This window comes from Sediminibacillus dalangtanensis, from assembly GCF_017792025.1.
In the GTDB taxonomy this organism is placed as follows: Bacteria; Bacillota; Bacilli; order Bacillales; family Amphibacillaceae; genus Sediminibacillus; species Sediminibacillus dalangtanensis.
Map to the genome: position 1 here is coordinate 57,280 of NZ_CP046956.1, position 57,671 is coordinate 114,950.

General features: G+C 44.3%; 43 protein-coding genes, 13 tRNA genes and 3 rRNA genes (2 of these 59 only partly in view). 48 read left to right on the plus strand and 11 right to left on the minus strand.

Features of this window, described 5'->3' with window-relative positions:
• On the plus strand, positions 1 to 652 hold the 3' portion of the coding sequence (locus ERJ70_RS00350; RefSeq protein ID WP_209366449.1) for a KinB-signaling pathway activation protein. The gene continues 23 nt to the left of window position 1, outside the view; the window shows 652 of its 675 coding nt (coding positions 24–675); the start codon falls outside the window, past its left edge; it ends in the stop codon at positions 650 to 652.
• Between the two features lie 19 nt (positions 653 to 671).
• Here ERJ70_RS00350 and pdaB read toward each other — a convergent pair whose 3' ends face one another.
• Positions 672 to 1,430 carry a polysaccharide deacetylase family sporulation protein PdaB gene (gene pdaB, locus ERJ70_RS00355; protein ID WP_209366450.1) on the minus strand — a complete coding sequence of 253 codons (759 nt, stop codon included), beginning with the start codon at positions 1,428 to 1,430 and terminating at the stop codon, positions 672 to 674.
• 180 nt (positions 1,431 to 1,610) lie between these two features.
• On the opposite strand from pdaB, the gene ERJ70_RS00360 reads away from it, so the two are divergent.
• The 20 genes from ERJ70_RS00360 (at position 1,611) to rocF (ending at position 15,741) form a co-directional block, all read left to right on the plus strand.
• The gene (locus ERJ70_RS00360) at positions 1,611 to 1,820 is read left to right on the plus strand and encodes a hypothetical protein (RefSeq protein ID WP_209366451.1); all 210 of its coding nucleotides are present in this window, start codon (positions 1,611 to 1,613) and stop codon (positions 1,818 to 1,820) included.
• A 63-nt stretch (positions 1,821 to 1,883) separates the two neighbouring features.
• Positions 1,884 to 2,561, plus strand: a complete 678-nt coding sequence (gene pgmB, locus ERJ70_RS00365) for a beta-phosphoglucomutase (protein ID WP_209366452.1) — start codon at positions 1,884 to 1,886, stop codon at positions 2,559 to 2,561.
• Positions 2,562 to 2,868: 307 nt separating this feature from the next.
• Positions 2,869 to 4,434 (plus strand): 16S ribosomal RNA (locus ERJ70_RS00370).
• A 107-nt stretch (positions 4,435 to 4,541) separates the two neighbouring features.
• Positions 4,542 to 4,618 (plus strand) — tRNA-Ile (locus tag ERJ70_RS00375).
• 7 nt (positions 4,619 to 4,625) lie between these two features.
• Positions 4,626 to 4,701 (plus strand) — tRNA-Ala (locus tag ERJ70_RS00380).
• Positions 4,702 to 4,830: 129 nt separating this feature from the next.
• Positions 4,831 to 7,748: ribosomal RNA gene (locus tag ERJ70_RS00385) — 23S ribosomal RNA — on the plus strand.
• A 243-nt stretch (positions 7,749 to 7,991) separates the two neighbouring features.
• Positions 7,992 to 8,107 (plus strand): 5S ribosomal RNA (gene rrf, locus ERJ70_RS00390).
• Together the 16S, 23S and 5S rRNA genes with 4 tRNA genes alongside form the textbook arrangement of a ribosomal RNA operon.
• A 7-nt stretch (positions 8,108 to 8,114) precedes the next feature.
• Positions 8,115 to 8,189 (plus strand) — tRNA-Asn (locus tag ERJ70_RS00395).
• Between the two features lie 3 nt (positions 8,190 to 8,192).
• A tRNA-Thr gene (locus tag ERJ70_RS00400) sits at positions 8,193 to 8,265 on the plus strand.
• Positions 8,266 to 8,751: 486 nt separating this feature from the next.
• Complete coding sequence (locus ERJ70_RS00405) at positions 8,752 to 13,071, plus strand: S8 family peptidase (RefSeq protein ID WP_209366453.1); 4,320 nt, start codon at positions 8,752 to 8,754, stop codon at positions 13,069 to 13,071.
• A 261-nt stretch (positions 13,072 to 13,332) separates the two neighbouring features.
• Positions 13,333 to 13,407, plus strand: a tRNA-Glu gene (locus tag ERJ70_RS00410).
• A gap of 17 nt (positions 13,408 to 13,424) precedes the next feature.
• Positions 13,425 to 13,500 (plus strand) — tRNA-Val (locus tag ERJ70_RS00415).
• 3 nt (positions 13,501 to 13,503) lie between these two features.
• A tRNA-Thr gene (locus tag ERJ70_RS00420) sits at positions 13,504 to 13,579 on the plus strand.
• 64 nt (positions 13,580 to 13,643) lie between these two features.
• Positions 13,644 to 13,729 (plus strand) — tRNA-Tyr (locus ERJ70_RS00425).
• 58 nt (positions 13,730 to 13,787) lie between these two features.
• Positions 13,788 to 13,862 (plus strand) — tRNA-Gln (locus ERJ70_RS00430).
• Positions 13,863 to 13,897: 35 nt separating this feature from the next.
• Positions 13,898 to 13,970 (plus strand) — tRNA-Lys (locus tag ERJ70_RS00435).
• Positions 13,971 to 14,250: 280 nt separating this feature from the next.
• Positions 14,251 to 14,335 (plus strand) — tRNA-Leu (locus ERJ70_RS00440).
• Positions 14,336 to 14,338: 3 nt separating this feature from the next.
• Positions 14,339 to 14,413: transfer RNA gene (locus ERJ70_RS00445), tRNA-Gly, on the plus strand.
• 4 nt (positions 14,414 to 14,417) lie between these two features.
• Positions 14,418 to 14,490, plus strand: a tRNA-Ala gene (locus ERJ70_RS00450).
• 345 nt (positions 14,491 to 14,835) lie between these two features.
• Positions 14,836 to 15,741, plus strand: coding sequence for an arginase (gene rocF, locus ERJ70_RS00455; RefSeq protein WP_374099743.1), 906 nt, complete (start codon positions 14,836 to 14,838; stop codon positions 15,739 to 15,741).
• A 52-nt stretch (positions 15,742 to 15,793) separates the two neighbouring features.
• Here rocF and ERJ70_RS00460 read toward each other — a convergent pair whose 3' ends face one another.
• Positions 15,794 to 15,943: an aspartyl-phosphate phosphatase Spo0E family protein gene (locus ERJ70_RS00460; protein ID WP_209366455.1), complete on the minus strand. Its 150-nt coding sequence runs from the start codon at positions 15,941 to 15,943 to the stop codon at positions 15,794 to 15,796.
• Positions 15,944 to 16,151: 208 nt separating this feature from the next.
• Here ERJ70_RS00460 and sigW point away from each other — a divergent pair, with 208 nt between their 5' ends.
• The 14 genes from sigW to ERJ70_RS00530 all read left to right on the plus strand — a co-directional run bounded on the left by sigW (position 16,152) and on the right by ERJ70_RS00530 (position 32,861).
• Positions 16,152 to 16,715 carry an RNA polymerase sigma factor SigW gene (sigW, locus tag ERJ70_RS00465; protein ID WP_074600797.1) on the plus strand — a complete coding sequence of 188 codons (564 nt, stop codon included), beginning with the start codon at positions 16,152 to 16,154 and terminating at the stop codon, positions 16,713 to 16,715.
• A 16-nt stretch (positions 16,716 to 16,731) separates the two neighbouring features.
• Positions 16,732 to 17,343 (plus strand): anti-sigma factor family protein, encoded by a 612-nt coding sequence (locus ERJ70_RS00470; protein ID WP_209366456.1) that lies wholly within the window; start codon positions 16,732 to 16,734, stop codon positions 17,341 to 17,343.
• 239 nt (positions 17,344 to 17,582) lie between these two features.
• The gene (gene cdaA, locus ERJ70_RS00475; protein WP_209366457.1) at positions 17,583 to 18,410 is read left to right on the plus strand and encodes a diadenylate cyclase CdaA; all 828 of its coding nucleotides are present in this window, start codon (positions 17,583 to 17,585) and stop codon (positions 18,408 to 18,410) included.
• Positions 18,403 to 19,641 (plus strand): CdaR family protein, encoded by a 1,239-nt coding sequence (locus ERJ70_RS00480; protein WP_209366458.1) that lies wholly within the window; start codon positions 18,403 to 18,405, stop codon positions 19,639 to 19,641. The genes cdaA and ERJ70_RS00480 overlap by 8 nt, the downstream gene beginning before the upstream one ends.
• A gap of 34 nt (positions 19,642 to 19,675) precedes the next feature.
• Positions 19,676 to 21,025, plus strand: a complete 1,350-nt coding sequence (glmM, locus tag ERJ70_RS00485; protein WP_209366459.1) for a phosphoglucosamine mutase — start codon at positions 19,676 to 19,678, stop codon at positions 21,023 to 21,025.
• 562 nt (positions 21,026 to 21,587) lie between these two features.
• Positions 21,588 to 23,393 (plus strand): glutamine--fructose-6-phosphate transaminase (isomerizing), encoded by a 1,806-nt coding sequence (glmS, locus tag ERJ70_RS00490; RefSeq protein WP_209366460.1) that lies wholly within the window; start codon positions 21,588 to 21,590, stop codon positions 23,391 to 23,393.
• Positions 23,394 to 23,775: 382 nt separating this feature from the next.
• The gene (locus ERJ70_RS00495; RefSeq protein WP_245208075.1) at positions 23,776 to 24,378 is read left to right on the plus strand and encodes a nucleotidyltransferase domain-containing protein; all 603 of its coding nucleotides are present in this window, start codon (positions 23,776 to 23,778) and stop codon (positions 24,376 to 24,378) included.
• Between the two features lie 336 nt (positions 24,379 to 24,714).
• Positions 24,715 to 25,728 (plus strand): S66 family peptidase, encoded by a 1,014-nt coding sequence (locus ERJ70_RS00500; protein WP_209366461.1) that lies wholly within the window; start codon positions 24,715 to 24,717, stop codon positions 25,726 to 25,728.
• 419 nt (positions 25,729 to 26,147) lie between these two features.
• Positions 26,148 to 26,381: a VOC family protein gene (locus tag ERJ70_RS00505; RefSeq protein ID WP_374099744.1), complete on the plus strand. Its 234-nt coding sequence runs from the start codon at positions 26,148 to 26,150 to the stop codon at positions 26,379 to 26,381.
• 379 nt (positions 26,382 to 26,760) lie between these two features.
• Positions 26,761 to 27,417 (plus strand): TetR/AcrR family transcriptional regulator, encoded by a 657-nt coding sequence (locus tag ERJ70_RS00510; RefSeq protein WP_245208076.1) that lies wholly within the window; start codon positions 26,761 to 26,763, stop codon positions 27,415 to 27,417.
• A gap of 28 nt (positions 27,418 to 27,445) precedes the next feature.
• Positions 27,446 to 28,327 (plus strand): ABC transporter ATP-binding protein, encoded by an 882-nt coding sequence (locus ERJ70_RS00515; RefSeq protein ID WP_209366463.1) that lies wholly within the window; start codon positions 27,446 to 27,448, stop codon positions 28,325 to 28,327.
• A 25-nt stretch (positions 28,328 to 28,352) separates the two neighbouring features.
• A complete protein-coding gene (locus ERJ70_RS00520; RefSeq protein WP_209366464.1) occupies positions 28,353 to 29,966 on the plus strand; it encodes an ABC transporter permease in 1,614 nt (537 codons plus the stop codon).
• Positions 29,967 to 30,207: 241 nt separating this feature from the next.
• Positions 30,208 to 31,686: a Na+/H+ antiporter NhaC family protein gene (locus ERJ70_RS00525; protein ID WP_209366465.1), complete on the plus strand. Its 1,479-nt coding sequence runs from the start codon at positions 30,208 to 30,210 to the stop codon at positions 31,684 to 31,686.
• A 188-nt stretch (positions 31,687 to 31,874) separates the two neighbouring features.
• Complete coding sequence (locus ERJ70_RS00530) at positions 31,875 to 32,861, plus strand: glycosyltransferase family protein (protein WP_209366466.1); 987 nt, start codon at positions 31,875 to 31,877, stop codon at positions 32,859 to 32,861.
• A gap of 26 nt (positions 32,862 to 32,887) precedes the next feature.
• Here the strand turns inward: ERJ70_RS00530 and ERJ70_RS00535 are convergent, their stop codons facing one another.
• Positions 32,888 to 33,286: a DUF5391 family protein gene (locus tag ERJ70_RS00535; RefSeq protein WP_209366467.1), complete on the minus strand. Its 399-nt coding sequence runs from the start codon at positions 33,284 to 33,286 to the stop codon at positions 32,888 to 32,890.
• 206 nt (positions 33,287 to 33,492) lie between these two features.
• Between ERJ70_RS00535 and ERJ70_RS00540 the strand changes: the two genes are divergently transcribed.
• Both ERJ70_RS00540 and ERJ70_RS00545 read left to right on the plus strand, forming a co-directional pair.
• Positions 33,493 to 34,350: an AraC family transcriptional regulator gene (locus ERJ70_RS00540; RefSeq protein ID WP_209366468.1), complete on the plus strand. Its 858-nt coding sequence runs from the start codon at positions 33,493 to 33,495 to the stop codon at positions 34,348 to 34,350.
• A gap of 33 nt (positions 34,351 to 34,383) precedes the next feature.
• Positions 34,384 to 35,427, plus strand: coding sequence for a DmpA family aminopeptidase (locus tag ERJ70_RS00545; RefSeq protein WP_209366469.1), 1,044 nt, complete (start codon positions 34,384 to 34,386; stop codon positions 35,425 to 35,427).
• Positions 35,428 to 35,460: 33 nt separating this feature from the next.
• Here ERJ70_RS00545 and ERJ70_RS00550 read toward each other — a convergent pair whose 3' ends face one another.
• Complete coding sequence (locus ERJ70_RS00550) at positions 35,461 to 36,225, minus strand: SDR family oxidoreductase (RefSeq protein ID WP_209366470.1); 765 nt, start codon at positions 36,223 to 36,225, stop codon at positions 35,461 to 35,463.
• Positions 36,226 to 36,384: 159 nt separating this feature from the next.
• Positions 36,385 to 36,585, minus strand: coding sequence for a cold-shock protein (locus ERJ70_RS00555; RefSeq protein ID WP_074600775.1), 201 nt, complete (start codon positions 36,583 to 36,585; stop codon positions 36,385 to 36,387).
• Between the two features lie 314 nt (positions 36,586 to 36,899).
• On the opposite strand from ERJ70_RS00555, the gene ERJ70_RS00560 reads away from it, so the two are divergent.
• The 3 genes from ERJ70_RS00560 (at position 36,900) to ERJ70_RS00570 (ending at position 39,482) form a co-directional block, all read left to right on the plus strand.
• On the plus strand, positions 36,900 to 37,700 hold the full coding sequence (locus ERJ70_RS00560; protein ID WP_245208077.1) for an ABC transporter ATP-binding protein: 801 nt from the start codon (positions 36,900 to 36,902) through the stop codon (positions 37,698 to 37,700).
• Positions 37,701 to 37,980: 280 nt separating this feature from the next.
• Positions 37,981 to 38,373 (plus strand): GntR family transcriptional regulator, encoded by a 393-nt coding sequence (locus ERJ70_RS00565; protein WP_209366471.1) that lies wholly within the window; start codon positions 37,981 to 37,983, stop codon positions 38,371 to 38,373.
• A complete protein-coding gene (locus ERJ70_RS00570) occupies positions 38,373 to 39,482 on the plus strand; it encodes a DUF1648 domain-containing protein (protein WP_209366472.1) in 1,110 nt (369 codons plus the stop codon). The genes ERJ70_RS00565 and ERJ70_RS00570 overlap by 1 nt, the downstream gene beginning before the upstream one ends.
• Before the next feature lie 55 nt (positions 39,483 to 39,537).
• On the opposite strand, the gene ERJ70_RS00575 is transcribed toward ERJ70_RS00570, so the two are convergent.
• Complete coding sequence (locus ERJ70_RS00575; RefSeq protein WP_209366473.1) at positions 39,538 to 39,810, minus strand: hypothetical protein; 273 nt, start codon at positions 39,808 to 39,810, stop codon at positions 39,538 to 39,540.
• Between the two features lie 178 nt (positions 39,811 to 39,988).
• Here ERJ70_RS00575 and ERJ70_RS00580 point away from each other — a divergent pair, with 178 nt between their 5' ends.
• The 3 genes from ERJ70_RS00580 to ERJ70_RS00590 all read left to right on the plus strand — a co-directional run bounded on the left by ERJ70_RS00580 (position 39,989) and on the right by ERJ70_RS00590 (position 46,093).
• Entirely contained in the window at positions 39,989 to 42,169 is a 2,181-nt protein-coding gene (locus ERJ70_RS00580; RefSeq protein WP_209366474.1) for an FUSC family protein, read from the plus strand.
• Between the two features lie 478 nt (positions 42,170 to 42,647).
• Positions 42,648 to 43,166 (plus strand): RrF2 family transcriptional regulator, encoded by a 519-nt coding sequence (locus ERJ70_RS00585; RefSeq protein WP_209366475.1) that lies wholly within the window; start codon positions 42,648 to 42,650, stop codon positions 43,164 to 43,166.
• 2 nt (positions 43,167 to 43,168) lie between these two features.
• Complete coding sequence (locus ERJ70_RS00590) at positions 43,169 to 46,093, plus strand: YhgE/Pip domain-containing protein (protein ID WP_245208170.1); 2,925 nt, start codon at positions 43,169 to 43,171, stop codon at positions 46,091 to 46,093.
• Between the two features lie 91 nt (positions 46,094 to 46,184).
• Here the strand turns inward: ERJ70_RS00590 and ERJ70_RS00595 are convergent, their stop codons facing one another.
• The 3 genes from ERJ70_RS00595 to ERJ70_RS00605 form a co-directional block, all read right to left on the minus strand.
• Complete coding sequence (locus ERJ70_RS00595; RefSeq protein ID WP_209366477.1) at positions 46,185 to 47,138, minus strand: cation diffusion facilitator family transporter; 954 nt, start codon at positions 47,136 to 47,138, stop codon at positions 46,185 to 46,187.
• Between the two features lie 15 nt (positions 47,139 to 47,153).
• Entirely contained in the window at positions 47,154 to 47,477 is a 324-nt protein-coding gene (locus ERJ70_RS00600) for an ArsR/SmtB family transcription factor (RefSeq protein ID WP_209366478.1), read from the minus strand.
• Positions 47,478 to 47,806: 329 nt separating this feature from the next.
• On the minus strand, positions 47,807 to 48,652 hold the full coding sequence (locus tag ERJ70_RS00605; RefSeq protein WP_209366479.1) for an alpha/beta fold hydrolase: 846 nt from the start codon (positions 48,650 to 48,652) through the stop codon (positions 47,807 to 47,809).
• Positions 48,653 to 48,909: 257 nt separating this feature from the next.
• On the opposite strand from ERJ70_RS00605, the gene ERJ70_RS00610 reads away from it, so the two are divergent.
• The 5 genes from ERJ70_RS00610 (at position 48,910) to ERJ70_RS00630 (ending at position 55,497) form a co-directional block, all read left to right on the plus strand.
• The gene (locus tag ERJ70_RS00610) at positions 48,910 to 49,821 is read left to right on the plus strand and encodes an AEC family transporter (protein WP_209366480.1); all 912 of its coding nucleotides are present in this window, start codon (positions 48,910 to 48,912) and stop codon (positions 49,819 to 49,821) included.
• 161 nt (positions 49,822 to 49,982) lie between these two features.
• On the plus strand, positions 49,983 to 52,364 hold the full coding sequence (locus ERJ70_RS00615; protein ID WP_209366481.1) for a DUF5689 domain-containing protein: 2,382 nt from the start codon (positions 49,983 to 49,985) through the stop codon (positions 52,362 to 52,364).
• Positions 52,365 to 52,891: 527 nt separating this feature from the next.
• Positions 52,892 to 54,124, plus strand: coding sequence for a peptidase T (gene pepT, locus ERJ70_RS00620; protein ID WP_209366482.1), 1,233 nt, complete (start codon positions 52,892 to 52,894; stop codon positions 54,122 to 54,124).
• Positions 54,125 to 54,142: 18 nt separating this feature from the next.
• Positions 54,143 to 54,991, plus strand: coding sequence for a sulfurtransferase (locus tag ERJ70_RS00625; RefSeq protein WP_209366483.1), 849 nt, complete (start codon positions 54,143 to 54,145; stop codon positions 54,989 to 54,991).
• A gap of 38 nt (positions 54,992 to 55,029) precedes the next feature.
• Positions 55,030 to 55,497 carry a metal-dependent hydrolase gene (locus ERJ70_RS00630; RefSeq protein WP_209366484.1) on the plus strand — a complete coding sequence of 156 codons (468 nt, stop codon included), beginning with the start codon at positions 55,030 to 55,032 and terminating at the stop codon, positions 55,495 to 55,497.
• A gap of 114 nt (positions 55,498 to 55,611) precedes the next feature.
• On the opposite strand, the gene ERJ70_RS00635 is transcribed toward ERJ70_RS00630, so the two are convergent.
• Positions 55,612 to 56,871 carry an MFS transporter gene (locus tag ERJ70_RS00635; RefSeq protein WP_209366485.1) on the minus strand — a complete coding sequence of 420 codons (1,260 nt, stop codon included), beginning with the start codon at positions 56,869 to 56,871 and terminating at the stop codon, positions 55,612 to 55,614.
• Positions 56,872 to 56,884: 13 nt separating this feature from the next.
• Positions 56,885 to 57,671, minus strand: partial view of an ArsR/SmtB family transcription factor gene (locus ERJ70_RS00640; protein ID WP_209366486.1) — the 3' portion only. Its footprint extends 263 nt past the window's final position; the window shows 787 of its 1,050 coding nt (coding positions 264–1,050); its start codon lies off the right edge, out of view; it ends in the stop codon at positions 56,885 to 56,887.

Genomic DNA, 57,671 nt, shown 5'->3' on the forward strand with positions numbered 1-57,671 from the left:
CATGTTTTTAACCACCCTTCTGGTTGGAGCGGCTTCTACCCTTATTACCAGCTTTTTCGTAAAAGCCGGATCTTATGGGGAATATCTTCAGCCGGTTGATCTTTTTGAAATATTGGGCTTAGTAATATTTTTCACCGCCCTTGGACTGGTATTCAGCTTAATCAGTCAAATGGGATTCTTTGCTTATTTGACCATCAATCAATTTGGACTGGGAATGTTCAGGGGATTTTGGGTGCCGATTCAGGTAGTGCTGATTCTTTTCACTTTATTTGATTTGATTTACTTCCGTTATAAGTCTGCTGATGGGGAAACCCCCATATTTATCTATTTGCTGGTAGCTGCTGCATTGTTCGGATACAGCTTGGTAATTGCAAAAATCAAAGCAAATGAAACCAATACTAAAGCGTTTATCCCAGCCTTGTTTTTTATGTTTGTTGTCACCTCCATTGAATGGGTACCAGGTCTGCGGTCGACTGGGAGCGATTATGAATGGCTGATGATTATTCCGTTATTATTATGTAACACCTATCAATTATTATTGCTCCATCGTATCACCAACCAAAAAGCGGCAGCGGAAGGAAAGGAATTAACTTCTTCAGCGAAGTCTGCGACGAAACAGAATAAAAAACAAAGAAGCAAGCGTAAAAAATAAACGCTTGCTTTTTCATAAATTAGTCAATTGTTTTTGACTTTGCTTCTATCCGGGAAATTAGTTCTGAAATGGTGACGTATTGGAACCCTTTGTTTCTTAATCCGGGGAGCAGTGTTTTCAATGCTCCAGGAGTCTGTTTCACAGAATCGGATGCATGGAGAAGGATAATGTCACCATTGGTTGTTTTTTTCATCACCTCGTCAATGATTGCTTGTTGCCCGGGATTTTCCCAATCATGCGGATTTACGTTCCATTGAATGACATCAAATCCCAATTCCTCGGTCATTTTCAATATTTCCTTGTCAAAATGACCGCTTGGTGTACGTAGCAGCTTGGTATCCGGATAGCCAAGCTTGCGGAACACTTCCTTGGCATACATCAAGTCTTTCCTCACTTGTTCCTTCTCCTGCTTCAGGTAGCTTTTGTAACGATATCCCAGCATCCCGATTTCATGTTTTTCTGCAATTTTATCTACGATTTCCGGATGCCGTTCGGCCCATTCGCCACTCAAGAAAAAGGTGGCTTTCACCTCATGCTTGTTTAACTGTTCCAAGATTGGCTCCACTTTCTCATTTCCCCAGCTAATATTGAAGGTCAGGGCGATGTTCGGATCCTGTTCGCTCCCTTTACTTAACGCGGCTGGACTTTCCTTTGTAGAAAAAACAGACAAACTGCTTTCGTTGTCCACCCATATAATAAATGCAGAAAAAAGTGCTGCTACTACGATGAAGGCCCAGCGCTTCCATCGATTCACTTTCATGACATAAAAATGTTCCATTGCTCCCCTCCTTTTGGACTTGCTTTATTTTATGATGGGGAATGGACATTCATGAACCAAAGCAAAGAAGATTCTCCGTCCGAAAAGTTTCTGAATTTTCCGTTTGCATACGGCCGATTATAAAAAAATGAAAGGCGGGTATCATAGTAGAACATTTATACAATTATTGGGGGCGATTGGATGATTGGGCTGTTGGTCGACGAAAGAGAACGGAAGGAAATGGAGTATCTCATAAAACGGGAGCTGGAGGAACTTTTGCTGGATATGGAGGATAATCGAATTGATCATTTAGTGAGGCGGGCAATGAAGGAACGTTACCGTATTCTGTTTCAGCTGTTTCGCAAGGTAGCTGAGGATAAGGAGTGCAGAAAGTACATATTGAATGGATAAGGCCGATTAACACCCGTTCTCTTTGTGGTATAGTCATGGTAATGGATATTATCGTGATGGAGGATGGTTATAATGGAGATAGAAGCAATTATCTATGATTTAGACGGAGTAATAACGGATACAGCGGAATATCATTTTTTGGCGTGGAAAGCTCTGGCGGACGAACTGAATATCCCTTTTGATCGTTCTTTTAATGAACAGTTAAAGGGCCTGAGCCGAATCGACTCGTTGGAGATAATTCTGCAGCAAAGCAATCAAACTTACTCAGAAGAAGAGAAACAACGATTAGCAGCAAAGAAGAATGAACATTATCAGAAACTGATCCAAAAGATCAGTCCAGAAGATTTATTGCCTGGCGTAGAATCCTTTATGAAAGAAGTAAAACAAGCAGGCATAAAAACGGGTCTCGCTTCTGCAAGTAAGAATGCACAGACGGTTATTGAACGATTACAGGTGACAGATTTACTTGATACATTGGTTGATGCGGCCAAAGTGGAACGGGGAAAACCGGATCCAGAGGTATTTTTAACGGCAGCGAAACAACTTGGGGTTCCTGCAGCGTGTTGTGTCGGAATTGAAGATGCCAGTTCCGGAGTAAAGGCAATCAAAGCAGCGGGGATGTATGCTGTCGGTGTAGGGGAAAGGGAATATCTAGGTCAAGCGGATTGGGTCATATCGGATACTAGCCACTTGGCTTTGGATAGTCTGGCGAAGAAAATCAACGAGCATAAAAAAGCATAATCAAGCGTGACGTGTCATAGCTAAGTTTTCCATAAGGAATAGGATGGAAAGCTTTTAAATTTACTATTGATAAACAAACAGTGGTGTGGTATATTATTTTTTGTTGCAAGTCAGCGCTAAATGTCTGTGTTCAACAATAAAAATATTTTGTTCCAAAAAACATTGACACTTACTTGTAACCATGTTATATTATATTTCGTCGCCAAAAACGACGCAACAAAATTTGATCTTTGAAAACTGAACAAAACAACCAGTATGTCAAGCGAGATATACAAGCTAGTTTTTGAACGAGCAAGCAAGCTCACTTTTTATGGAGAGTTTGATCTTGGCTCAGGACGAACGCTGGCGGCGTGCCTAATACATGCAAGTCGAGCGCGGGAAGCAGGCAGATCCCTTCGGGGTGAAGCCTGTGGAACGAGCGGCGGACGGGTGAGTAACACGTGGGCAACCTGCCTGTAAGATCGGGATAACTCCGGGAAACCGGGGCTAATACCGGGTAATACCTTCCTCTGCATGGAGGAAGGTTGAAAGGCGGCCTTTTGGCTGTCACTTACAGATGGGCCCGCGGCGCATTAGCTAGTTGGTAGGGTAATGGCCTACCAAGGCAACGATGCGTAGCCGACCTGAGAGGGTGATCGGCCACACTGGGACTGAGACACGGCCCAGACTCCTACGGGAGGCAGCAGTAGGGAATCTTCCGCAATGGACGAAAGTCTGACGGAGCAACGCCGCGTGAACGATGAAGGTCTTCGGATCGTAAAGTTCTGTTGTCAGGGAAGAACAAGTACCGTTTGAACAAGGCGGTACCTTGACGGTACCTGACGAGGAAGCCCCGGCTAACTACGTGCCAGCAGCCGCGGTAATACGTAGGGGGCAAGCGTTGTCCGGAATTATTGGGCGTAAAGCGCGCGCAGGCGGTTCCTTAAGTCTGATGTGAAAGCCCACGGCTTAACCGTGGAGGGTCATTGGAAACTGGGGAACTTGAGTACAGAAGAGGAGAGCGGAATTCCACGTGTAGCGGTGAAATGCGTAGATATGTGGAGGAACACCAGTGGCGAAGGCGGCTCTCTGGTCTGTAACTGACGCTGAGGCGCGAAAGCGTGGGGAGCGAACAGGATTAGATACCCTGGTAGTCCACGCCGTAAACGATGAGTGCTAGGTGTTAGGGGGTTTCCGCCCCTTAGTGCTGAAGTTAACGCATTAAGCACTCCGCCTGGGGAGTACGGCCGCAAGGCTGAAACTCAAAAGAATTGACGGGGGCCCGCACAAGCGGTGGAGCATGTGGTTTAATTCGAAGCAACGCGAAGAACCTTACCAGGTCTTGACATCCTCTGATTCCTCTAGAGATAGAGGTTTCCCTTCGGGGACAGAGTGACAGGTGGTGCATGGTTGTCGTCAGCTCGTGTCGTGAGATGTTGGGTTAAGTCCCGCAACGAGCGCAACCCTTGACCTTAGTTGCCAGCATTCAGTTGGGCACTCTAGGGTGACTGCCGGTGACAAACCGGAGGAAGGTGGGGATGACGTCAAATCATCATGCCCCTTATGACCTGGGCTACACACGTGCTACAATGGATGGTACAAAGGGAAGCGAAACCGCGAGGTGAAGCAAATCCCATAAAACCATTCTCAGTTCGGATTGCAGGCTGCAACTCGCCTGCATGAAGCCGGAATCGCTAGTAATCGCGGATCAGCATGCCGCGGTGAATACGTTCCCGGGCCTTGTACACACCGCCCGTCACACCACGAGAGTTGGCAACACCCGAAGTCGGTGAGGTAACCTTTTTGGAGCCAGCCGCCGAAGGTGGGGCCAATGATTGGGGTGAAGTCGTAACAAGGTAGCCGTATCGGAAGGTGCGGCTGGATCACCTCCTTTCTAAGGATAAATTAGCTCTTACGAGCTAAACACAGGACATACTTGGTTGTTTGGTTCAGTTTTGAGGGATCAATTCCCTATACCCGTATTATCTTCTCCGCAAGGATGGGCCTGTAGCTCAGTTGGTTAGAGCGCACGCCTGATAAGCGTGAGGTCGGTGGTTCAAGTCCACTCAGGCCCACCATCCATTCGGGGCCTTAGCTCAGCTGGGAGAGCGCCTGCTTTGCACGCAGGAGGTCAGCGGTTCGATCCCGCTAGGCTCCACCATTTTAATTACTTGTACCTTGAAAACTAGATAAGAAAATAGGAAGTGAAGGCGACTGCTCAGCAGGAGCCGGAACTAGACTATGCAAGACATTCAACGACATTGAAGTAACACGTCATTCACGAACGATAAGTTAAGTGAAGAAGGGCGCACGGTGGATGCCTTGGCACTAGGAGCCGATGAAGGACGGGACAAACACCGATATGTCTCGGGGAGCCGTACGTAGGCATTGATCCGGGAATTTCCGAATGGGGGAACCCCCTGCCCGTAATGGGGCAGGACGCTTATCTGAATTCATAGGATAAGTGAGGCAGACCCGGGGAACTGAAACATCTCAGTACCCGGAGGAAGAGAAAGCAAATGCGATTTCCCAAGTAGCGGCGAGCGAAACGGAAACAGCCCAAACCAGAGAGCTTGCTCTCTGGGGTTGTAGGACACTCCATCGGAGTTACCAAGAAACAGTTTAAGCGAATCGATCTGGAACGATCAGCCAAAGAAGGTAAGAGCCCTGTAGTTGAAAGATTGTTTCCTCCGGAGTGGATCCTGAGTACGGCGGAACACGAGGAATTCCGTCGGAATCCGGGAGGACCATCTCCCAAGGCTAAATACTCCCTAGTGACCGATAGTGAACCAGTACCGTGAGGGAAAGGTGAAAAGCACCCCGGAAGGGGAGTGAAAGAGAACCTGAAACCGTGTGCCTACAAGTAGTCGAAGCCCGTTAATGGGTGACGGCGTGCCTTTTGTAGAATGAACCGGCGAGTTACGATCTCCTGCAAGGTTAAGTCGGATAGACGGAGCCGCAGCGAAAGCGAGTCTGAACAGGGCGAATAGAGTAGGGGGTCGTAGACCCGAAACCGTGTGATCTACCCATGTCCAGGGTGAAGGTCAGGTAACACTGACTGGAGGCCCGAACCCACGCGTGTTGAAAAACGCGGGGATGAGGTGTGGGTAGGGGTGAAATGCCAATCGAACACGGAGATAGCTGGTTCTCTCCGAAATAGCTTTAGGGCTAGCCTCAAGAGTTGAGTACTGGAGGTAGAGCACTGATTGGACTAGGGGCCCTCATCGGGTTACCGAATTCAGTCAAACTCCGAATGCCAGCCACTCGATCTTGGGAGTCAGACTATGGGTGATAAGGTTCATAGTCGAAAGGGAAACAGCCCAGACCGCCAGCTAAGGTCCCAAAGTATACGTTAAGTGGAAAAGGATGTGGAGTTGCTTAGACAACCAGGATGTTGGCTTAGAAGCAGCCATCATTTAAAGAGTGCGTAATAGCTCACTGGTCGAGTGACTCTGCGCCGAAAATATACCGGGGCTAAACGTATCACCGAAGCTGCGGATTGTTCTTGCGAACAATGGTAGGAGAGCGTTCTAAGTGCAGCGAAGTCAGACCGTGAGGACTGGTGGAGCGCTTAGAAGTGAGAATGCCGGTATGAGTAGCGAAAAAAGAGTGAGAATCTCTTTCACCGAAAGCCTAAGGTTTCCTGAGGAAGGCTCGTCCGCTCAGGGTTAGTCGGGACCTAAGCCGAGGCCGAAAGGCGTAGGCGATGGACAACAGGTGGATATTCCTGTACCACCTCCTTTCCGTTTGAACGACGGGGGGACGCAGAAGGATAAGGAAAGCGCACTGCTGGTCATGTGCGCCCAAGCAGTAAGAGAGTCGGATAGGCAAATCCGTCCGGCAATCTCAAGCTGTGATGGGGAGGGAAATAAAGTACCGAAGTTCCTGATTTCACACTGCCAAGAAAAGCCTCTAGTGAGGAAAGAGGTGCCCGTACCGCAAACCGACACAGGTAGGCGAGGAGAGAATCCTAAGGTGATCGGGAGAACTCTCGTTAAGGAACTCGGCAAAATGACCCCGTAACTTCGGGAGAAGGGGTGCTTCTTTTGCGAGAAGCCGCAGTGAATAGGCCCAAGCGACTGTTTAGCAAAAACACAGGTCTCTGCGAAGCCGTAAGGCGAAGTATAGGGGCTGACACCTGCCCGGTGCTGGAAGGTTAAGGGGACGCGTTAGCCGCAAGGCGAAGCGTTGAACCGAAGCCCCAGTAAACGGCGGCCGTAACTATAACGGTCCTAAGGTAGCGAAATTCCTTGTCGGGTAAGTTCCGACCCGCACGAAAGGTGCAACGACTTGGGCACTGTCTCAACGAGAGACCCGGTGAAATTATACTATGCGTGAAGATGCGCATTACCCGCGACAGGACGGAAAGACCCCGTGGAGCTTTACTGTAGCCTGATATTGAATGTTGGTACAGCTTGTACAGGATAGGTGGGAGCCTTAGAAACCGGAGCGCTAGCTTCGGTGGAGGCGCCGGTGGGATACCACCCTGGCTGTACGGACCTTCTAACCCAGGACCGTGATCCGGTCCGGAGACAGTGTCAGGTGGGCAGTTTGACTGGGGCGGTCGCCTCCCAAAGAGTAACGGAGGCGCCCAAAGGTTCCCTCAGAATGGTTGGAAATCATTCGCAGAGTGTAAAGGCAGAAGGGAGCTTGACTGCGAGACCTACAAGTCGAGCAGGGACGAAAGTCGGGCTTAGTGATCCGGCGGTGCCGTATGGAAGGGCCGTCGCTCAACGGATAAAAGCTACCCCGGGGATAACAGGCTTATCTCCCCCAAGAGTCCACATCGACGGGGAGGTTTGGCACCTCGATGTCGGCTCATCGCATCCTGGGGCTGTAGTCGGTCCCAAGGGTTGGGCTGTTCGCCCATTAAAGCGGTACGCGAGCTGGGTTCAGAACGTCGTGAGACAGTTCGGTCCCTATCCGTCGTGGGCGTTGGAAGTTTGAGAGGAGCTGTCCTTAGTACGAGAGGACCGGGATGGACACACCGCTGGTGTACCAGTTGTTCCGCCAGGAGCATAGCTGGGTAGCTACGTGTGGAAGGGATAAGTGCTGAAAGCATCTAAGCATGAAGCCCACCTCTAGATGAGACTTCCCATCATTTTAAATGAGTAAGATCCCTCAGAGACGATGAGGTTGATAGGTCCGAGGTGGAAGCGTGGTGACACGTGCAGCTGACGGATACTAATCGATCGAGGACTTAACTTAAAACAAAAAGTGAAGGCGACTGGTCAACAGCGTATGGATAGATCAGCCAGATGGTAGTACGCCGCTTTGAGCGTACGAAAAGCTGGATGAACTATACACTAGCTGTTAGGAGCCGTAACTGGATTCAATCAAAAAGCGTCGCGGACTCCGGTCCGCAGAGCATGATTCAAACGTGTGAAGTTCGTTGATGTCTTCCTTCTTATCTAGTTTTGAAGGTACACTTTTCTTAAAAGCATACCGATGTCTGGTGGCAATAGCGGAGAGGCCACACCTGTTCCCATGCCGAACACAGCAGTTAAGCTCTCCAGCGCCCATGGTAGTTGGGGCTTTGCCCCTGCGAGAGTAGGACGCCGCCAGGCAGATTATTCCACCGTAGCTCAGTGGTAGAGCAATCGGCTGTTAACCGATCGGTCGTAGGTTCGAATCCTACCGGTGGAGCCATTTGCTTCCATAGCTCAGTCGGTAGAGCGCTTCCATGGTAAGGAAGAGGTCGCCGGTTCAAGTCCGGCTGGAAGCTCTTTAAAAAACGCTTGTCCTGTAAGGGATAGAGCGTTTTTTATATTTATGACAATTATAAGAAAGTTTTTTTGTTGTCTGATCGTATGGACAATCCCTTTGAAAAATTAGTGAGAGCAAATCCTATCTTAACGGTATGCTCTTACTATTTTTATTTCCTTAGATCCTTTTTTGATAGGCTTGATTTTATGAAATAGGACTACATAGGCTATTGTCACACTTGAAGATGAAAAACAGTTGAGTATATATACCTTCTTTTCTTGTTTCCTTAATGGTGGATAGGGACTTTAACCATGACTAAATATTACAAAAACAGAGTATAATTACCTTTTTTTGCTAAACTATCTAGCCAAGCATGGAAAGTTTTAGTAACATCATTGTAACTTCTTTAGAATATTCAGAAAAAAGTCCCGAAGGAGGTGAAAGAAAAAGTAAGTCCATAAAAATTTGGAAAGGGGAAATATCATTGAGGCCAAAAAGAGGAAAGATGAAATGGCTTAGCATTTCTTTGATCGCTTTTTTGGTATTACAACTTTTTACTTACACCACTGCCTCGGCACAAAGCTCCTCAACAAGTCTTTCCATCAAAGATAACCTGCAAGTAAATAATAAAATCAGTAAGGATTTAACTGATTCCTTTCAAAAAAAGAAAGAAGTCACCTACCTGGTGAAAATGAAGGATCAGGCTGATACCGCTAAAGCAGCGAAAAATGCTGCGGCAACTGCGCAAAAAACTGATTCTTCTTTAACATCCTCCCAAATAAAACGAGTGAAAACATCTGCAGTTGTAACGGAATTAAAATCAACTGCTTTGGAATCCCAACAATCGCTGAAAAAATATTTGGAGAGTGCGACCGAAAAAGGGAAAGTCTCTTCCTATAACTCCTACTACATTGTCAACGCAATGGCGGTGACAAGTAATGAGGAAATCATGAAGGAAATTGCTGCGATGCCAGAAGTAGAAAAGGTCCTTCCAAACCGGGTAAGAAAACTTACACCGGCTGAACAAGAAACAGTAAAAGAAATGAAACTGGCGAAGGAAACAAATGCTACAGAATGGAACATTGATCGGGTCGGTGCCCCGGAAGTTTGGGAAGAAATGGGAATTGATGGTAGTGGTGTTGTTGTTGCTAACATCGACACGGGTGTTCAATGGGATCACCCGGCACTACAAGACCAATATCGCGGCTTCGATGCTTCAAACCCTGACCAAACAGATCATGAACTAAATTGGTTCGACGCTACAGCTGGAGAGGAAACTCCTTATGACGATCAGGGCCACGGTACACACACCATGGGAACAATGGTAGGTACGGATGATGATGGGAGCAACCAGATAGGTGTTGCACCTGGGGCAAAGTGGATTGCAGTAAAAGCTTTCACTGCTGCTGGTGGTACGGATGCAGACTTGCTTGAAGCAGGTGAATGGGTGCTTGCCCCGAAAGATGCTGACGGTACTCCACATCCGGAAGCGGCACCTGATGTTGTGAATAATTCCTGGGGAGGCGGACCAGGATTGGATGAGTGGTATCGTCCAATGGTTCAGAATTGGATTAGCGCTGGGATCATCCCTGTATTTTCAGCAGGAAACGATGGACCGGGGGATGGAACTGTCGCTGCGCCGGCGAATTACCCTGAAGTCATCGCGGTAGCTGCTACCGATTCAAGCGATGGATTGGCCAGTTTTTCTTCTCGAGGACCTTCTCCTTATGATGGAGAGATAAAGCCGGACATCGCCGCACCTGGAGTGAACATTCGCTCCTCAGTACCGGGAAGCAGCTACGAAAGTGGTTGGAATGGTACTTCGATGGCAGGGCCGCATGTAGCCGCTACTGCTGCTCTGTTACTACAGGCAGATAGTTCCCTGTCGGTAGAAGACGTAAAGGATATTCTGATGGAAACGGCTGACACGACCACTAACAGTCAATATCCGGAAGATCCAAATGAAGGATTTGGACACGGAATTGTCAATGCGTTCAATGCAGTTTCTGCAGTTGTCAGCGGAGTGGGAGAAATCACCGGGAATGTCTACAAGGAGGGCGACGACAGTGAAGAACCTGCAATTGAACATGTAGCCCCGGAAGATACTTATGAAGGCGTACCGCTCTCGCTCGCAGCACAAGTGAACGATAATGTAAGTGTCGACACAGTTGAATTGCAGTATCGTCTAGACGGCGGTGACTGGGAAACAATCGCAGCGGAATTAGTCCAAGGTGATTTCACCGAAGGTACTTACCAGGCGGTGATTCCAGGGGAAGCAATCGCAGGCGATTCGCTGGAATACAAATGGAAAGCGGTCGACTTTGGGGAAAATGAAGTGGAAACGGATGTTTATCAAGTTTCCATTAAAGAAGCAATTTCTACTGGATATGAAGAAGATTTTGAAGCAAACCCAGTAGGCTGGTTGTCATTTGGGGAAAACAACTCCTGGCAATGGGGTGTACCAGAATCCGGACCAGAAGAAGCTGCTTCTGGAGAGAATGTTTATGGTACAAACCTGGCAGGAGATTATGACAATGACGCCAATATGACCTTGGTGATGCCGCCAGTAGAAGTACCAGAAGGGGATACCTTCCTCCAATTTAAATCATGGTTTAACCTGGAAAACAACTATGATTACGGTCATGTAGTGGTTTCTACTGACATGGAAAGCTGGGATCAATTACAAGAATTTAACGGCACAACAGAGGGATGGACGGACACAGAAGTGGACCTTTCCGAGTATGCCGGACAGAATGTGTTTGTAGGATTCCACGTTGATACTGATTTAAGTGTAGTGCGTGAAGGCTGGTATATAGACGATGTGGCATTAACTGACCAGGCTGATGGTTCTACTGCCTCCCTCCATAGAAATACAACGAAAAAAGCAAAAGCAGCTAAACAGGATAAGAAATCTGCTGATAAGAAAGTAGAAAAGAAAAAGAAGGTCAATCCGAAAAAATTGGCTCCTTCTAAACTGAAAGATGTGACTGCACCACAGTTGGCAAAAGGGGAAATTGATGATCAATATCAACCGAATCTCCTGCCGTTGGATGCAACTGTCACCGTGCTAGAAACCGATCGTTCCGTGGACACAAATCCTGCTGATGGAAGCTTCCGTTTACTACATGGTGCAGGAGACTACACGCTTCAAGCAGACGCCTACGGGTTTTATGCTGAGGAACAGGCAGTTGAGGTTCCGGAAGAAGGCTCGGTAGAAGCCAATTTCACATTAAACCCGATTCCAACTGGAACGGTTTCAGGCCAAGTGGTCAATGAGGAAACTGGGGAACCGATCGAAGGGGCTACCTTGATGCTTGTCGAGGATGCAGCTGTCGATCCAGTTGAAACAGGAGCAGATGGATCTTACTCCATTGAAGCATACGAAGGAGACTACACCATCCGTGTTATGGCTCCTGACTTTCATGCTAAAGAAGTTGCTGTATCGATTGAAGGAGACGAAACGGTCGAACTGACAATTGAAATGGATCCATTCATTGGTTACCCAGGAGAAATTGGTTACGATGACGGAACCGCAGAGAATGCTCGTGCATTTTATGATGCAGGCAACGGCTGGGCTGTAAAAATGTCCCTTGCAGAGGGACAGGAGTCAGCTATGGTAACCGGCGGTCTCTTCCGTTTCTGGACAGAAGACTGGCCTGTACCGGGTGGCGAGGAATTCCAAGTAGCTGTATATGATGCCAGCGGACCAGACGGGGCACCAGGTGAAAAACTTGGTGGACCATATGATGCAACGGCATTGCGTAACGGCGAGTGGACGCGCGTTGACCTGGCTGATAAAGGAATTTCTGTATCGGGAGATTTCTATATGGTCTATATTCAAAGCCAACCTAATCCAAATACTCCTGGACTAGGTACTGATGAAGATGGAGAAAATGCCGGAAGAAGCTGGCAGCTGGTCGACGGAGGCTGGAGTCAAACACCTGAATCTGAAGGGAATTACATGATTCGGGCTTTGGTAAGTTATGCAGCTGAAGCACCGGTAATTGAGTCACCATCGGATAACAGTTATACAAAGGAAGAAGTTGTAACGGTTACTGGAAGTGCGGCTCCATCTACAACCCTGACTGTCTACAATAATGAAGAAGAAGCAGCAGTAACAGAAGTAAATGAAGATGGTGAATTTTCGGTCGATGTTACGCTTGAATCAGGGGCTAATTCCCTGACAGCTGTTTCCTCTACCGATAACGGTTCCACCGATCCTTCTGACCCAGTGGTCATAACACTGGACCAACAGAAGCCTGAACTTACCATCACCTCTCCGGAAGATGGAGAAAAAACGAATAAAGAAGTAGTGAAGGTGACTGGCGAGGTTGTGGAAGACAATCTTGATAAAGTGGTAGTGAACGGTCAAAAAGCAGACGTTGACGAAGATGGAGCGTTTTCTAAGCGGATTCTTGTAGACGACGGTGAAAATGAAATTAAAGTCCGGGCTGTTGATAAAGCTGGTAATGCCCGTGTCAACACTATCACCATTGATGCGAAACTGACCGCTCCGGAAATTACCAACGTTACCCCAGAAGAGGATGTTTATCTCCAAGCAGGCGAATCCGTTAAAATTGAGTTTGATTCGGATGCAGATCTGGATGCAACGTTCTATATCAAAATGCCTTTAACCAATTTGTCCAACAATGCTACAGAACTTCCGATGACAGAAACGGAAGACGGACATTATGTTGGGTACTGGACAGCTACTTCCAATGTGGTAGCGGAAGGAGCAGAAATTGTTGTTAAAGTCGGCGATGACTATGGTAATGTAACCGAGGCAGCGGCCGAAGGAAAATTGTTTATTAACACGGAAGACTAAGCTTTTTACCTCCCCCTATATATATAAATAGATTGCCCCTTAGTGCCGTTTCACTAAGGGGTTGTTTTTTATTGAATGATAGCCACTTTTTTGCAAAAAATGCTTGTCAAAATCATCACTACCAATTATAATCAAATTCGTGCTTGAGAAATAGCAACACTGTTTGGTGAGGGAGAAAATAAAAAAATAAAATTTACTCTTTACAAACACTATCGATTTGAGTTATAATTGTATCTGTCAGTTTGAAAGATAGACATTGCTGGCCCGTTGGTCAAGTGGTTAAGACACCGCCCTTTCACGGCGGTAACACGGGTTCGAATCCCGTACGGGTCACCATATATTTATTTGTAGTTGGAGGATTAGCTCAGCTGGGAGAGCACCTGCCTTACAAGCAGGGGGTCGCAGGTTCGAGCCCTGCATCCTCCACCATTTGCCGGCCTAGCTCAATTGGTAGAGCAACTGACTTGTAATCAGTAGGTTGGGGGTTCAAGTCCTCTGGCCGGCACCAGCTTTTCATTTGAATAATCTTCAATCTAAAGTTTATAATAGGATTGCAAAAGTTATTGATATATGGAGGGATAGCGAAGTTGGCCAAACGCGGCGGACTGTAAATCCGCTCCCATCGGGTTCGTAGGTTCGAGTCCTACTCCCTCCACCATTTAAAAAATGATAAAAAAGATCAAAGTGCGAGCAGCTGGCACTGCTTTTGTTTTTATTGGGCTATAGCCAAGCGGTAAGGCATCGGGTTTTGATCCCGTGATTCGCTGGTTCGAATCCAGCTAGCCCAGCCATTTTCTTTTACCAGGAACATGATGAAATTAATCATGAGCCATTAGCTCAGTTGGTAGAGCATCTGACTTTTAATCAGAGGGTCGGAGGTTCGAATCCTCCATGGCTCATCAAAGAAGTTATGGTTCGGATTCTCACCTACGGTTCCCCTTGCATTCATCTACAACAAGGGATGCAAGGACTAGCCTGCGGCGTCGGAATCCTCCATGGCTCATCAAAGAAGTTATGGTTCGGATTCTCACTTACGGTTCCCCTTGCATTACATTTACAACAGAAGGATGCAAGGACTAGCCTGCGGCGTCGGAATCCTCCATGGCTTATCAGGTAACTCAAATGGACAGGGCAGTGTTTCAGGGTCCTCCATGTCTTATCTTATTGCCATTAAATTTTGCGGATGTGGCGGAATTGGCAGACGCGCTAGAATCAGGCTCTAGTGTCTTCGGACGTGGGGGTTCAAGTCCCTCCATCCGCACCACTTGCGGAAGTAGTTCAGTGGTAGAACACCACCTTGCCAAGGTGGGGGTCGCGGGTTCGAATCCCGTCTTCCGCTCCAATATGGGGCCTTAGCTCAGCTGGGAGAGCGCCTGCTTTGCACGCAGGAGGTCAGCGGTTCGATCCCGCTAGGCTCCACTTTTCATAAAGAGTGAAGCTACTTTTAATAGTAGCTTCGCTCTTTTTTTATGGTGAAATGTGGTGCATGTCCAGCTCCAGCGTCTACTCCCTCGTGGTTTTAATCCCCTGGTGGTAGCCGGTTGTGTCGCCTTTGAAGCTTGTCTTAGATTTTAGAGTCTGGTGTTTCCCTTTTAAAGCCTCGAACCCACTTTCGTATATATATACAGTTTCATGTCCAGTTGAGTCATTCTGGTATCTTTGACTAAAATGAAGATAGGAAGTAATCAAAACTTAAACACCATGAAAAATGAAAGCGGATGCTTTGAGTTTTGGTGGGACGATTAATTGGGAGGAGGCAACATTGTGGTTAATAAGAAGATATCGATTATAGGGGTTCCGATGGATTTAGGTCAAAACAGACGTGGAGTCGATATGGGGCCCAGTGCAATTCGTTATGCCGGAGTAATGGAGACTCTGGAGGCGCTGAATTTTCAAATCGAGGACTTGGGAGATATAAAAATTTCTCGTCCGAGTCGGGGGGCGGAACAGCTGCAAGACAACTTGCGCAATTTAAGCCAAGTTGCGGAAGGCAATGAACTGCTTGCCGAGCAGGTGGATGAAGCGATAACTGCCGGTAGGTTTCCACTAGTGCTAGGCGGCGACCACAGCATTGCCATCGGAAGCTTGGCCGGTATAGCCAAGCACTACGAAAACCTTGGAGTAATCTGGTATGATGCTCACGGAGACTTAAATACAGCGGACACTTCGCCCTCCGGTAACATACATGGAATGCCGTTGGCGGTCAATCTTGGATTGGGCCATGAGCGTCTAACCAATATATTAGGATATCAGCCAAAAATAAAACCGGAAAACATTGTCCTTATCGGTGCGCGCTCATTGGATGAAGGCGAAAAAGAGCTGATCCGGGAAACAGGCATCAAGGTATATACAATGCATGAGGTGGATCGGATGGGAATGTCTGCAGTGATAACGGAAGTCACCGACTATTTGAAGGATCGTACCGACGGCGTGCATCTCAGCCTTGATTTAGATGGCCTCGATCCAGGTGATGCACCCGGGGTGGGCACTCCAGTGATCGGAGGCTTGAGTTATCGGGAAAGCCATTTGGCTATGGAAATGCTGGCAGAAACAGACATGGTCACTTCTGCAGAGTTCGTGGAAGTCAATCCTATTTTAGATGAAAAAAATAAAACAGCTGTTATAGCTGTAGGATTAATGGGTTCTTTATTTGGAGAAAAATTAAAGTAGTATTCGTGTTGCGGCCCTTGCTGAAAAGCGGGGGTTTTTTATTTGTAATAGGTTATGCTTTATCGTATTCATTCAGCCAGTAATCGAGTCGGGTGCTGGCCGAGACGACTGCATCGGAGGTAAGCTCTTTTTTTTGGGATAGTTCTAACATTTCCCTGCGGCAGGCTTCAATTTTTTCCAACAAATACAATTTAATATCCATACCTTCCTCCTAAACTGATATAATATAGTTGTTCATATTTACCCGGTTTAATAGTCCTATAAACATGCATTTTAACTTCTTCAATAATCGGAGTGCGGAAAAAATTCCCTGCTCTGTTTGTACAAAAAAATCAGCAAAAAAATTGAAACCTCAAATGATCGTCACTCGTATAGGATAGTGACCGCAAATGTAGCGGAGGTATTTTTAAATGGATATGATGATAAAGCAAAAAATAAAGCAAGTGAAAAAAGGAGACCAATCGGCATTTGAGGATGTTGTTTCCTTTTATCAGAATAAAGTATACCAAATATGTTACCGGATGTTGGGTAATAGTCATGAAGCAGAAGATATAGCACAAGAAGCTTTTATTCGCGCCTATGTGAATATCCATACTTTCGATGAACGACGCAAATTTTCTACATGGTTGTATCGTATTGCGACCAACTTGTCCATTGACAGGATACGTAAGAAAAAACCTGATTACTTTTTGGATGCAGAAGTAAAAGGTACCGATGGATTGGATATGTATTCGCAATTGCCCGCAGAACAAGCATTGCCCGAGGAAGAAGTGGAAAGCCTGGAACTCCAGAGTTACATTCAACAGGAAATCATGGCACTTCCACCTAAATACCGGGGAGTGATTGCCTTGAGGTATCTCGAAGAATTGTCTTTACAAGAGATTAGTGAGATATTGGATATTCCGATGGGAACAGTGAAAACGCGGATCCATCGAGGCAGAGAAGCCCTGAGGAAACGGCTTCGCCACGTGTAAAGGAGTGTGAATACAAATGAGCTGCGATAAAGAAATTGTTAACCTCATGCATATATATCTGGATGGAAACCTATCGAAGGAACAAGAAAATAAGTTACGCAACCACTTGCAGTCCTGTGAAGCGTGCCAGAAGCATTTTCATGAGTTGAAAAGAACGGTCACGATGTTGAAGAGCGGCAGTGAAATCCAAGCACCCTCCGATTTCACAGCAAAAGTAATGAACAGTCTTCCAAAAGAAAAAAGGCGCGTTGGCTTTATGCGCTGGTTCAAGGCCCACCCAATTATAACCGCCGCCGCTATTTTCTTTCTATTTATGTTTAGCGGCATTTTCTCCGCCTGGAATCAGGATGGTCAGTTGTCCGTCTCGAAGCAAAAGAACTTAGTTATCCAGGATGATACCGTCATCGTTCCAGAAGATGTGGTGGTAGATGGGGATTTGGTTGTGAAAAATGGAGATGTGAAGATAGAAGGAGAAGTAAATGGAGACGTGGTCATTATCAATGGAGACCACCTGATGGCCTCAGCCGGCCAGGTTAGTGGTGACTTAAAAGAAGTAAATCAAGTGTTTGACTGGATTTGGTATCATATCAAAGATGTCGCCAAAAGTGTATTTTCCTTGAATGAATGAGGGAGACATGAACAAAACCTTTGCCCGTCTTGTAGGGCAAAGGTTTTATATTGTCCAAAACAAGGAAGTATATACATTTAAGCGTAATTATTGAATAAGGTTAATATATGATATAATAAAATAGCTTGTCCGGAGGGATGGTACTTGAGAATTCCAATGAGAGGAATTAAAATGCAAGTACATAGCGTTATCATTCAACAGATAGGAAGAAGATTTCATGCATAGAAGGACGTGGAAACATGTTTGATGGGGGATTCAACGTACTTAACATACTTAGAATCGGAATAGATATTGCCCTTGTCTGGTATGTTTTATATAAATTGATCATGTTAATTAGAGGCACGAAAGCCATTCAACTGTTAAAGGGCATTTTTGTCGTGCTTGGAATCTGGTTTTTGAGCAGTGAGAGTGTACTAAACTTGCGAACCGTCAACTGGTTGATGTGGCAGGCAATCACGTGGGGATTCCTGGGAATTATAATCCTGTTCCAGCCAGAACTGAGGCGTGCTTTGGAACAATTGGGCCGGGGAAGCTTTTTTTCACGAAATACGACTTCTGAAGAAGAATTGTTAAACCGAAACGTAGATGCCATTGTAAAGTCGTGCAATTATATGGCGAAACGAAGAATCGGCGCTCTGATTACCATTGAAAGGGAAACGCCGATGGGGGATTATGTGGAAACAGGGATTCCGATCAATGGAAGATTGACGAATGAGCTGTTGACCAATATATTTATTCCCAATACCCCACTACACGATGGGGCAGTTATTTTGAAAAATGAACAAATCATTGCAGCAGCCTGTTATTTGCCGTTATCGGAAAATCCATTTATCTCAAAGGAGTTGGGAACGAGGCATAGAGCTGCGATGGGCATCAGTGAAGTGACCGATGCGTTGACCGTGGTGGTATCGGAAGAAACTGGACAAATCTCCTGTACGAAAAACGGAGAACTGCATCGGGATTTGGATCAGGAAAAATTGATTGAGATGCTTAAACAAGAGTTGGATATCACTGCGAAGTCCCCTATGGCAAAAAGCTGGAACTGGAGGGGGAAGAAGAATGGATAATTGGCTGAAAAGTCCTTGGGTTATCCGGGGATTATCATTGGCGATGGCGATATTGCTCTTCACGGCAGTAAGGCTGGATGACAACATTGCTCCGCCAGATGACTCGAAGACCTTCATTCCAAGCGGTTCTGAGCAAATAGAAACGATGAACAATGTGCCGGTCAACATTGAAATCGATGATGAAAATTATGTGGTAAGCGGTGTGCCGGAAAACGTCAACATGAATATAGAAGGGCCGAATAGTTCTGTAACCCCTTTGGTAAGACAACGGTCATTTGAAGTATTTGTCGACTTGCAGGGGCTTGAACCAGGGACTCATACTGTTGAAATCCAGTACTCAGGCATTCCCAGTGATATCAACGTCGATATGGAGCCAAAAACTGCTGAAGTAATGATTGAAGAACGAGCTGCAGAGTCGTTCCCTGTCGAAGTAGATTACATCAATCCGAGTCAATTAGCAGATGGATTTGAAATCGGTGATGCTTCTGCAGAACCGCAAACGGTTGAAGTTACCAGTTCGCAAAGCGAAGTGGACAAGGTTGCCGTTGTAAAAGCGTATGTGGACTTAAAGGATGTAGATAAACCAATTGATTCAAGAGAAGTGCCGGTGAAAGTCTATGACAGCCAAGGCAATGAACTAAGTGTCCGGGTGGAGCCGGAAACGGTTGAAGTATCTGTCGACATAAACAGCCCAAATAAAGAAGTTCCAGTAGAAACCGTGACCAGAGGAGAGCTGCCGGATGGTTATTCCATTAAATCGATGGAAGTTGAACCAAGTGATGTGAAAGTCTATGCTTCAGAGGAAAATCTGGCGAATATCGAGCAAATCGAAACCGAGGAAATTGACCTTTCCAAGATTACGGAAGCGACGACTATGGAAGTTAGTCTGGCACCATCCTCGGATATGCGCCTGGTGGAGCCGGAACAGGTAAAAGTACAAATTGAATTGGAGCGCACAGAATCGTCCACCATAGAAAATGTTCCCATCGACGTCCGCAATCTTCCAGAAGATGCAACATTGCATTTTATCGAACCAGAAGAAGATGAAATGGATGTGACAGCGCTGGGGACGGAAGAAGAGCTTGACGGGATTTCAGCCAGTGATTTTCAGTTATCGGTCGATGCCGGTAGCCTGGCCGCGGGAGAGCATAAGCTTCCGGTCAGTGTAAGCGGTCCGGATGGAGTAGCGGTTGAACCGGAATTTGAGGAAATAACCGTCCAAATAGAATGATATTTTACGTGAAGGAATAAAGGAGAGGTGCATCATGGGAAAATATTTCGGAACAGATGGAGTCAGAGGGATAGCAAACAAAGAACTCACACCAGAACTTGCTTTTAAATTGGGCCGCTTTGGCGGTTATGTTCTGACAAAAGGAACGAGCAGGCCAAAGATTTTGATTGGCCGCGATACAAGAGTTTCCGGTAATATGTTGGAGAACGCACTGTCTGCTGGTCTTTTATCGATTGGGGCAGAGGTGATGCGCCTTGGTGTTATTTCAACTCCCGGCGTTGCCTTTTTAACAAAAGCACTCAGCGCGGAAGCAGGTGTGATGATTTCTGCATCTCATAATCCAGTGGAGGATAATGGCATCAAATTCTTCAGTCCTGACGGCTTCAAGCTTTCAGACGAACAAGAGCAGGAAATCGAGTCACTGATGGACCGCGATGAAGACGATTTGCCGCGCCCGGTCGGAGGGGATATTGGCCAAGTCAATGATTATTTTGAAGGCGGTCAGAAGTATATTCAGTATTTGAAACAGTCGGTAGATAATGATTTTGACGGGCTTCATATTGCTTTGGATTGCGCCCACGGTGCTACTTCATCACTGGCTTCCCATCTGTTTGCCGATTTGGAGGCGGACATTTCATCCATCGGTACGTCACCGGACGGATTAAATATAAACGACGGGGTCGGTTCTACCCATCCTGAAACGCTGCGCGATTTCGTATTGGAAAAACAAGCGGATATCGGGCTTGCTTTTGACGGTGACGGCGACCGCTTGATTGCTGTCGATGAACTGGGAAATATTATCGATGGTGATCAGATTATGTATATATGCGGTAAGTATTTTAATGACAAGGGCTTACTGCGTCATAACACGGTTGTTTCGACAATAATGAGCAATATCGGTTTTTATAAAGCATTGGAAAAACACGGAATGAAAAGTGACAAAACAGCGGTCGGTGATCGATATGTCATGGAAGAAATGCGCAAAGGCGGCTACAACCTCGGCGGGGAGCAGTCCGGGCACATTATCTTTCTTGACTACAATACAACCGGCGACGGGATGCTGACTGCGTTGCAGCTTGTCAACGTCTTGAAGGAAACGGGCAAGCCTTTATCTGAACTGGCTTCGGAAATGGAAAAATTCCCGCAGGTATTGAAAAACGTTAAAGTAGTCGATAAAAATGAGGCGTTGGTCAATTCCACCATCCAGGATGCCATTGAAAAAGTGGAAGAAGAACTTGGCAGCAATGGCCGGGTGTTGGTTCGCCCATCCGGTACCGAACCGTTGGTACGCGTCATGGTAGAGGCACCGACCAAAGAAGATTGTGAAAAATACGCTGATCGTGTTGCAAACGTGATCGACGAACTGCTCGGTTTGCGGGAATAGTTAATTTCTAAAAAAATGGATATGCATAAAACGGCACTTCTATTCCGTTTTATGCATATTTTATTATGTCCGGACAGAAAGAACTATTGCCAGTCTGATTTTTTTGCAGTAAAATAAAGTGTATTCTGCTTTAAAGGTTTAACCAGTTAAATGACCGGTTAAACAGTTAGGGCATGGATGCTTCATTCAAAAAGGAAGGAGGATCGATGTAAAGGTTTATAAAAGCGCCTGGGCTATTTTCCGGACGGAGGAAAATAGTTGACGAGGAGGAGGTTTATCGAGCAGTTCGGCGGATGCCTCCCGGTTGCACACATCTCAACCGTCATGTTTTTGCTTCCGAAACCAAAGAGGCGACTCTTTGTACAAGGACAAAAACAAGATGATACCATTAATCATTTTACGGGAAAGGGGCAAACGAAACGCCCCTGAAAATTATAGAGGAAACAGTCTTCCTGGTGGACATTGCAGCTTTTTGCTTTGCGCAAAAATCGGCAATGTCTGCAGGTGACTTTTTCTGCTGGTCGTTTGTTTGCCCCTTGCACTCAAGGAGGATAACAACGATATGTGTGGAATTGTAGGTTATATTGGAAACAACGATACGAAGGAAGTACTTTTAAACGGCTTGGAAAAACTGGAATACCGCGGATACGATTCTGCGGGAATCGCTACATTGAACGATGATGGCATCAATTTGTTCAAGGTAAAAGGCCGGATAGCGGCTTTACGCTCAAAGGTGGAAACAGATGATCGCTTTGCTACGATGGGTATTGGTCATACCCGCTGGGCAACACATGGTGCTCCCAGTGAAGAAAATGCCCACCCGCATCAAAGCACCACGCAACGCTTTACCATTGTCCACAATGGCGTAATAGAAAACTATAAAGATGTCCGCAATGAGTTTTTGAGTGATGTCACGCTTCATAGCGAGACAGATACAGAAATCATCGTTCAGTTGATTGAAAAACTTTACCAAGAGCTTGGCGATGTCGTCCAGGCTTTTCGCGAAGCGATTGCTTTGTTGAAAGGCTCGTATGCAGTTGCTTTAATCGATGCTGAAGATCAAGATACCATCTATGTTGCAAAAAACAAAAGTCCGTTATTGGTGGGGCTTGGCGATGGTTTCAATGTGGTAGCCAGTGACTCGATGGCTACGTTGCAAGTGACGGATCGTTATATGGAGCTGGAAGACAAAGAAATCATCATTGTGTCCAGGGACAACGTGGAATTGCAAAAGCTGGACGGTACTGTCGTAGAGCGGGAACCGTTTACGGTTGAAATCGATGCGACGGATATAGAAAAAGGGACATACCCTCATTTTATGTTAAAGGAAATCGATGAACAGCCGTTTGTGATGCGGAAAATCATTCAGGAATACCAGGATGAAAACGATGAAATCAAACTGGATGGACAGGTGCGTCAGGCAATGCTTGAGACCGACCGAGTCTATATCATTGCGGCAGGTACCAGCTTCCATGCGGGACTCGTAGGAAAACAGTTCTTAGAGAACATCGCCAATGTTCCAGTGGAAGTGCATATTGCCAGTGAATTTTCTTACAACATGCCGTTACTATCAGAAAAGCCTTTGTTTGTATTTATTTCACAGAGCGGCGAAACAGCTGACAGCCGTTCTGTACTAGTAAAAATCAAAGAATTAGGACACCCGTCTCTTACGTTGACAAACGTTCCGGGTTCCACCCTTTCTCGTGAAGCAGACTATACCCTGCATTTACATGCAGGACCTGAAATCGCCGTGGCCTCAACCAAAGCATATACAGCACAGATTGCAGTGCTCGCCATTTTGGCAGTGGATACAGCCAAAGCGAAAGGGTTATCTTTTGACTTCAATCCACTTCAAGAACTGGCTATCGTGGCCAACGCGATGGAAGGGTTGACCGATCAAAAAGAAATAATCGAAGAAATTGCCAGAGACTTTTTTACAGAGACACGCAATGCGTTTTATATTGGCAGAGGACTTGACTACTTCGTCGTTCAGGAAGCGTCCCTGAAACTGAAGGAAATTTCCTATATTCAAGCGGAAGGCTTCGCCGGCGGTGAACTGAAGCATGGAACGATTGCGTTAATCGAAGAAGGCACTCCAGTCATTGCGCTGGCAACCCAGGAAAGTGTCAATTTATCTATCCGGGGCAACGTCCAGGAAGTTGCGGCACGCGGAGCGAAAACCTGTGTCATCAGTATGAAAGGTTTGGAGCAGGAAGGCGACACCTTGGTTCTCCCTCATGTTCATGAGCTGCTGACACCGCTGGTAAGCGTCGTTCCAATGCAGCTGCTTGCTTATTATGCTGCGCTGCACCGTGACTGTGATGTTGATAAGCCGCGTAACTTGGCGAAGAGTGTGACAGTGGAGTAATAAAAACAGGAACAAGTCCTTGCTTTGTCTCCCCGTAACTCCCTTTTACAAGATGTAACTAAGTCTTACAATCTGTAACTTAGTTTTACAAAGAAGGGAAAGCGGAGGCACTTATGTATCGGTCTTTATGTAATAATCCAATCAGAATCGGGAGCGTACCGTTGGTACGTCATCTCGGTTCTTTTTTATGAATGAAATACCTAAATAGCATGTGGGAGTAGGGAGGAAAGTTTTAAATGGAGAACAATAGGATGAAAAAGTTAGAAAAGCGTGGGTGAAGTTTTGTAAAACTAATTTCCTTTCTAAGATAAATAGATATTGATTATTCTAAGTAAAAGGAATACAATGGCGTAATATTTATTTTTAGGTTAGGAGGGTATTGATGAAGCAGGAAGATGCTGTTAAGGTCATTTCACAAAGTTTAATGAAAGATAAACTTGTAAAGGCAATCTTCTTAAAAGGCTCAATGGGAAGAGGGGAATATGATGAATATTCGGATGTAGACCTTTACTGCTTGGTAGATGAAGAAGATGAAGAGAAATTTTTGACGCAACGATTAATGCATTTAGAGTCTTATAGAAAGATATTGTTTTATGAAGATTTTTTTATCATCGCACCTCAAATAATAGCAGTCTTTGACAACCTTCTCCATGCAGATTTATTTACTGTTACAGAAAAGAGTTTCAAAGAAAAGGATTTTTTCCAAGTGTTATATGATCCAGAAGGTCGGCTAACTAAATTTCAATCCACTCAAAATTTGTTTCTTTCCTTAGAAGAGTTTAGCGGTTGTGCTTATGATGTAGCTTGGTATCTATTTCAATATAATAAGGCAAAACAAAGAGGAAATGACTTATGGGTAGTGGAGATGTTGCAACACGTTATAGTCAACCTATCTAAAGTGTTGTTACATAGATATAGACCCGAAAAAAGCTCAATTAGGATTAAAAAGTCTGGAATCACAATTACCTCCTATTCAGCTGAATAAGGTAAAAACGATTTTCATGCATATAACACCTAATTCCCATAATAAGGAAGTGCATTACTTAATTAAATTATTGAGTGATGAAATCGATTGGATAGAATCCAAGGTGGAAAAGAATTCCCAAGCAGTCCCATTTATAAGAATGATGATAGCCCTGTTAAATCAGCAAAAGAGGGAAGGAAAAGGCAGTAAGGTTTAAGAGAGAAAGCAAAGTAATGTAAGCAATAAAATTTATTGGAATACCATAAGACCTATAATTTGTGTATGGGTACTTATACAAACGAAGTAGGTTATTAGTAAATTCTCTTTACCTAATATTTAAAAATGGGAGGCATAAAATTGATCCAATATCCATTCTTAGAAAAAGGTATGACTATAGGAGTAACTGCACCATCATCAGGAGTGCCAAGAGAATTACATGAATTGCTTAATTCAGCATTTAAAAGTATGGAAAAGAAGGGTTTTAACATTGAATGTGGTGATACTCCTTGGACTCAGGATAAGGCAAAGTCTGCATCTGCAAAAAAACGTGCAGAAGAATTTAATGATATGATGTTTAAAGAAGATATTAACATTATTATTCCTCCCTGGGGTGGACAACTACTTATTGAAACACTTGAATATATCGATTTTAAAAATATACAGAACAAATGGGTCTTGGGCTATTCTGACATTAGTTTACTATTGTTAGCTATTACGTTAAATACAGGTATAGCTACTGCTCATGGAACAAATTTAGTAGATTTAAGAGGGGATTATTCTGATGATACGACTGCAATGTGGCAATATGTTTTATCCACCCAAAAAGGAAAATCAATTCTACAACATTCATCAGAAAAATATCAAAAAGAATGGCAATTTGATAAACCCACTCCTCATATTTTTAATCTAACAGAGAATACTTACTGGAAGTCAACTGCAAATCATAAAGTTAAGGTTAGGGGAAGATTACTTGGTGGATGTATTGATACGATAAGACATTTAATTGGTACTCCATACGGGGATGTACAGTATTTTAAAAATAACTATATTGCAGGAGATTCTGTTATATGGTTTTTCGAAAATTGTGAGTTATCGACCACTGACTTACGTAGATCTCTAATACAAATGAAATTGGCTGGTTGGTTTAATAATTGTAATGGTATTATGTTTGGAAGGAGTTCAGCTAATACACCTGTCACAAATTATACAGTTGACGATGTTTATAAAGAGCTTTCTGATGAACTCCAGATTCCTATAATATACGATATTGATTGTGGTCATGTACCACCACAAATTACTTTTATAAATGGAGCATTCTCTGAAATAGAAGTCGAGAATGGAAAAGGTACTGTATTACAAACCTTTAACTAAATGAGAGAATTGTCTCCCCGTTACTCTCCCTTTCAAAAATGAAACGCTTCTTACAAGATGTAAGTAAGTTTTACAAAGAAGGGGAAGCGGAGGCAGGTATGTATCGGGCTTTATGTATCACTTTAATCAGAATTGGGAGCGTACCGTTGGTACGCCTTCTCGGTTCTTTTTTTATTGGGTGAAAGCCTGGAAAGATAGATGACGCAAGGGATTAAAGCCATCCAAGCAGGAGAAAAAAGCGTGAGAAAACGTCAGGAAATAGCGGATTTCTTTGTAAAACTTAGTTAAATTGAAAGGCGAGGATTTAGGGGGGAAAGGGCATGAGGTCAAGTGGGAGACGGTGTTGCGGGGGAAGAAGGGGGTTGTAAAACTAAGTTTCAAAGGCACATCAGCTTCATGGCCTCCGGAAAAACCTAATTATGTACATTTTGGAGCACGAAGGTGGAGCAATGTTTTGTTTAATGGAGCATGAAAATCATCCATCACCTGTTCGCTTTAATTTCTATGTTGATGATTTGGATGGTCTGTGGGAAGAATTAAAAGATAAAGTTGAAGTTTTAGAAGTATTATTTACTACTGCCTATGGAAGTAGAAAGTTTACTATATTTGATATAGATGGAAATGAATTAGGGTTTGTGCAAGATAACTTTTAATTAATATAAGGGGTTATTATATATAAACTTCTTCAGCTAATGGAAACGTTGTGGAGCAATAACGATATAAAAATGCTCAAAACTTTATTATAAAACCAAACTTAGATTGTCCGATAAAGAATCCATTTTGATCAACCTTTATTCAAAATGGATTTTTTGTGTTTGTCATGAAATGTTGATTTAGAAAGTAGTTTTTATAAAGCTACTTGGTTGTTATGTCCCTGTTACTTTCTTCTTCCCCTCCATGCTAAAAAGTCGGTACCTCCTACTAAATGGATAAGGAAAGCTACTGAGGATATCTAGGGATGTATTTTTACACCGACCAATTTTATCTTTTATTGACCACAATGGTCATTAATGATAAAGTCAAAATTGACCATTGTGGTCAATTCGTGGATCAAAGGAGGATACGACTATTTACGCGAACTTTAAACAATTAAAATCAGAAAAACAAGAGCGAATTATTAACGCTGCAATAAAGGAATTCGTCCGAAACGGTTTTGAAAAAGCATCCACAAACGAAATTGTAAAAGAAGCAAATATCTCTAAAGGGTCCTTATTTAACTATTTTAATAGTAAGAAAGATCTTTATTTATTTTTACTTGAATACAGTATTCAAGTGATTGAACAACTTTATGAACAAATTGATCTGAACGAAACGGATCTTTTTAAAAGAATCGAGAATATAGGGTTACAGAAGTTATATATCCATCAAAAAATTCCTCATGTATTTGATTTCCTGGCATCTTCCATTCAAGAAGAATCAGATGAAGTAAAGGATACTTTAAAGCAACAGATTGAACGTATCTATGAGCAAGGCTTTGAAAAAATATATGATGGTATTGATTACTCCAAGTTCCGTGAAGGGGTTGATATCGAAAAGGCGATAGAAATCTTAAAATGGACGATGCTCGGATTCGGAGAAAAAGGACTCCAACAAATAGACAGCTTTGAAGATATGGGGGAATTTGGAGAGCAATATCTTAAAGAGTGGAAGCGTTATTCTGAAATTCTGAGGCATAGTTTTTACAAATGATAAAAAATAAAAAAGGAGTGTCGGCGTTATGACGGAAGTTGTTAAAGTGCACGGCTTACAAAAAAATTTCGGTAAATTTCAAGCACTAAAAGATGTGACGTTTACGGTGGAGCCAGGGGAAGTCGTCGGTTTTATTGGCCCGAATGGGGCTGGTAAATCTACAACTATCCGGACTCTATTGGGAATTATAAAGCGAGATGCCGGCAATGTGGAAATATTCGGTAAAGACGTTTGGAAAGACAGCCTAGACATTCACAAACGAATTTCTTATGTTCCTGGAGATGTCTCCTTGTGGGGAAGTCTAACAGGTGGCGAGATTATTGATCTTTTTCTTAAATTGCATGGAGGCGGAGATAAACAAAAACGAGATTACCTGATTAAACGCTTTGAATTGGACCCCAAGAAAAAAGCCAAAGGATATTCGAAAGGAAATCGTCAAAAGGTCGGTTTGATTGCAGCATTGTCTGTTGATTCCGATTTATATATTTTTGATGAGCCAACTTCTGGACTTGACCCTTTGATGGAAGCAATTTTTCAAGAAGAAGTAGAAAAAATCAAAGAATCAGGTAAATCCATCCTGCTATCCTCTCATATTTTGAGTGAAGTGGAACGCTTGGCCGATAAGGTGGTCATCATCCGCCAAGGAGAAATTGTCGAAACTGGAACCCTTGATGATTTACGTCATTTGGCTCGTTCTACTGTAACTTTAGAAACAGAAGGCGATGTGGCGGAAATGACCACTGTGAATGGAGTATTTGATTTCAAACAAACAGATAACCAAGCGACATTCTCTGCGGATAATCAATATCTCAACGAGATTTTAATGGAAGCAAGCAAATTAGGTGTCAAGAAATTTGAATCTGTACCGCCAACGCTTGAGGATTTGTTCATGCGCCATTATGAAGGCTAAGCGTTTGAAAAGGAGGATGTACAAGATGAAGGAAAAATTTTCCCGCTGGGATATCCTGTTTGTTCAGTATCTAAAACGAGATTGGAAAAAAATAATTGTTTGGGTTTTAGGCCTTGGCTTGTTTTCAGCTGCTTATGTTCCAGCTTTTGAAGAAATAACCAAAGGGCAAGGCTTGCTGGGAATGTATGAAACCTTGCAAAATCCTGCTATGATATCCATGGTCGGTCCTACGCCAATCGAAACGGCAGCTGATTATACGTTAGGTGCGATGTATGCGCAGGAAATGGTGCTGTTCTGTGGTTTGTTTGCGATGATTATAGCTGTTTTACACGTGATAAGCCATACGCGTAAAGAGGAAGATCTTGGCCTCACTGAACTTGTGCGCTCATTTCAAATAGGACGACAAGCAAACTCTCTTGCTGTCATTTCAGAGACAGTTATCATTAACGTCTTATTAACACTCTTTATTTGGGGAGTAATGATGAGTTTCGGTGCTGATACGATTTCTGCCGAAGGTTCCTTTTTATTTGGTGCATCGATTGGAATGGCTGGGGTGATCGGTGCTGGGATTGCGCTGGTTATGGCACAAATCATGTCAACTTCATCGGCTGCAACAGGTTCAGCACTTGGAATTATCGGACTGCTTTATATTGTCCGGGCGGGGACAGATGTCTCCAATGTCGGCTTATCCATGATCAATCCATTGGGTTGGACGTATTTAACGTATCCTTTTACTGAAAATAACTGGTCCCTTCTTATCTGTGCCTTGATTTTCAGTATCACCGTGGTGACGATTGCTTTTGCCCTTGAAGGAGCCCGCGATATGGGGGCTGGCTATCTTCCTGAAAGAGAAGGTCGAGAAAGGGCAAAGAAGTCTTTATTGTCTGTTCGTGGCTTATTTATCAAGATTAACAAAGGTGTCATAATAGGTTGGATGATTGCTTTTGTTGTAATGGGTGCTGCCTATGGTTCGATTTATGGAGACATGCAGACCTTTCTTGAAAGTAACGAAATGATGAAACAAATGTTTACGCATTCAAGCGTTTCCATTGAAGAATCATTCACAGGAACAATTATGATGGTCATGACTGGTTTGGTTTCCATTTTACCAATTGCCATTGTCAACAAACTCTTCTCTGAAGAAAGCCGCTTGCACTTAAGTCAACTTTACGCTACAAAAGTGACCCGTGGCCAATTTTATTGGACCAGTATTGGTTTAGCGATTATTGCAGGTTTTGTAGGAATTTTATTAGCCGCAGGTGGTCTTGGCGGCACAGCTATCACAGCTATGGGGGGTAGCTCCACAATGGATATCGTTGATTTTCTTGCCGCTGGCTACAACTTCTTACCGTCGGTATTATTTTTAACTGGTCTTGCAACCTTAGCACTCGGCTGGGCGCCAAAGCTAGGTAAAGTGGTTTATGTATATCTAGGGTACTCCTTTCTACTGAACTACTTTGGCGGTATCTTAGATTTACCAGAATGGTTTTCCAAAACAGCCATTCAAAGCTGGATTCCCCGAATGCCAATGGAAGATTTTGACGCTCCCATTTTCATCGTATTAACTCTGATTAGCATCGCACTGGTGATCATTGGTTACCTTGGTTATAATAGGCGGGATATGATCGAAGGAGCTTAATCATTAATAGAACATTCTTCCCCCGCCCTCTTGATATTATTTAAATGTGTCAGTTAAAGTGTATCCCTGCGGCGAGGAAATTCCATCATGCTCTCCAAGTCGAGTATTATAGGCCCAACGACTCGTTTTCAGGAAATAATTTCTTCTATTCCGCAAATAAAAACCGATATGATAAAATGTGCTGTATAAACATGGTTTATCTGTATGGTGTTTTTATTTTTTGGAATTGAGGTGGGGGAATATGACAAAGGATACGGAAGATCTGGCCCGTGCTACAGGCAGCAAGGACATCACAAAACTGGAGTTCCGGGGAGGAGCTTTTGGCGCGGCTGTCCCTTTATTGTTTTTTGTAATCTGGGCAATAACAACCAGTGTTCTGCAGCTGTCATCGGAAATTGGATTGGTCATGGGAGCTGTTATCGGTTTAACACTGGGGCTGTTATTCAGTAAGAGTAGATGGGAGGACTATGCACAAGGGTTATTCGACGGTCTTGCCCAGCCAATTGGCGTCATCGCCATGGTAGCCTGGTTTTACGCCGGGATGTTTGCCCAAGTTTTACAAACCGGCGGCTTGGTCGAGGGGCTGGTGTGGATCGGAGCGATTACCGGCCTGACAGGAGGGCTCTTTGTCGCTTTGACCTTCTTGCTCGCAGCCGTCTTTTCCACTGCTGTCGGAACGGGATATGGTACTACAGTAGCTTTCTGTACGCTTATGTATCCTGCTGGAATCGCAACCGAGGCAGACCCCGTCATGCTTTTTGCAGCTATTTTAGCCGGCGCCGTATTCGGTGATAATTTAGCGCCTGTTTCGGACACGACAATCGTCTCCGCTACGACACAGAATGCCGATGTGCCGGGAGTCGTACGCAGCCGGTTCAAATACGCGATCATGGCAGCTATTCCAACTACATTGCTGTTTGCGATATTTGGAGGAGGAGAAGCAGTTTCTGCTGATGAGTCGGCCCGTACGGCTATGCTTGATTCAGCCGACCCCAAAGGACTGTTGATGTTGATTCCGTTTGCTCTCGTTTTAATTCTTGCTTTATCCGGACATCATCTAATTACATCGTTAACATGGGGGATCATTGTCTCTATTCCATTGATTGTGTTCCTGAACTTAGGGGCTTTCAGCGATATCATCCGCTTTAATCCGGATTCGGACGCTATTGTAGAAGGTGCCCTTATCAATGGGATTACAGGTTATATCAACATGGCCATATTAATTTTACTGATAGTTGGAGCTGCTCATTTACTTCGCTTAGGTGGTACCATGAATGTCATCACCGATGCTTTAGTCAAATGGATTAAGACATCGATCCGAAAAGCTGAATTTGCCATTTGGTCGATCGTTGCTTTGTTGAATAGTGCGATCACCATCAATACAGCTGCGGAGATTGCCGCTGCTCCGTTTGTAAAGGAACTGGGCGATAAATACCGTATTCATCGCTATCGGAGGGCAAATATGCTGGATGCGGTCACTTCTGCCCTAGGATATATCTTCCCTTGGGGAGCTCCGGTATTATTGGGTTGGTCGACGATTCAAATGATGCAGGATACGTACGATTGGCTGCCGGTTGTAGAGCCGACGTCTGTATTCCCGTTTGTTTTCCAAGGTTGGTTTCTCGTTATCGTGATGCTGGTAGCGGCATTGACGGGTTGGGGACTACGATTTGAAGGAAAAAATGGAGAAGAGCGCAAAGAACCGCCAAACAATGATTAACATCGAAATATAGGAAGAAGAGGCTGACCTAACTATTTGGGAGGTCTCTTTTTTTGTCTTGGTACCAACCATCTATTTTCCTCTACTTTATGATAGCCATCTAGTCCTTTTGCAAATCTTGCACATATATATATGGCAATGGGATAGAAAAGGAAATGAGTGTCCATTATTGGGGGTGAACGTTTCAAGTGGAACAGAAACTGAAGATTTTGATTCTGGTAAGACGGTTTTGGATGGATTTTCCCAAGCATAGACCGAAAATAGACATGTTGCGTGCCATTGAGGAATTCGCAGAAGTGCATTACTGGTATGAAGACGGAAATATTCACGATATTTTAACTGAATTACAACTAGAACCAGATTTTATTTTTCATTATGATATTGCCTGGAGAAATGGACTCGCCCCTGTCATAACCGGTTTGGCTGATATAGACATTCCCAAGGCTTGTTTTGTAATTGACTTACATTTTTCTAAAACGAAAAGGATTCAATATATCGAAAAAAATAAGGTGGACCTGATTTTTTCTGTCAGTAAAAACCCATTTCTAAAAGTATTTCCGCAATACAAGGATAAACTGCGCTGGCTGCCATGGTCGATCAATCCGGAAATCATCAAGGACTGGAACATGGAAAAGGATATCGATTATCTCTTAATGGGACTGTTATATTATGAAGATGAACAGAATCCTCCGAAACAGGTAGCAGAAAAGGGACGCTATGCTTTTCGAGAAGCAGTGCTGAATACGATGAAGGATGTCCCGGGTTTTGTTTTCCATCCTCACCCAGGTCATAAAGTTCCGTACTCAGAAGAAATGTATGTTAATGAGAAGTATGCCAGGGAACTGAACCGGGCAAAAATATTTTTTACCTGTGGAAGCCGGAATTCCAGTGGGGCCTTCGCCGTGTTGAAATATTTTGAAGCACTGGGATGCAAAACCTTGCTGTTGGCAGAACCCAACCAGGAAATCACGGAATTGGGCTTTCAAGACGGTGTCCACTACGTTGCCTGTAACACGAAAGAGATTTATGAAAAAGCTGTGTATTATTTAAATAATGAGGAGCAGCGAAATCAAATTGCGCAAAATGGGTATGATTTTATTCATCAGAATCATACGAACGAGATGCGGGCAAAGCACTTTTTAACTTATTTAACGGAGTATCTAAATAAGAGATAAGAGCAGGAGTTCCTGCTCTTTTTCTTTTAGCTTATTAAGCGATTTGTTCGAAAAGCTGCAAAGTACCACATGAGGTTGATGAGGATGCCGGCCCCGCAAGTAACCAACACAGCAAACAGTGATAAAGAAACCCCATCTTTTGCCATGAAAAGTAAAATTCCTAAAAACATCGGTAAAAAACTGAGTAATCCTATCCCGCATAATGCGGCCATTACATATTTTATCCATGTTAACCCAAGCAGAAAAAAGAGTAACGGCACGAAGTAACAGGCAAGGACTATGCTAACCGCAAGCCACATGCCAGCAGTATTGAACTGATTAGCGCTTTCACCTATTTCTGCTAGTGGTGTCAGCGTTGTCAAAATGATGACCAATCCGTAAAGCAAAGCTGAAACAATCGTAAAAATCGTGACTTTTCTCTTCAATGCATTCCACCCTTTCTTTTTTTATTAATTATTACGTTGCAATCGTACTTTGGTTTCACAAGACGGGATAGCAAAATTCGATTTTTTAAAAAAACATGCCTGTTTTTCATCTATAATGAAAAAAGAGGATACTGCCATAGCACAGCATAGAATGACAGGATGATTGTTTGTCTGGTTGTTAGTATAAAAGGCAAGGGGTGAGCGCCATGGCATGGGTAGAATCGATACAACGGGCGATTGATTATATGGAAGCCCATTTGCTGGAACCGATCAGCTTACAGGATGTTGCCAAACAGGCACATGTATCCACTTTCCATTTTCAGCGGACATTCACCATTTTGACAGACATATCTGTTGGTGAATATATACGGCGCCGGCGCTTGACATTGGCCGCTCAGGAATTGATGCAAACCAGCATCAAGGTGATCGATCTCGCCTATAAGTATGGCTACGACACTCCCGAGGCTTTTGCGAAGGCTTTCCGAAGACAGCATGGCATTTCACCGAGCGAATCGAGAAAGCTTTCCGGAATGCTGACATTCTATAATCGACTGACCATCCAGGTGCAGTTGAAAGGAGCAGATCCGATGAAATATCGTATTGTCGAAATGGAAGATTTTCAAGTAGCAGGTATGAAACGGTCCTTTTCTCTTACCAATGATGAAAACATAAAGGAAATACCGAAATGGTGGGATCAGGTGAATAACGATGGGACAGATGATCAACTGTTCCGTTTGAATAACGGTCCGATAAAAGGGGTGCTTGGTGTTTGTGTTGATCATAAAAATGATAAGCAGACAATTGATTATTGGGTGGCAACCGCATTTAATGGTGATCCTCCTCAAGAACTCGAGCAAATGAACATTCCTGCTTCAAGGTGGGCGGTTTTCGAAGCTCGGGGGCCGGTGCCGGATGCGATACAGAAGTTATGGAAGCGCATTTTTACTGAATGGTTTCCGACCAGCGGTTACAGTCATGCTGGAACTCCGGAATTAGAGGTGTATTCCAGTGAAGATCCAGCCAGCCCCGACATTTATTCAGAAGTCTGGATTCCAGTAAAATAAGAAGCACTTAAGGAAAGAGGAGGGACAGTCCCCATGCAGAAAAGAATCAGGGATTTTGGCCTTGAAATCGGCAGCCTGGAAACAGGCCGCCTGAATAAAATCAGTGATGTGAGCGGGGTGACGGCAGGCCATGCAACCATTGATGACGGTCCGTTAAAGACCGGGGTGACAGCTATCCTTCCGCATCAGGGAAATGTATTTATCAACAAAGTAGTTGGTGCTGTCCATGTGCTCAATGGTTTTGGCAAGTCGGTGGGAACGATTCAGCTAGAAGAGCTGGGTGCCATCGAAACGCCCATCCTGTTGACCAACACATTAAGCATTGGGACTTGTACCGATAGCTTGATCGATTATATGCTGGAACAAAACCCGGAAATCGGGAGGACGACCGGGACAGTGAATCCGGTTGTCGGGGAATGCAACGATATGTATCTGAATGACATTCGAGCCAGGGCAGTCCAAAGTAGTCACGTCAGAGAAGCGTTGACTTCTGCTGTAACCGATTTTCACGAGGGAGGAGTCGGTGCGGGAACGGGAATGAAGTGCTTCGGATTAAAAGGGGGAATCGGTTCTTCTTCCAGAGTGATTTCTTATTCACATGGTTCCTACACAATTGGCGTACTGACACTCACCAATTTTGGTTCTTTGGAGCAGTTACGGGTGAACGAAAAGCGAGCAGGACATGTCATTAAACAAAGGTTGGCAGATCATTCCCATGAACCGGATAAAGGTTCGGTGATTGTTGTGGTTGCAACCGATTTGCCGGTATCTTCACGCCAGCTGAAACGAATCATTAAAAGAGCAGGGGTTGGGTTGAGCCGTTGTGGCTCCTATATAGGCAATGGCAGCGGTGATGTCATCTTTGGATTTTCTACAGCCAATCAAGTCCCTCACCATTCTGATGGACAAATTAGCCGTTTTAGAGCTATTCATGAAGAGGATATCGACCTGGCGTTCCTTGCCGCCGCAGATGCAACAGAAGAAGCAGTACTCAATTCGATGATAACAGCCGAAACCGTAACAGGCAGGGATGGAAATACGCTGTATTCGCTGCGTACGTTCATGGAGTTCCTATAAAAAACCGCCGGAAAAGTTTCCGGCGGTAATCTATTATAGAAAGTCTGGATTGTTCTTCAAAAAGTTTTCCCAAGCTTGTTTTGTGCCTTCCTCTAACTCTTCGCGGGAGGCTCGCAGTCTTTTTTCGGAAGCGCCGAATCCGATTTCTAGATCGCCTTGTTTGATTCTGCTGTACACGGAATCCGCAAATTTGTTCAAATCGGCACCAAATGTATGGAGTCCTTCTCCACCTAAATCTGTGTTGACGGCTGGAGGAAGAACTTCTATGACCTCTGTGCCCGTTTCCGCCAGCTGCAGTCGAAGCGACATGGTAAAGGAATGAATGGCCGCTTTCGTGGCACTGTACACAGGCACCCATACTCCAGGCGTGAATGCCAAACCGGAACTTACATTGATAATCGCCGCATTTTCCTGTTTTGCCAGATGGGGAGCAAACAGCATGGATAAATGGATAGGGCCATCTACGTTGATGGAGATTTCCTTTCGATAATCGGCCCAATGGTCCGCAGCCTGTAAAATATTCGCTCTTTGTTGAATGCCCGCATTATTGACCAAGATATTAACAGCCGGAAATTCTTTCTTGACCGATTTAAACAGGGCAATTCGGTCCGCTTCATCAGCAATATCGCATACACGGATATGCAGCTGCGGGTATTTTTGTTTTGCTTCTTCCAGCTTCGTTTTATTCCTGCCAACGATGATGACGTTATTGTTGTCATCCAGGAAACGTGCAGCCAAGGCCAGCCCGATGCCGGATGAGCCGCCAGTTATTAAGATGGTGTTATCGGAACTATTCATGTAAAACCCTCCAAGCGTATAGTCGAGTTGCTAGGTTTATCGTATCCAATTTCAGATGGAGTCAAACCACCGTTTAACCAGTTAATTCAAAGCTTTCCAGGTAGTTTTGGAAACACAAAAAAGGCTTTCCTGTGATAGGAAAGCCTTTTGTTAGACTAGTTACGCTTTTTCAACATTAGCAGCTTGAGGTCCGCGGTTGCCTTCTTCAACGTCGAAAGTAACTGCTTGACCTTCATCCAATGTTTTGAAGCCTTCGCCTTGAATAGCTGAGAAGTGAACGAATACGTCGTCTCCGCCTTCTACTTCAATGAAACCGAAACCTTTGTCTGCGTTAAACCATTTTACTGTACCGTTAGTCATAAAAAAATTCCTCCACGTGCTTTTAGCACAATATATTACTATTCTTGCTCTATAAAATCATTCAAGACGATAATCGCTTAAAAGCTTTTTCTTCTTTCATTACAATCATACCGAACAACAATAATTGAATTAAGTATATCATGGACACTTCAAGAATGGATATAGGTCTAAAGGACCATTTTGGACTGAAAGTGGTCAAATTGTTTTAGAATATTCAGTTTTCTTGTTGAAAACCAACAGGTATCGGTCTATGATGAAAGATAATTGTGCAGCGTGGGAAGTAAAATAGAAAAAGAAGCAGAACGGGAAGTGAAATGATGCAGAAAGAGATTATCGAAGCGAAACAAGTCACCTTTCAACGAGACAGTAGAAACATCTTACAAAAAGTGGATTGGCGGGTGTCTCGAGGAGAACACTGGGTGATCTTGGGATTAAACGGCTCGGGGAAAACTTCTTTATTGAAAATCGTGACAGGTTACGAGTGGCCCACTAAAGGTACTGTTGATGTTTTGGGAAACCGATTTGGCAGGACGAACTTGCCGGAACTTCGAAAATCCATTGGTTGGGTAAGCTCTTCGCTCGACGAACAGTTCCTTAAAAGAGCAAGTGATACAGCGTTGGAAGTAGTAATCAGTGGAAAGCACGCTTCGATTGGTATTTATGAGACGGTTGATGATCAAGATGTCTTTCGGGCGGAAAGATTGCTGGAGGAAATGCAGATGGCCGACTTCGCAAATCGTCCATTCGTGAAATTGTCTCAAGGAGAAAAACGCCGGGTCATTATTGCCCGTGCTTTGATGCCAGATCCGGAAATCCTTATTTTAGATGAACCGTGTAACGGCTTAGATATTTATGCAAAAGAACAATTACTAACTACCATTCAGAAGATGGCCGTCCAGAAGGGTGGACCGACACTGCTATATGTTACGCACCAGCTGGAGGAAGTAATTCCGGCTGTCACGCATGCATTACTGATTAATCACGGGAAAGTAGTTGCTGCCGGTGAAAAAGAAAAAACACTGACAGATCCGTTGTTGACGGAGACGTTTCAAGTTCCGGTCGAGGTTGAATGGAGAGCGTCACGCCCGTGGCTGAAGATTAAGTCGACCTTATAGGAAGGTGGCTGGAACAAAAGCATAATGGTCAAAAGAAAAACCGACGATGATTCGAAATCGACAACTTTCGAACTCGTTCGGTTTTTTTATTATTTTAAAGGGTGAATAATTTTATTTGGAAAGAATGAGGACAAACACTCCACTCCTGCAGAATTTGTGTTTTTTACACGGAAAGCAACGCCCATTTAAAAAATTGCCTTAAAAAACAATGGAATCCTCATGTGTTAACTGTTATACTATAAATATAACAGTTAACACATGAGGAGGAAGTGAATCAATTGTGTTGATCAACATCGATTTACAGGCCAATGAGCCAATTTATGAACAGCTGAAGAACCAGATTATGATTCGAATTGCCAGAAAGGAGCTTAAACCGGGGGATGGACTACCGTCTGTCCGTAGATTCGCAGCCGATTTAGGAATTAACTTGCACACCGTGAACAAAGCTTATCAGCAGCTAAAACAAGAAGGGTTAATATTGATCCATCGGCAAAAAGGCGTGGTGATCAATCCGGAAATACCGTCAGTGGATGGGGAATACGAGGAGAAACTCACCCGTTCACTTCGGCCGCTAATTGCAGAATCCGCATGCAGAGGGATGTCGGAAGCGGAGTTCACTTCCTTTTGTCGTCAATTATTTGAACAATTAACAGGAGAAGGGGATGAGAATTAATGGATACTTTGATTATTGCCGGCATTTTTGTGGTCTGTTTACTTCCGATTTTTATTGTTGTCATGTTTACACCTTATTTAACGAGAAAAACAGAAAGCTTTGGTGTTTTTATTCCGGAAGATATTTATCAGGACCCAAGATTAAAAAAAATGCGACGGTCCTATGTCTATGCAACTGGAATCATTAGTGTCCTGGTCATGGCTGGAAGCTTCGCTATTATTCAGTCACTCGAAGGGGAAGAACAAGTAAGTTTAGCTATTGCTTGTGGGCTTGTTGGTTATTCGGTTGTTTCTTTCTTCGTCTATCTTGTTTTCCACAAAAAAATGAAAAAACTCAAGGCAGAAAACAAGTGGACAGAGCAAAGACGGCAGCAGGTGACCGTAGACCTCCACTTTGACCAGAAGAAAGTGACATGGTCGAATTGGTGGTTCACAGTTCCCTACTTGCTCTCTTTTTTAACCTTGCTGCTGACTGTTTTCTTTTATGAGCAAATTCCTGAACGGATTCCGATGCAGTATAATTTTTCGGGTGAAGTGACGAACTGGGCGGATAAAACATACCGTTCCGTGTTGATGATGCCGATCATGCAAATCTACTTAACCAGCCTGTTTTTATTCCTCAACACGATGATCGCCAAAGCGAAACAACAGCTTAACGCAGCTAATCCCGAAAAATCCATGGAACAAAACATCCGTTTTCGCAGGCGCTGGTCAGGTTATATTATTGTTTCGGGCACTGCCTTAACGTTGTTGTTTGCTTTTACGCAAATTTCCTTCATTTTTCCGGTAAACACCCAACTATTGACGATCGTTCCGTTGTTATTATCAGGGGCGATGGTAGCGGGAGCGATTGTCCTTGCCTTTAACACTGGGCAAGGGGGGAGCAGGATCAAGACGGGTACAGACAAGCGGGGCAATACCATTGATCGGGATGACGACAAGCATTGGAAACTTGGTCAATTTTACTTTAACCGGGAGGATCCCGCACTATTTCTTGAAAAAAGATTCGGGGTAGGCTGGACAATCAATTTTGCGCGCCCGCTTGCCTGGACAGCGTTGGCCGTGATTATTTTACTTGCGGTTGCGATCCCATGGCTGCTGGGCATCTAAAGAAACAGGGATTGAAGTATCAATCCCTGTTTCTTTTCGCGATAATCCGTATTGATTAAAAATTTAACCAAACGGCAAGCAGCAAAAATATTAAAATGAATGCTGTTTTACTCAGTAATCTTGCTTTTTTGCCGACTTCCAGCTTTCGTTCTGTGTAGCGAATGTAAGCAGATAACATCAAGAAGCCAAACAAGGAAAAAGATTGACCGATCGGGTCTAGATAGACGGCAATAAACCTTACAGCTCCTAGCCCCGTCAGAAGAAGACCGGTATACCCTAATCCCAAATAAAAATAAAGGTTTTTTTCTTCTTGTTCATTTTGCTTCATTCGCTCAACTCCCTCTGATCACCTTTTACATCATTTTATCATCCAATTCTAATTAAAAAAGTTGCCAGGAGTAAAAAGTTGAAATGAACGGGTAGGCAACTTAACATAAGGGAATAGAAAAGATATCAAAGATTAATGGATAAAATGAACTTAGCAGAAAAAAGGACGGATTGTTTCCATGAAGCAACTACATATAAAACATCACTGGCTTGGCAGGCTGCTGGCTTCGGATCCGGGGAGAAAAAGATTCCAGCAGGCAGGAAAAGCGACAGTTAGCCTGATTTCTTCGGTGTTCACCATGCTGTTTATCCTGCATGCAAGCGGAAATGGATTGTTCACTCCCGCCCTTGTAGCCGGTATTCTCGGTATGCTTGGAATTATGACGGTGATGGATGATACGAAACAACAAAAAAAGGTGACAACACTCTTGCTGGGAGTATCAGGAGCTGTCGGAATATCGCTGGGAAGCCTGCTGGCAAACAATGCCTACTTTGTGGGCACCTTAATGATTCTGATTATCTTCAGCGCTTTTTACTTTTCCAAGTTCGGAAGCCGTTATTTTTCGTTAGGCATGGTCGGTTTTATGACCGTTTACTTTTCTTCCTTTTTAAAATTATCGCCGGCACAATTTCCTTGGTTTTATTTAAGCATTGCAATCGGTGTCACGTTTGCCTATCTTTATAACTTTATTATTTTCAGGGATTCCGCTCAAGTATTAAAGAGAAGTATGCGGTCCTTTCATATCCAGGCCAATCTAACCTTCAATATCTTGATCCGCATCATTGAGGACGATCGTTCCAGTGAAAAGCGGATGAAAAGTCTGGAAAAAAACGTCGCAAAGCTGAGTGAGTATGCACGTAACGTTTCCGAAGATTTAAATGCACAGGATGTGGAGGATGTTTGGCCGGGATTGAAAGCATCACAATTAAGGCTGTATGTATTTGACACGGCAATGCTGACCGAAACCCTGTCTGATTCGATTCAGCGTCTCAAGCGAGCGGATGCGTTGGAAGCAGTCGAAATCCGCCAACTGATCGTCTGGATTGTTACATCGCTTCGGGATGCAGAAGTGTTGGCCCAGGATTATGAAGAGAAAAATCTGCAAGAGGCAGAGCGGGCGTTGCAAGCGATCCGTTTAATGCTGGCCGAGTTGCTGGATACAGAGTCCAGGCCTGCTGGATGGATTTATTTAATCAGGCGGATCGAATCAATCGCCAATCATGTGATAGAAGGGGCAGCGGCAATCCAATTATCGTTGCAACAGAAAAAAAGACGTAGCCTAAATAAGGAAGAGCAAGAGGATAACGAATCAGAAGAAGAGGATGACCAAGCAAAAACAGAAGGAATGGAGCCTTCCACAAGGAAAGCTATCCAATCGCTGGTCACAGGGACACTGGCCATTATCACGGGTTACCTGATATCCCCTGTCCAGCCATACTGGGTGCTGCTTACCGCATTCATTGTCCAGCTTGGTACAGCTTCTGTCGGCAGGACGTATATCAAAGGATTTCAACGTTCACTCGGCACGGTTATTGGGGCAGTGATCGGCTTTTTTCTGGCAAAACTCGTTTCGGGCCATTCTGTGCTAGAAGTGACGCTGTTGTTTCTCGTTGTATTTTTGGCGTTTTATCTATTTTCCGTATCCTATACTTTGATGAGTTTATTCATCACCATGTTGATTGCATTCCTATATGACGTTTTGCTGGGCGGTATCAGTTTACAGCTAATGGGTGCCAGAGTGATAGATACAATCGCCGGTGCGTTGATTGCCCTTGTTGTATCAGCCGTTATTTTTCCAAAGAAAACAAAGGACAAGGTTGCCGAATCGTTTGAGGAATATCTTGATGAATTACGCCCGTTTGTGACGGATTATGTGAAAAGATTCAGCCAGGAAGTCGATGTCAAGAGCTTTACTGACAATGCCTTCAATTTGGATCAGAAGTTACAGGCGGTAAGGGATGAAGCACAATCCCTCCTGCAGCGGCCCGGTGCCTTCAACAATGCCAACCTGTTACGCTGGGTTACGGTTTTTACCGCAGTCAATTATTATGCGAAGCATTTGATTGCTTCTTCGTATCAGAAAAATTTCCGATATCCCAAGGAGCTTGAGGAAGATTTCCAAAAGATAGAATTTAAGCTGGGTCACAATATCCGCACGTTGGAGCAATTGATAAAAGGTGACAACAGTGATACTGAAGTTTATTCCCTTGATTCGGAACGGGTGCGGATTGAGCGTTTGTCGCCAAGCAGGAAGCAAGGGCATGGCGATATTATCCACCATCTTTATTACATTTGGCGCATCAATCAATCCATCGTCCTATTGAGCACAGAAATGGGAGCAGAAAAAAAGGAAAAGTAAGACAGAGACCTGGATAAAAAAGGGTCTCTGTTTTTTTATGCCTGGTTCAAGCGCTGAAAAAGGCTCGAGAGGAAGAGTAGTATCGGTTGAAAGAATATTCGTCGAGGTGATGAAAATTAAAATGAAGCAGAGGAACGAAGAAAACGAACTTCATGAGGGTGATGAAGGTCAAAATGAGGCCGGAGAATGGATGAAAAGATCTTCATAAAGGTGATGAAGATGAAAAGGAGACGGGGAAACGAAGAAAACGAACTTCATTAGGATAAAGAAGATCGAAATAGGAGAGAGAAAAGGGATCTTTATCGGATAGGAGAAATCAATTCGAAGTAATTTATATGAGTTAATTTTTTCTTTCGAATGCCGGAATCTTCTTAAAGCTGAACACTTGTTTTTTAGCGCCGACAGGAGTATGATTCTTTGTAGACATTCATTGTCCATTATGGACAATGGAAAACCACAAAGAAAGAAGTGTGTTCCATTGAGAATTAAAAGTGGTGTGGAGCAGGCTGTGAGCATCCTGGTCATATTGGCAACCCAAAGCGAGGAACAGCCGGTGAAAAGCGATATTATCAGCGCCCGGCTTAACGTGTCTCCATCCTACTTGAAAAAAGTGATGAGGAAACTGGTAGTCAATCAATTAATTGCTTCGGTTTCCGGCAATCAAGGCGGTTTTTCGCTGGCCAGGCCGGCAGACCAGATTACCATGCTGGATATACTGGATGCGATTGAAGGAACCGATCCATTCCTGCAAGTAGATGGGCTGATTCAAAGTGTATTCCCGGAGACGGAACTGGCTGTCAAAGGGGAAGAGCTGTTTACCGATGTATTTCTGGAGGCTCAAATGAGCTATCGGAAAACTTTGCAGACAGTTACACTGGAAGCTATTTTGGAACAAACCATCGGGACAAGTGATTTTCGTTTGGTCGATTGGAATAAAGAAATGGGAAAACAAGACATTCTTGCCTTGCAATCCGTAAACTGGAGGAATGAGCAGTGAACATGTTAAAGGCGGAATGGAAAAATCTATTCCATAGCAAGAAACTATTGATTGTGGTATTCGGATTATTGATGATTCCGCTTTTATATGCCGGTGTCTTTTTGGATGCGATGTGGGATCCGTACGGAAGTATCGAAGATCTACCGGTAGCTGTGGCGAACGAAGACGTAGCAGCTGACTTTGAAGGAGAGAAACTGAAACTGGGAGAAGAACTGGTAGACCGGCTGAAGGATGACGGCAGTCTGGATTGGCATTTTACAGACCGTCAGACAGCGATGGATGGTCTGGAGAGCGGCGATTATTACATGGTCCTTGTCATTCCGCAAGACTTTTCACAGCATGCGTCTACCGTGTTGGACGATGACCCGCGTGAGATGAATTTGGAGTACTACACAAATAGTGGGCAAAATTTTATTGCTGAAAAAATCAGTGCTTCTGCAGCTGAGGACATCAACAAACAAATTGCCGAGTCCGTAACCAAGGAATATGCGGATGCCATGTTTGAGAAACTGAACGATATTGGCGACGGAATGGCTGAAGGGGCGGACGGTGCCAATGAAATGAAGGATGGCAGCCAAGAGCTTGGTGATAACCTGAATAAACTGTCCGACAGCATTGTAACATTTGAAAATGGATTGAATTCGGCTGAAGACGGAGTCGAAGAAATAGCGATCAATGTCGGGCAAGCTGCACAAGGAGCAAGTGAACTGGCCAGCGGAGTGGAAGAATATACTGCTGGTGTTCGTTCGTTAAATGGCGGAATCGGCGATTATACAAATGGGGTGTCCGGTCTTAATCAAGGTGTTCACCAATATTTGGCTGGAGTTGGCAAGCTTGATGACGGGTTGAACGATTACACGTCAGGTGTCGGGACGCTGAACAACGGGCTGCAACAGTACAAGTCGGGCGTTGACACGTTGAATCAAGGATTGCAGCAATATACATCCGGGGTCGGGGAATTGGAGAATGGGCTCGAACAACAAGCACAGGGGGCAAGCGAACTTGCATCCCAAAGTTCAGAACTGGTAAATGGCAGTGAGAAATTGGCCAATGGCATAGAGAAATTGAGTCCGGGTGTTAGTCAATTGAACACCGGATTAAACGATTTGAGCGCAGGTAGTACGAAATTGGAAAATCAGGTTAATTTGCTGGCTGAAAAACTTGAGAGGGCAACTTCTAACAGTGATGAATTGATTGAAGGGCTGAATGAAATTACATCTGGCCTGAAAGAGCTGAAATCTCAGGTGGATGATACTGCAGGGAGCCAGAACGGCGGTAATTTAGAAGAGCAAATAAATAAATTAAAAGCAAAGCATGACGCAGAAATTATAGCAACGATTAAGGAAAGTAATAATATAAAGGATGAAAATAAACAAGCCTTGATAGGAGAAATTCAGGATACTCAATCTGAACAGTCGATGCAACCAATCGTTGATGGTGTTAACAAACAGTTTAGCGACATGAGCGAAAAGATGGCTGAGTTGTCCCAAGCAATCGATAGGATGATTGTCGGTATGGAAGGTAACGAGACGGAACCAAGTGCTGTTGAAGGGGTCAAACAGCTCACAACTGGTTATCACGAGCTGGAGGAGGCAGTTGTCGGCGATGCTGACAGTGATACACTGCAGGGTGGTGTCATCCGCTTGAATGAGGGACTCGATAGAATCGCCACTAAAACTGAAAAGCTTGTTGAAGGCACTTCGGATTTGCAAACGGGGGCTGAACAATTAAACAGCGGTGTAGAAAGCTACACTGCAGGTGTCAGCCAGCTAAGGGAAGGTGCCGACTCCTTGGAATCTGGCGCCAGTGATTTAAGTTCCCGTTCAGATGATTTAGAAGCTGGTGCCCAACAGCTTGATGACAATGGAGAGGAGCTTGCCTCCGGTGCCGAAGAGCTTGATCGTCAGTCGGATAATTTGACGGAAGGATCGGAGCAGCTCGTTGAACAGGGTGGAGAGTTGTCGAATGGTTCTGAACAGCTGGATGCGAAAGGCAGTGAGTTGCAGGCAGGATCACAAACATTGGCAAGTAACGGCCAGGAATTAAGGAATGGTGCAAACAGCCTTGCTAATGGGCTTCCACAACTGCGTACAGGATTACAGTCATTGAACGGTGGACTGACAGATCTAGCTAGCGGATCGCAAGAATTGGAATCCGGAGCCAATCAACTGGAAGATGGCAGTTCCGAACTGGCCGGCGGAGCTGATGAACTCGCCGACAAGCTGCGTGAAGGTGCGGATGAAATAGAGGATACCAATACCGGTGATGGCAATGCGGAAATGTTTTCATCTCCAACTAAATTGTTGAACGATGAAGTGGCAAGTGTTCCGAATTACGGGTATGGCCTGGCACCATATATGATGTCGGTTGCTTTATTTGTAGGAGCGGTAATATTCTGCTTATTATTCCCGATCTTTAAGCCGCATACAGTGCCAACATCCGGTTTCGCATGGTGGATTAGTAAGTACTCGATCGTATTGCTGGTTTCTGTCCTGCAGGCTGGCATCATGACAGCCATCATGGTTTGGGGAATTGGCTTAGAGCCGCGCAGCGTCGCCGAATTATTCCTGATTTCGATCGTTGTATCGTTTGCCTTTATGGGATTGATTAGCTTTTTCTCCTTGGCATTCGGCAATGTGGGCAGATTCTTTATGTTGATTTTGCTAACACTGCAATTGGGTGGTTCAGCTGGAACGTTCCCTATCCAGCTATCTAATGGATTTTTCCAAGCTATCCATCCATACTTGCCGATGACGTATTCAATCGACGCTTATCGACACGCTATTTCATTAGGCGGATCGATTACAGGAGATATAATTGTATTAATCAGCATATTCATCGTCTCCCAATTGGGATTGCTCGTATTTTTCACCTTGAAAACAAAGAGCTATCGTAATGATGCAGAATCAGAAGCAGTGACTCAGTAAAACACAAAAAAGCGTCCGGGCTGGAATCAGTCCGGACGCTTTTTACTATCGTTAAGTCAATAATCAAAAGTCACGTATTTTTAAAGCCCTTTTAGTTCTCATCATGATGGTCCACAGGAGAATGTGTGCTTTCTTTACACATAAGCGAATCATCATGAGGATGTTCTTCGTTTTCCATTTGCACGGTTACATGGCCGATTCCTTTGTGTTGCAACTGGTCTTCAATCGTACGGAGCAGCTTCTGGCTGTCATGGATCGATAGGTTATCATTGACGACAGCATGGCAGGACAGTGCATTTTGTCCGCTGGTGATGCTCCAAACATGAAGGTCATGGATACTGTGAACACCGGGAATATTTTCGATGACTTCGATGATATCGCTTAGCTCGACATTCTTTGGCGTGCCTTCCATCAAGATATGGGATGCATCTTTGGTAACTCGGATGCCGCTTATCAATACAAGGACCGCGACTATCACACTGGCCAGCGGGTCTGCCCATCCCCAATTGAAGAACAGGATAAGCAGCGCGGCTATAATGGCGCCAACGGATCCGAGCAAATCACCGATTACATGGAGAAAAGCTGCACGTAAATTCAGGTTTTCTTCTGTATCGCCTCTCATTAAAATCCAGGCAACAAATATGTTGACAATCAGTCCAATCGTACCGATCACCAGCATCCCTGTAGAAGCTACCTCCGGCGGATTTTGGAAGCGCTGGTATGCTTCATAAAAGATATAGACAGCAATTAGCGACAGGGTGACCCCGTTGAACAAGGCTGCCAGGATTTCAAATCGTTTATATCCATACGTCTTGCTATAATTGGCCACTTTTTCACCAAGAACGAAAGCGAGCACTCCAACACCAAGGGATACAGAATCACTTAACATATGGCCGGCATCTGATAATAAGGCAAGGCTGTTTGTTAAAAAGCCACCGATTGCTTCCAGCACCATATATCCAGAAGTGATGAAAAAACTGATTAACAGTGCTTTTTTATTTGCACCATGGGTGTGATCGTGCCCATGATTATGATCGTGTCCCATCGTTTTTCCTCCTTCTTAATGCCGGGCATGTTCAATCGTTTGTTTCAAAATGCCGATTACATGCTGGTCATCATGGGAATAAAATAAAGTGGTTCCAGCTCTTCGATACTTGACAAGTCGCAGATTTTTCAAAAAGCGAAGTTGGTGGGAAACCGTAGATTGTTTTAATTGTAATTTTTCAGCAATTTCATTGACAGAGTACTCTTTGTTAAATAATAGATGAAGAATTCGGATCCGTGTTGGATCTCCTAAAGCCTTGAACGTTTGAGAGACAATAAACAGGGTCTCTTCATCAAGATGATTGTTATCTGCTAACACTTCTTCGCTTGATTCTTCCACCTGGATGACCTCCTCATCTCACAGTATGTATGTGAACTACTTATGTGCTTATATTAGCATATGTTCATATAGTATATCTTTTTTGAAAGCGTGTCAAAATCAATTGAAAATTTTATTAAATATAGGTTGTGTTTTTATGGTTTCGATATTCTCTATATAGAGGATGGTGAAGACTTTAGACTCAGTTTCTCCTTTTCAAAGAGGAAAATCGGTTGGTGTTTTCGTAGCAATAAATGATCACTCATCTTTTACAGAAAGATACACCAGTTAAAGTGCTTATAGAAAGAGCGGCAACATTCATTGAATGCTCCCGCTCTGATTATCATTGATTATAGATTAGGCCACAGAAAGGCTGTAACTGCCTTATCCACTCCTCGATGCTCGTGGAGTCCGGAATGGGTTGCTTCTGTATCATAAAAAACTTCCTGTCTGTAATGAGCCCTAGGAACGATGTCCTTAATGCCAAGGGCGCTGCTTACTGCTACAAGCCCATCCCCTGGATTGTCATTACGGTGCAGGGCTCCAGCAACTGCAAGTACCTCGGTGTTAGCAGGAAAGGCAGCTTTGTGGGCGGCCATCGATGCCAATGCAGGTGAATCAACCCTAAGGTCTACTGCAGCGGCACTGCTCCCAGGCTTGTAATACCTTTCAGCGCTGATTCCCTTGAAAGGACTGCCGATTACGATCAGTTTATTGACAGATGGATAATTGTCTTCGCTGCTGGTTAATAAAAAATTGGCAGCAGCTAAACCTCCCATGGAATGTCCGACCAGATTGGCTTTTTCGAAACCATAGTTTTCATGCAGCGCCGCCATCACCTTCCGAATCCAGACTGTCTGGTCGGCGATGCTGGCCTGGTTGTTTTCAAAAACAACTTGAATAAAGGGATGTTCCTGGCTGAAGTACCTTCCTTTAATGGAGAGGACACCCTGTTCATTGATATGGAAGGTGAGGCGTCTGGTATCGGGAATATCTACTTCCAACCTATCAAGTAATGTATCAAAAGAGCGGTAGGTTCCTTTAAAACCATGGACAAAAACGGTAGGGACGTTTTCAGCGTTGTCTTGGGAACGAATCGGCTTAGAAAAGATATAGGTGGATGAACCGACAACGATCAACGAAGCGACGACAACGAAAAAAACGACATAGCGGAATTGTTTTAGTTTTTCGGTCACTGCTGTTCCTCCTGTTGCATGTTACCTTTATTTTACTAAATTCAGGGATGAATTGATTGATTCTAACTGCTCAATTTTTGTTAGTTTATGCGGTTTTTTGCCAATTGGATGAAAAACAGGGTGTTAAATAATGGGAAAGTGCAGTCTCTTCTCTTAAGACATTACGTTTTAAATGGTTGCAAACCTTCTTTTGCTGGTTATATAGTTGATTACATATGCCCAAAATTTGAATGCCAATCATCAGAGGAGACATCTACATGGACAGTTTCAATCAGCAATTTTTATATTCTATTTCCATCATTATTTTAGGTTACATTTTAAAAAGGTTCGATATAATCCGGGAACGAGAAGGAGAAGGGTTGACCCGACTGGTGTTAAACGTTACCCTCCCTTGTTTGCTTATCGTAAGTTTCAGTGAGATCGTCATTGATCCTTCGCTGTTTTTATTGGTGATCATCGCTTTTGTATATGGGTGTTTAATGGCCCTCTTAGGTTCTCTTGTATTTCGCAACGAGGGTTCATTCAACAAAGGGATGTTGCTGATGACCCTTCCCGGTTTCAATATAGGCCTGTTTGCTTTTCCGCTCGTAGAGGGCATTTGGGGGAGTGAAGGGTTGAAATACTTTGGTATGTTCGATGCTGGTAATGCCTTTGTCATTTTTGGGCTTAATTATATTGTGGCGACCTATTTTGCCAGTGGAGATGTAAAACCGGATTTCCAAGCAATGGCGACAAAAATCTTTAAATCTATCCCCTTGATGACGTATATCCTTGTTTGCACCATCAATTTGTTGGGACTTCAACTGCCCGATTTCGCGCTTGGCGTTGCAGGAACAATATCCCAGGCAAACATGCCCTTATCGCTGCTTATTTTAGGCATCTATTTAAATTTACAATTCGACAAAAGCAATTTAAAAATCATATCGAAATTTTTGATTTTTCGATATGCCACCGGAATTGCCGTCGGTTCCTGCCTGTTTTGGCTGCTGCCATTTGAGGACTTATTCAAATACACGTTATTAATTGCCCTTATTTTGCCGACTGCTGCAACTTCGTTGGCTTATTCTGTAGAATTCCGTTATGATACCAAACTTGTCGGTACCATCGCAAATATCACCATTATCATCAGTTTTGTCCTGCTTTGGCTCATCGCAAATCTTGTTTTGTAATGAAAGTAGTGCAAAAGGATTAAATTTTTTTGGTTTTTCGACAAAACAGACATAGGTCCATCGATGTGTTTTCTGCTTTTTTAGCTATCCTTAATCCTAGCTTAACAAATAGCTTGTATAGTAGAAGAAGCAAGACTATAACGGATAAGGGAGAGGAAACTGTGGGGAAACTTTTCATTAGGAAGCTTTTAAGTGGTTTAGCTGTACTTGCGTTATTCAGTTGTTTGCAAGGATATTCTCCAGAGACAGCGCAGGCAGACGGTTTACCGATTACTTCTGTCGATGCGCCTGCTCCGGTAATCGAACCGGCTGTTGAAAATGAGAACAACGACACGAAAGTTTTATTCGACAATACGCACGGCCAGACGGCAGGAGCTGCCGACTGGGTCATCAATGGTGCATTTTCTGATTTTGGCGAGGCGATAGCCGGTGAAGGCTATTATGTGGAAGAACTTAGACAAAGGACGCCGATTACTTACGAAGATCTGGCAGACTTCCAAGTTTTTGTCATACCTGAAGCCAACATTCCGTACAAGGATGCAGAACAAGCTGCCATATTGCAATTTGTCGAGAACGGCGGCAGTGTTTTCTATATCGCCGATCATTATAATGCCGATCGGAACTTGAACCGTTGGGATTCAGGGGAAATCTTCAATGGATACCGCCGTGGTGCCTTCGATAATCCTACAAAAGGATTCGAAGAGGATGAAATCGAATCTGAAGCAATGCAGGACGTAACTAATTCAGATTGGCTTGCTGACCATTTCGGTGTCCGCTTTCGTTTTAATGCCATCGGTGATGGAGTGGCAGAAGATATTGTAGCCCCTAATGATAGTTTTGGAATCACGCAAGGTGTCGATGGAGTGGCTTTTCATGCCGGAGCTACCATTGCTGTGACTGATCCATCGAAGGCCAAAGGGCTCGTTTACGTTCCAGAAGGCGTTTCTTCATGGGGGCCGGCAGTCGACCAGGGTGTTTACAATGGAGGCGGACGTGATGAAGGAGCATTTGTAGCTATCTCAAAAGTCGGCCAGGGAAAGGCAGCGTTTATTGGTGATTCCTCTCCTGTGGAAGACAGCAGTCCTGCTTATCTAAGAGAGGATTCTGGCAGTACGAAAACGACCTATGATGGGTTTGAAGAGGCAGATGACGGAATTCTTCTTACCAATTTGATCAACTGGCTGGCGGAACAAGAAGATTATGCTGACTTCACTGGGCAAGGTGTACCGTTGGATGAACCGACGGAACTTCATGATTTTGAAATCCCGGAAAACAGCACAGAACCGGAAGCAGAACCATGGTCCAACCCGCCTTCTGGTTATGAATGGTATGACCGTACGACCTTCCAGCCTGGTGCATACGGGTCGGAAGAAGAGGCATCCAATCCGGAGTATCAATTGCAATATCAGGATACACTGCCCGGTGACATGCAGGAATTCCAAATCCGTTTTTCCGGTGACAACCTTGGAGCGAATGGAACGGAATCCGACTTTCGTTTAGGAATTTACCTGGATGGCGGACAGCAGGTCGCCCAATTCAGCTTAGATGGTGAAAATTGGTCGAGCAATTACGGATATTCTGAATACTTTACATTGAATGCTGATCAACAAGGTTATGCTTCCAAGACATTGTATGTCCGCATTAAATCTGGTGTGGACGGAGAGGCAAACTTGCGGGTCAAGCAAGGTTCTTCCAACTTGCTGACAGAAACCGTGACCATCGATCCGGATGCCGTACCGGAAGAACTCCCGGAAGAAGAAACACCTGAATTGCCGGAAGCGGCGCCTATCGATCAGGTACGCGCCCTGGAAGATGGCGAATTGGCAACAATCCAGGGGACTGTTACAACAGCTTCAGGGTTATGGGGAGCGAAAGGCTTCTATGTACAGGATGGAACAGCAGGCATTTATGTTTATCAAAGCGAGCAAGATGTGAATCCGGGGGACATTGTCCAATTGACTGGGACTACCGAGACGTACAATGGGGAAGAAGAGCTTCTGAATATTCAAGCGTTCGAAGTGATCGGTTCTGCCGAGGTACCCAGCCCGGTTGTTATTGGTCCGGAAGAGTTATCCGCCTATCAAGGTAGCTTGGTGAGCTTGGAAGCAGTCGAAATTACCGACTTGCGAAAAGCCGACAATTATGGCACTACTGAATTTACTGCAGTCAATACAAACGGTGAATCGGTCGTTGTCCGCCTGGATAATCGAACCGGAACAGATTATGACGCCTTTCCTTACCAAAATGGAGATGTTGTTTCCATTACTGGACTTGCCAGTGTTTTTAACGGTACTTACCAGCTGAAGCCGCGAAGTATTGATGATTTCGCTTCTATCGATCGCAGTTCGTTGAGGCAGTTGATCATCGATAGCGAGATTAAACCAGGCGGAATTAAAAATGCATTGCTTGCTAAGCTGAAGAATGCTGAAAAAAACAGTAAGCATTACGATAAAATGGTGAAATTTATTGACCACCAGCCTGACAAGCATATCAACGCTGACTTAAAGACCGAGCTTGTTTCTTTGATCGACGCTATCCGCTAGATCAGTAGGAAAAACAGCAGGGATAAAGAATAGTAACCAAAAAAAAAACCGAACGATGATTCGAAATCCTCCTGAGAAGTCGAATGCGTTCGGTTTTTCTTTTGGGTAACCTGTAAAAAAATACCTTCTAAGTTTCTTTTGGGGGGGTATGGTATAGATACTCTACTCCTGCAAGGCACTTCGCTTTCCACGGGCATGGACACTAACTTGGTAAAGAAAAGCGCTTTACCAAGTGGCTCTTCAGCTCGCGTTTTTCCGCTGCAGTCTGCGTACCTTTCCTCTGTTTAATAGAATACTTCAACTTTCACGGGATTTACCTTCTAAATGATGCGTTGCACATTGGGATCTAAGTAGTACCAACCACTTTATTGAGGCTCTATTTCATTCCTGTTTGTGTAAGTTAACGAACTATGTTAAATTCATCGGTTACGTACGCGTAAATCACGCTCTTTTGCAAAACAAAACCGGCCAGAAGGAAAAGTAGTTATGATAAGATAGCGGTAAGAAGAAGAATGGAGATGAGGAACATGAAAAACGAAATCATAGACAGATTTACCAGCTATGTAAAAGTTGAAACCCAATCAGACGAAAGCGTCGACAGCTGCCCGTCTACTCCCGGTCAGTTGACCCTGGCAAATATGCTTGTAGACGAACTAAAAGAAATTGGGATGGAAGAAGTCACAATTGATGATAATGGCTATGTTATGGCGACCCTTCCTGCAAATACGGACAAACAGGTACCGACAATCGGCTTTTTGGCCCATGTCGACACGGCGACAGATTTTACCGGAAAGAATGTCAATCCGCAGCTTGTCGAAAATTATGACGGCGGTGACGTCTTGTTGAATGAAAGTCGTAACATTGTATTGTCACCTTCTGATTTTCCCAGCTTAGGGAATTATCACGGTCACACTTTGATCACCACGGATGGAACCACGTTATTAGGAGCCGATAATAAAGCGGGTATAGCGGAAATCATGACGGCGATGGCTTATCTGATTAACCATCAAGAGATCAAGCACGGGAAGGTCAGGGTGGCGTTCACGCCGGATGAAGAAATCGGCAGGGGGCCGCACCGTTTTGCTGTCGATCGTTTTCAGGCAGATTACGCCTACACGGTCGATGGCGGACCATTGGGTGAGCTGGAATATGAAAGCTTTAATGCAGCCGCTGCACGTCTGACGTTTTTCGGCAAAAATGTGCACCCGGGGTCGGCTAAAAACAAAATGATCCATTCTGCAAAAATTGCGATGGAATTTCATGCCGCTCTGCCTGCCGAAGAAGCACCGGAATATACTGATGATTACGAGGGTTTTTATCATCTCATTTCTTTCGAAGGAGATGTCGAGGAAACAAAGCTGTATTACATAATCCGTGACCATGACCGTCAAAAATTCGAGGGAAAGAAATCCAAAATCGAAGCGACAGTTGAAGAAATAAAACAAAAATATGGCGACAAAGCTGTCTTGTTGGAGATGAAAGATCAGTACTACAATATGCGGGAAAAAATTGAACCTGTGAAGGAAATTGTCGATATAGCGTACGAAGCAATGGAGCGAATTGGCATAACCCCCGATGTAAAACCAATCAGGGGTGGCACAGACGGTTCCCAGCTTTCCTTTATGGGACTGCCGACCCCGAATATTTTCACAGGCGGAGAAAACTTCCACGGGAAGTATGAATTTATTTCTGTCGAGAATATGGAAAAGGCAGTTCAAACAATCGTGGAGATTGCCAGCTTGACGGAAAAGAAAGCCTGAAATAAAAGGAGGAGGCAAATGGACTTTTTCGTGACGGCAGATTGGGTGTATGACCAAATAAAAGAGTCTGCAGAGACAGATATCGTGCTACTCGATACGCGGTTTGAGTTGACGGACCCGGAAGCTGGAAAGCAGGCTTATTTCCAAGGGCACATTCCAGGGGCTGTGTACTTTGATTTGAATCAGGATTTGTCAGGAGAAAAAGGCGAACACGGGGGAAGCCACCCTTTGCCGGATCCAGATACATTTGCAGAAAAGCTGGGCAAAGCCGGTATCGGAAGTCAGACGACTGTTGTTATATATGATCAAGGGAATGATATGTTCGCTGCCCGTTGTTGGTGGTTGCTAACTTATTATGGACATGAGCGGACATTTCTCCTGGATGGCGGATTGGAGAGCTGGGAAAAACACGGGTATCCGATGAGCCGTGAAATCCCTGCGCCAAAGCCGAAAACTTTTTTGCCGGACATACAGGGCCATCAGGTCGTCGATATCGATTACGTGAAACAAAAAATGGCTGACAGTACTTCTCATTTAATCGATTCCCGCTCCCATCAACGCTATCTCGGTAAGACAGAGCCGCTTTATCAAAATGCTGGACATATTCCAGGCGCTATCAATTATTTTTGGAAGCAAGTGCTGACGGATGATGGCGAGTGGAGAAATGAAGAAGAACTAACCAATCACTTCGCTGCTTTACCGGCTGATGAGGAAATCATCGTTTCCTGCGGTTCGGGGGTGTCCGCCTGTCCGAATATCATGGCGCTTAAAAAGGTTGGTTACCAGGATGTAAAATTATACCCGGGAAGTTTCAGCGACTGGATCTCTTATCCGGAAAATAAGGTGGCAACGGAGAAGAATGAATAGCTGTTGTCAAAGAACCAAATCAACTTGGAGGATACACCATGACTGGAAAAACACATATTATTGGCGGGATAGCGGCTTGTGTTGTCACAACCCGCTTCACATCTTACGATCCATTGTTACTGACGGCGGCCGGCATTTTCGGAGCATTGCTCCCCGATATTTGTCATAGCGGCAGTAAAATCGGTAGGAAAGTACCTTTGTTATCAAAATTGGTAAGTACCTTATTCGGGCATCGAACGTTTACACACAGCCTCTTATTTCTTTTGTTGATTCAAGTACTGTTTTCCTTGTTCCATCTACCCGAGGAGATAACCACGGGGGTACTTGTGGGTGCAACCAGCCACCTTTTGTTGGATGCGGCAACGAAAAATGGTATCAAACTTCTCTATCCTTTACAAATGACGTTCCGGCTTCCGCTCACGGTGAGAACGGGGGGACCGGCCGAGAACGGTATCCTGGCAGTACTGGTATTGTTGGTTGTTTACTTTGGGCAGGGAATCATCTAATCAAACATTTAATAGCGTAAGAGGCGCTTTCCTTAGCTTGCAGAAAAACCCTGGTTTTTTCTGCAAGCTTTTTTCCACCATGCCAGGGAAGAATAGTCTCCGGAACAGAAGGTTTTATTGAGCTTGCCGTTTCCTGTCCTTTATCTGTACCGCTTTGCTGGATAAGGAAGGATGCAGATAGAAAAAAGAGGCTAGCGTCGAGACTGTCCCTCCAATAAAAAGGGTTGTTCCAGTGCTGGTTAAATCTGCAAGCAGACCGGCTGATAATGCGGCAACAGGCAGCAGAATCCATGCCATAAACCGGGATGTCGCTTGTACCCTCCCGAGTAGGCGAAAAGGTGTCAATGTTTGTCGAATTGTAGCAAGACAAGGGTTCAGGATAGCGACCATGAAGGTGCCGGCCATATTGGCTGCAAGCAACAAGAAAAAAGATTGCATCTGGCTCAACACGATGACGGACAAGCCGCCTGTGAACGCAGCGGAAAACAACAAGGACCGATAACGGAAAAACGTTGTCAAAATACCGGAAAAAAGAGCGCCTGCGATTGCGCCGGCTCCACCCCCGGATAGCAGCCAGCCAATTTGGTAGGAGCTGAGGTGTATCGTATCTTTAAGGTGAAATACGAGTAATGTCAACAGCAGTGTCGTTCCAAAGGTGGAAAACAACATCGCTAAGTTTGTGAACAAGATCGCCTTTGTCGTAAGTACAAAATGAAAGCCCTCCTTCAAGTCCTGCAGGATCGTTGTCTTTCTGGATTCCTGAGGTTGGTTGGAAGGCAGTTGAATACTTGCAACGGCTGCAAAAGCAATAAAAAAACTGAAACTATTAACCAAAAGTGCGATACCCGGATGATATAAACTTATGATTAGCCCGCCAATTGCTGGTGCTGATAAAGTCGCAGTCTGTAAAGCTCCTGTGTTGATGGAGTTCACCAGCTGCAGGTGCTGTTTGGAAACGAGGCTTGGAACAGTAGCGAATTGGGAAGTATTATATACTTGGCTAAGCAGGCCAATACCGAAAGCGGCGATATATAACTGCCATACATGCAAATTTCCATAAAGGCTGATAAAACCGATCCAGCCTGTTAACAGAAATCTGCCTCCGTCCCCAATAAGCAGCAGACGCTTTCGGGAAAACCGATCTGAAAGAATTCCGATAAGCGGCTGGGCCAGAACCGGCAGACGCTCCAAGGCAGAAACGATTCCCATGCTGATAGGGGACCCGGTAACAGAAAGAACCATTAAGGGCAGGGCAATCATGTAAATTTGATCACCCATGAATGAAATTACATTGCCGCCGATGAAACGGAACAATGGATAGTTTTTTGATAAAGGGACGTTGGTTGATCGAAGTATCGAGACAGTTTTTTTCATCTTCTTCTCCTTTTTATAACCCGGAATCCAGGTAATTTTCCAAATCATCGGAAAGCGCCTGCAGCACATTGCCATTCAGACTGTATACGGGACCATTGTTTTGCACCAGCCGTGCAGACTTGAGTATTTTTAAATGATGGTGGACAGTGGTTTTTCCCATCCCCAATCGATTGGTCATTTCCTGGAGTGTATGCTCTCTTTCGGCTAGCATTTTTATCATTTTCATCCGCTGTTCATCCCCCAGTGCTTTGTACTTTAGTACGAGAAACTGGTCGGGTGTATAAGGGTCAGCTGGATGCAAGCTTTGGTTGGAAACCGGGTAATAGAAAATTTTATATCCTGCCAAGTCTGCTTCCACGTTCCATGGACGATATACGATATGAGGGATCAACAAAACAGTATGGACACTTGGCTCCGGCGAATAATTGATCCCACCTGTTGCCCAGGTGACCATCTCTTCAGGATGTTTTCTTTTCAGCATTGCCTTCTTGGCAGTTACATCGGCAGTCAGAACCCGGGAGAGTTGCTCTGCTTCCGGTTGGATGACCGTTTGATACCAGCCTTCCAGGGTGGAACAGAGATGTGCTCGTAAAAAGGAGGGATCGGTTTCACAAATAAATGAAATATAAGCAGAAAAGAAGCTGTGATCCTCGGCCGCAGCCATAAGTGCCTTCATAGATTCTTTGTGTCCTTCCGCAGCTTTTTGAACATCAGCTTGATGGGCACCTCCTAAAAATGGCAGACATGCAGCTTTCAGTTCGACAGTTGTCAATTGTGACACGGTATCGTGAAAATCCTCT

Excerpts from the sequence above, each read along its gene's own strand:
- ERJ70_RS00575 (WP_209366473.1), bottom strand. The coding sequence starts at position 39,810 with ATGAAGCAAAATGAACAAGAAGAAAAAAACCTTTATTTTTATTTGGGA.
- ERJ70_RS00505 (WP_374099744.1), top strand. The coding sequence starts at position 26,148 with ATGTACATTTTGGAGCACGAAGGTGGAGCAATGTTTTGTTTAATGGAG.
- ERJ70_RS00595 (WP_209366477.1), bottom strand. The coding sequence starts at position 47,138 with ATGGGACACGATCATAATCATGGGCACGATCACACCCATGGTGCAAAT.
- ERJ70_RS00560 (WP_245208077.1), top strand. The coding sequence starts at position 36,900 with ATGATGCAGAAAGAGATTATCGAAGCGAAACAAGTCACCTTTCAACGA.
- ERJ70_RS00590 (WP_245208170.1), top strand. The coding sequence starts at position 43,169 with ATGTTAAAGGCGGAATGGAAAAATCTATTCCATAGCAAGAAACTATTG.
- pepT (WP_209366482.1), top strand. The coding sequence starts at position 52,892 with ATGAAAAACGAAATCATAGACAGATTTACCAGCTATGTAAAAGTTGAA.
- pdaB (WP_209366450.1), bottom strand. The coding sequence starts at position 1,430 with ATGGAACATTTTTATGTCATGAAAGTGAATCGATGGAAGCGCTGGGCC.
- ERJ70_RS00525 (WP_209366465.1), top strand. The coding sequence starts at position 30,208 with ATGACAAAGGATACGGAAGATCTGGCCCGTGCTACAGGCAGCAAGGAC.
- ERJ70_RS00570 (WP_209366472.1), top strand. The coding sequence starts at position 38,373 with ATGGATACTTTGATTATTGCCGGCATTTTTGTGGTCTGTTTACTTCCG.
- ERJ70_RS00540 (WP_209366468.1), top strand. The coding sequence starts at position 33,493 with ATGGCATGGGTAGAATCGATACAACGGGCGATTGATTATATGGAAGCC.
- ERJ70_RS00495 (WP_245208075.1), top strand. The coding sequence starts at position 23,776 with ATGAAGCAGGAAGATGCTGTTAAGGTCATTTCACAAAGTTTAATGAAA.
- ERJ70_RS00635 (WP_209366485.1), bottom strand. The coding sequence starts at position 56,871 with ATGAAAAAAACTGTCTCGATACTTCGATCAACCAACGTCCCTTTATCA.
- pgmB (WP_209366452.1), top strand. The coding sequence starts at position 1,884 with ATGGTTATAATGGAGATAGAAGCAATTATCTATGATTTAGACGGAGTA.
- ERJ70_RS00555 (WP_074600775.1), bottom strand. The coding sequence starts at position 36,585 with ATGACTAACGGTACAGTAAAATGGTTTAACGCAGACAAAGGTTTCGGT.
- ERJ70_RS00460 (WP_209366455.1), bottom strand. The coding sequence starts at position 15,943 with ATGGATATTAAATTGTATTTGTTGGAAAAAATTGAAGCCTGCCGCAGG.
- glmM (WP_209366459.1), top strand. The coding sequence starts at position 19,676 with ATGGGAAAATATTTCGGAACAGATGGAGTCAGAGGGATAGCAAACAAA.
- ERJ70_RS00360 (WP_209366451.1), top strand. The coding sequence starts at position 1,611 with ATGATTGGGCTGTTGGTCGACGAAAGAGAACGGAAGGAAATGGAGTAT.
- sigW (WP_074600797.1), top strand. The coding sequence starts at position 16,152 with ATGGATATGATGATAAAGCAAAAAATAAAGCAAGTGAAAAAAGGAGAC.
- ERJ70_RS00470 (WP_209366456.1), top strand. The coding sequence starts at position 16,732 with ATGAGCTGCGATAAAGAAATTGTTAACCTCATGCATATATATCTGGAT.
- ERJ70_RS00405 (WP_209366453.1), top strand. The coding sequence starts at position 8,752 with ATGAAATGGCTTAGCATTTCTTTGATCGCTTTTTTGGTATTACAACTT.
- ERJ70_RS00630 (WP_209366484.1), top strand. The coding sequence starts at position 55,030 with ATGACTGGAAAAACACATATTATTGGCGGGATAGCGGCTTGTGTTGTC.
- ERJ70_RS00515 (WP_209366463.1), top strand. The coding sequence starts at position 27,446 with ATGACGGAAGTTGTTAAAGTGCACGGCTTACAAAAAAATTTCGGTAAA.
- ERJ70_RS00625 (WP_209366483.1), top strand. The coding sequence starts at position 54,143 with ATGGACTTTTTCGTGACGGCAGATTGGGTGTATGACCAAATAAAAGAG.
- glmS (WP_209366460.1), top strand. The coding sequence starts at position 21,588 with ATGTGTGGAATTGTAGGTTATATTGGAAACAACGATACGAAGGAAGTA.
- cdaA (WP_209366457.1), top strand. The coding sequence starts at position 17,583 with ATGTTTGATGGGGGATTCAACGTACTTAACATACTTAGAATCGGAATA.
- ERJ70_RS00545 (WP_209366469.1), top strand. The coding sequence starts at position 34,384 with ATGCAGAAAAGAATCAGGGATTTTGGCCTTGAAATCGGCAGCCTGGAA.
- ERJ70_RS00580 (WP_209366474.1), top strand. The coding sequence starts at position 39,989 with ATGAAGCAACTACATATAAAACATCACTGGCTTGGCAGGCTGCTGGCT.
- ERJ70_RS00610 (WP_209366480.1), top strand. The coding sequence starts at position 48,910 with ATGGACAGTTTCAATCAGCAATTTTTATATTCTATTTCCATCATTATT.
- ERJ70_RS00520 (WP_209366464.1), top strand. The coding sequence starts at position 28,353 with ATGAAGGAAAAATTTTCCCGCTGGGATATCCTGTTTGTTCAGTATCTA.
- ERJ70_RS00480 (WP_209366458.1), top strand. The coding sequence starts at position 18,403 with ATGGATAATTGGCTGAAAAGTCCTTGGGTTATCCGGGGATTATCATTG.
- ERJ70_RS00550 (WP_209366470.1), bottom strand. The coding sequence starts at position 36,225 with ATGAATAGTTCCGATAACACCATCTTAATAACTGGCGGCTCATCCGGC.